Here is a 49456-nt window from a genome sequence, read left to right on the forward strand (position 1 = left end):
CCCGCCACTTCAACCAGACACATCCGGCAGTTGCCCGCCACCGACAGGCGTTCATGATAACAGAAACGCGGAATTTCCTTGCCCGCCGCCTCACACGCCTGAAGCGCGGAGGAACCGGCTGCGACCTCCACCGGAATACCGTCAACGGTTACTTTTACCACTGTTCCTACTCCGCAGCTTCAACCAGGCCCACGGGCACCTGCGCGGGTCGCGTGCCGCCATGGGCGGCCTTGTAGGCATGGATGCGTTCTTCCATGACCGGGCGGAACCGACGGATCAGCCCCTGTATCGGCCACGCCGCCGCATCGCCCAGCGCGCAGATGGTATGTCCTTCCACCTGCCGGGTGACCTGTTCCAGCATGTCGATTTCCTCGATTTCGGCGCGGCCTTCGACCATGCGTTCCATGATGCGCATCATCCAGCCCGTGCCCTCGCGGCACGGGGTGCACTGGCCACAACTTTCATGTTTGAAGAATTTCGAGAACCGGGCGATCGCGGCGATGATGTCGGTGGATTTGTCCATCACGATCATGCAGCCGGTACCAAGGCCGGAGCCCTCGGCGCGCAGGCTGTCGTAATCCATCAGCACGGTGTCGCACACGTCGCGCGGCAGCATGGGCACCGAACAGCCGCCGGGAATGACCGCCAGCAGGTTGTCCCACCCGCCGCGCACGCCGCCGCCATGCTTTTCGATCAGTTCCTTCATCGGCACGCCCAGCTCTTCTTCAAACACGCATGGCGTGTTGACGTGGCCCGATACGGCCATGAGCTTGGTGCCCGCGTTATTGGGCCGTCCCAGCCCCGAAAACCAGGCCGCGCCACGCCGCAGGATGGTGGCGGAAACGGCAATGCTTTCCACGTTGTTGACCGTGGTGGGGCAGCCATACAGGCCCATCGCCGCCGGGAATGGCGGCTTCATGCGCGGCTGGCCCTTCTTGCCCTCCAGGCTTTCCAGCAGGGCGGTTTCTTCACCGCATATGTACGCACCCGCACCCCGGTGGATGTAGAAATCGAAGTCCCAGCCCGAACCGCAGGCATTCCTGCCGATCAGGCCCGCCGCATACGCCTCGTCAATGGCGTGCTGCAGATGCATGGCCTCGTTATAGAACTCGCCACGGATGTAGATGTAGGCCGCGTGTGCCCCCATGGCGAAGGAGGCGATCAGCGCGCTTTCCACCAGCTTGTGCGGGTCATGGCGCAGGATCTCGCGGTCCTTGCAGGTGCCGGGTTCCGACTCATCGCCATTGATGACGAGGTAATGCGGCCGCCCGTCATTCTTTTTGGGCATGAACGACCATTTGACACCGGTGGGAAAACCCGCCCCACCGCGCCCACGCAGGCCGGATGCCTTCATCTCGCTGATGATGGCGTCCCGCCCGCGCGCCAGTATGTCCGCCGTGCCGTCCCAGTCGCCACGGGCGCGGGCGCCTGCCAGCGTCCAGTCATTCTGGCCATACAGGTTGGTGAAGATACGGTCCTTGTCCTGCAACATGCTCTTTACCCCTGCCCCTGCGGCTTGCGCGCCACGTCATCCACCAGCACCTTGCGTCCACCGGCGGGGGCGGAGTTCAGGCGGTCGATGGTGGGACCGGGCGCGGGACGTTCACCGCGCCTGAGTGCGGCGATCAGTTCCTCGGTACGCGGGCCGTCCAGATCTTCGTAATAATCATCATCAACCTGCAGGATCGGGGCATTGGCGCACGCGCCCAGGCATTCGACCTCGGTCAGGGTGAACAGGCCGTCGGCGCTGGTTTCACCAAACGCCCTGATGCCCGTCGCCGCCTTGCACGCCGCCGTCACGTCATCCGACCCGCGCAGCCAGCACGACGTGGTGGTGCAGACCTGCAGGTGGTACCGACCGATCGGCCTGGTGTTGAACATGAGGTAGAAGGTCGCGACCTCGTAAACCCGGATCGGGGCCATTTCCAGCCGTTCGGCCACCACATCCATGGCCACGCGGGGGATCCACGCGCTGCCGGTCTGGCGGCCCATCTGCTTCTGCACCACATACAGCAGCGGCAGCACGCCGCTTGCCTTCCGTTCGGGCGGGTATTTGGCAAGGATGACCGCGATCTGCTGCTCGCTGTCGTGGTCGAATTCAAAATGGGTGGGTTCCACGCCATCAGGCGCGTTGGACTGGACGGACATGTCGGTCACCTGTCAATCTCGCCAAATACCAGGTCGAGCGACCCGATAATGGCCACGGCATCCGCCAGCATGTGCCGGCGCGACATCTCGTCGATTGCCTGGAGATGGGAAAAACCCGTGGGCCGGATCTTGCAGCGATACGGCCGGTTGCTGCCATCGGCCACCAGATACACGCCGAATTCCCCCTTGGGCGTTTCGGTCACGGTGTAGGTGGCGCCCGGCGGCACGTGATAGCCTTCGGTAAACAGCTTGAAGTGATGGATCAGCGCTTCCATCGAACGCTTCATCTCGCGCCGCGGCGGGGGCGTGATCTTGTGGTCGCGCACCTTGATCGGGCCGGGGCGGATCTGCTCCAGGCACTGGTTGATGATGCGCACGCTTTCACGCATTTCCGCCACGCGGATCAGGTAGCGGTCATAACAGTCGCCCTGACGGCCCACGGGCACGTTGAATTCAACCTTGTCGTAATTGTCATAGGGCTGGCTGCGGCGCAGGTCCCATGGCACGCCCGATGCCCGCAGGCACGGGCCACTGAAACCCCAGGCCAGCGCCTGTTCGGTGGTGAACACACCGATGCCCACCGTGCGCTGTTTCCAGATGCGGTTACTGGTCAGCAGCGATTCAAGGTCGTCAATCCATTTGGGGAAGGTCCGCGCCCAGTCGGCAATACGTTCCTCCAGCCCGGCGGGCAGGTCACGCGCCACGCCGCCGGGGCGGACGTAATTGGCATGGAACCGTGCGCCGGATGCGGCTTCATAGAACTCGATCAGCTTTTCGCGTTCCTCATACCCCCACAGCGCGGGCGTCAGGGCGCCGCAGTCCAGCCCGAAGGATGTCAGGTTGAGGATATGGTTCAGGATGCGCGTGATCTCGGCAAACATGACCCGGATCCACTTGGCGCGTTCCGGGGCCTCGATATTCAGCAGCTTTTCCACCGCCAGCGCGAAGGCCTGCTCCTCACACATGGGCGAGACGTAATCGAGGCGGTCGAAATACGGCAGCGCCTTGGGATACGTCTTGTATTCGATCAGCTTTTCCGTGCCGCGATGCAGCAGGCCGACATGGGGAATGGCACGGGCGACGACCTCGCCCTCCATCTCCAGGATCAGCCGCAGCACACCGTGCGCGGAAGGATGCTGGGGGCCGAAGTTCAGCGCGTGGGAATCAATTTCCACCACATGCCGCTTCACCTCGCCGTCACTGTCTTCCGGCAGCATGCTGTCGGGAATATCCGTATCACTACGAAGGGTTACGTCGCTCATCTGTCGCCTATCCCTGTCGTTTCATGTCCTGGCGGTCGGCATGCGCCTTTTCATCGCCCGGTAGGGTCAGGATGCCTTCCCATGGGGATTCGAAATCGAAATTGCGGAAATCCTGCACCAGATCGACCGGGCCATAGACCACCTGCCGCCGTTCCTCGTCGTAATGCAGTTCGACATAGCCGGTCAGCGGGAAGTCCTTGCGCAGCGGATGGCCCTCAAACCCGTAATCGGTCAGGATGCGCCGCAGGTCGGGCTGATCGGTAAACAGCACGCCAAACAGATCATAGCATTCGCGTTCCCACCACGTGGCCGCGGGCCAGAGCTGGTGGACCGATGGCACGGGCGATGTTTCGTCCGTCGTCACGATCACGCGGATGCGGTGGTTATGGGTAACCGACAGCAGGTTATAGACCACGTCGAACCGCTCGGCCCGTTCAGGAAAATCCACGCCGCAGATATCCATCACCTGCTGGCAGGCGTAGCGCGGGTCATCGCGTAGCATGGTCATGAGATCGAGCAGGCGATGGCGCGTGGTGCGCACCACCAGTTCGCCCTTCTCGATCCCGGCTGAAATGATGCCCGGCACCGCGGTGGACAGGCGGAAGGCAATGGCGCCCAGCGGGCCGGACACGGCGCGCGGCACGGACACGGGGGGAATGCTTGCGGGATCAGCCACGGCGGATTGTCCCTGTCCTGCGAATTTTCTTCTGCAGTTGCAGAATGCCGTAGATCAGCGCCTCCGCCGTGGGGGGGCAGCCGGGCACGTACACATCCACCGGCACGATGCGGTCACAGCCGCGCACCACCGAATAGGAATAATGGTAATACCCGCCGCCATTGGCGCATGATCCCATGGAGATGACCCAGCGTGGCTCGGCCATCTGGTCATAGACGCGGCGCAGCGCCGGGGCCATCTTGTTGGTCAGCGTGCCCGCCACGATCATCACGTCCGACTGGCGTGGCGACCCGCGCGGGATGATGCCCATGCGGTCCAGGTCATAGCGCGGCATGTAGGCATGGATCATTTCCACCGCGCAGCATGCCAGCCCGAACGACATGGGCCACAGGCTGCCGGTCCGGCCCCAGTTCACCAGCTTGTCCAGACTTGCGACCACAAAGCCCTTTTCGGTGATTTCACCGGTTATGCCCTTGATCACCGCGTCTTGCTGTGGTCCCGGCGGCAGCATTTCCCGGTTCCATGCAATACTGTCCGCAGGCCGGTCCGGCCAGGATGTATCGTTGCCGCCCATTGGCGCGCCTCCCCTTGTCATGCTCAATCCCAGTCCAGCGCGCCCTTGCTCCATTCATAAATGAAGCCGACCACCAGAACGCCCAGGAAGCCCATCATGGACGCGAAACCGAACCACCCGATCCGTGACAGGCTGACCGCCCACGGAAACAGGAATGCGACCTCCAGATCGAAAATGATGAACAGGATCGCCACCAGATAGAACCGCACGTCAAAACGATGGCGTGCATTATCAAATGCCTCGAAACCACATTCGTATGCGGACGTTTTCTCGGCATAGGGTTTCTGGTGGCCAAACAGCAATGAACTGCCAAGCATCGCGCCTGCGATCACTACCGCAATGCACCCGAATATGAGTACGGGCAAATAATCAGCGATAACGGAATGCATCTTCCGTGTTCCCAACCTGTTAATCCGCCATCGGGTGTCTTGATCGACTTATGTATGGCTTCGGGGATGCTAGACCCAACATGCTGGTGGGAACAGTTACTTAACCGTGTTCTTTGGTGAACATTACTGTGAGGATGTATACCGGACCATTTTCGTCAATATTATGTGACCATTACTTAAATGGCACGAATTATTGTTTTCATTTTTCCGTGTGAAACCCGGGGCACAAAAAAACGCCAGTGCGGCTGCATCTGGCGTGGCGTAGAAGCATATGGATTGTGCCGTAATGGCGCGAGTGACGGGGCTCGAACCCGCGACCTCCGGCGTGACAGGCCGGCGCTCTAACCAACTGAGCTACACCCGCGTGGTGCATGTCCCTGCCTGTATGCAGGCATGGGAAATATGGTGGGCGATGACGGGATCGAACCGCCGGCCCTCTCGGTGTAAACGAGATGCTCTACCGCTAAGCTAATCGCCCGCGACCCTACTAGGCGATTGTAAAAAAAGGGGCAACCCAAAAAATGGATTGCCCCTTCTTTTTTTCCTGAAAAATCAGTCAGCCTTACTTGCTGACTGCTTCCTTCAGGTTCTTGCCCGGCTTGAAACGCACGGACGTGGAAGCTGGAATGTCCAGCGGTTCACCCGTGCGGGGGTTACGCCCTTTGGCCGCCTTGCGGGTGGCGGTCACGAACGTACCAAAACCAACCAGACGGACTTCCTGCTTGCTAGCAAGCGCCTTTTCGATCGCACCGAAAACCGCATCAACCACTTCGCCAGCCTTTGCCTTGGCCAGATCGGCTTCCTCGGCTACCGCAGCGACGAGTTCCTGCTTGTTAAGTGGCTTCTCCATTTTACGCCTTTCTTTGTACTGTGCGCCTACGCAATCATTCAAAAGTCGCGCCGCATTTCTGCACGCACTATGCCGCTGTTTTTTCTCACGTCAACCGACAGAATTCGGGGAATGACAGAGAAAATCCGTCATTCCCCTCCATCATGACAATTTTGCGACCACCCACCCCTGCTTAATGCGTCAGGGCAGGCGCTGCCGTGCCTTCCTTGGTGCCTGATGCCACCGGTTCCGTCCACTCGATCGGCTCTGGCTTGTGCACCAGCGCCTGCCCGATCACCTCATCCACATGCGAGACCGGCAGTATGGTCATGGCACTGGTCACGACTTCGGGAATATCCACCAGGTCCTTCTCGTTATCCTTGGGAATGAAGATGGTGGTCAGCCCCGCACGATGGGCCGCCAGCAGCTTTTCCTTAAGCCCGCCAATGGGCAGGACACGGCCACGCAGCGTGATTTCACCCGTCATGCCCACATCGCGGCGCACCGGGATGCCCGTCATCACGCTGACGATGGATGTCGCCATGGCGATACCGGCGGACGGACCGTCCTTCGGCGTGGCCCCTTCGGGCACATGCACGTGCAGGTCACGCTTTTCAAACAGGTCCGGGCTGATGCCAAACGTCACGGCGCGGCTGCGGACATAGGACAGGGCCGCGGCGACACTTTCCTTCATCACGTCGCCCAGCTTGCCGGTCAGCTTGATGTTGCCCTTGCCGGGCACCATCACACTTTCGATGGTCAGGATTTCCCCACCCACCTCGGTCCATGCCAGCCCGGTCACGACTCCGACCATGTCTTCCGACTCGGTCTCGCCATGACGGAAGCGCTTCACGCCTGCGTATTTTTCAAGGTTGTCGGCCGTAATCGCCACGGTCTTGGCCTTGCCTGTCACGATTTCGGTCACGGCCTTGCGCGCCAGGGTCGCGATCTCGCGCTCCAGGTTACGCACGCCCGCTTCACGCGTGTAGCTGCGGATCAGTTCGCGCAGCGCATCATCCGACACCGACCATTCGCCGGGCTTCAGGTTGTTCGCCCCGGTCTGCTTGGACAGCAGGTGGCGCTTGGCGATCTCGACCTTCTCGTCTTCCGTGTAGCCGGACAGGCGGATGATCTCCATGCGGTCCAGCAGCGGCTGGGGCATGTTCAGGCTGTTGGCCGTGGTGATGAACATCACGTCCGACAGGTCGTAGTCGACTTCCAGATAGTGATCGCCAAAGGTCGAATTCTGCTCCGGATCCAGCACCTCCAGCAGGGCGGAAGACGGGTCACCGCGCCAGTCCGCGCCCAGCTTGTCAATTTCATCCAGCAGGAACAGCGGATTCGAGGTCTTGGCCTTCTTCATCCCCTGAATGATCTTGCCCGGCATGGAACCGATATAGGTCCGGCGATGGCCACGGATCTCGGCCTCGTCGCGCATGCCACCCAGCGACATGCGGACGTACTGCCGCCCCGTCGCCTTGGCGATGGATTTGGCCAGCGAGGTCTTGCCCACGCCCGGCGGTCCCACCAGGCACAGGATCGGACCCTTCAGCTTCTGCGCGCGACTCTGTACCGCCAGATATTCGATGATGCGTTCCTTGACCTTCTCCAGGCCGTAATGGTCGGTATCCAGCACCTTCTGGGCTTCGGACAGGTCGTGGCGCACCTTGGAACGCTTCTTCCACGGAATGCCAAGGATCCAGTCGAGGTAGTTGCGCACCACCGTCGATTCGGCGGACATCGGGCTCATGGTCCGCAGCTTCTTCAGCTCGGCCACCGCCTTTTCACGCGCTTCCTTGCTCAGCTTGGTCTTGGCGATCTTTTCCTCAAGTTCGGCGGTTTCGTCCTTGCCGTCCTCGCCTTCGCCCAGTTCCTTCTGGATCGCCTTAAGCTGCTCGTTCAGATAGTACTCGCGCTGCGTCTTTTCCATCTGCCGCTTCACGCGGTTGCGGATGCGCTTTTCCACCTGCAGCACGCCGATTTCGGCTTCCATGTGCGCGAAAACCCGCTCCAGACGTGCATTCACGTCCTGGATTTCAAGGATTTCCTGCTTTTCGGGAATCTTCAGGTTCAGGTGGCTGGCAATGGTGTCCGCCAGCTTGGACAGGTCATAAATCTGGTTGAGCGAGACCAGCACCTCTGGCGCGATCTTCTTGTTCAGCTTGATGTACTGCTCGAACTGGCCAATCAGCGTGCGGCCGATGGCCTCGGCTTCCTTGCCATCGGTTTCCTGCTCGGGCACGTCCTCGATCTCGGCCTCGAAATGGCCATCGACTTCATGCAGGGCGGTGATGTGGGCACGACGGCCCCCTTCAACCAGCACCTTCACCGTGCCATCGGGCAGCTTGAGCAGCTGCAGGATGGTGGACACGGTGCCGTAGCGATAGATATCGTCGGGCGTGGGGTCATCCTGCGCCGCGTTCTTCTGTGCGACCAGCAGGATCTGCTTGTCGCTGCGCGTCACGGCTTCCAGCGCGCGCACGGATTTTTCACGACCCACGAACAGCGGCACGATCATGTGCGGGAAAACGACAATGTCCCGCAGCGGCAGCACCGCAATCGTATCATGTGCGCTGGCCGTTTCTTCCGTCTCACGCTGGGCGGGGGGCGGATTGGCTACCATATTGTTGTCCGTCGTTTCCGTCCCGTCGGGGACGGGATTCAGCCTGTCAGTTTCAGACATGTTGTTTTTTCGACCTCCTGATGGACGATCCCGGACGGGCACCCGAACATTGCGGCCTGCCCATCCGTCGCGCCGCATATGCGACAACTTCACTTCATGTTGTCACGACGCGCCACCACCACAAGTCCGGCGATGGCATTTCGGCGTAAACCGGCCCTGCCGTCAGGCAGACTGTTCGGCCGGCTGGTTCTTCCCATACACGTAGACAGGCTGCGCCTTGCCTTCGGCCACTTCCTTGTTGACCACGACTTCCTCGACATTTTTCAGGCCGGGCAGTTCAAACATGGTCGACAGCAGGATGCTTTCCAGAATGGCGCGCAGGCCACGCGCGCCGGTCCGCCGCGCAATGGCGCGCTGGGCCACCTGACGCAGCGCGTCCTCGGTAAAGGTCAGCTGCACGTCTTCCATCTGGAACAGGCGGGCATACTGCTTGACCAGCGCGTTCTTGGGCTTGGTCAGGATCTCGATCAGGGCGGCCTCATCAAGGTCCTCAAGCGTCGCGACCACGGGCAGACGACCGATGAATTCCGGTATCAGACCGAATTTCAGCAGGTCCTCGGGCTCCACGTCACGCAGCACCGCACCCATGCGCCGTTCATCAGGCGACTGCACATCCGCACCGAAGCCGATGCCCGAACCCTTGCCGCGCGCGCTGATGATCTTGTCCAGCCCCGCAAACGCACCACCGCAGATGAACAGCATGTTGGTGGTATCGACCTGCAGGAATTCCTGCTGCGGATGCTTGCGCCCGCCCTGCGGCGGCACGGAGGCGACAGTGCCTTCCATGATCTTCAGCAGCGCCTGCTGCACGCCTTCGCCACTCACGTCGCGGGTGATGGAGGGATTGTCCGACTTGCGCGATATCTTGTCGATCTCATCGATGTAGACAATGCCGCGCTGCGCCTTCTCCACGTTGTAGTCGGCGGCCTGCAACAGCTTGAGGATGATGTTCTCCACATCCTCGCCCACGTAACCGGCTTCGGTCAGGGTCGTGGCGTCGGCCATGGTGAAGGGCACGTCCAGGATGCGGGCCAGTGTCTGCGCCAGCAGCGTCTTGCCCGAGCCCGTCGGCCCGATGAGCATGATGTTGGACTTCGCGATCTCGACATCATTGTTCTTCTGGGCGTGGGCCAGGCGCTTGTAGTGGTTATGCACCGCAACTGACAGCACCTTTTTCGCATGTCCCTGCCCGATGACATAGTCATCCAGAATCTTGCAGATTTCCCGCGGCGTCGGCACGCCGTCGCGTGATTTGACCAGATGCGTCTTGTGTTCCTCACGGATGATATCCATGCACAATTCGACGCATTCATCGCAAATGAACACGGTGGGACCGGCGATCAGTTTGCGGACCTCATGCTGCGACTTGCCGCAGAACGAGCAGTAAAGCGTATTTTTGGAATCGCCGGATTTGTTATTCATAACCGCTCCTATTCCCACGCGGGGGAACTTCTCCATACCTTGCGGCCGGGCCACGGGGGCACGGCACGCCGCAGGTGATTTTCACCCACAGGGGCAGGAAGCGCACCTGCGCGTGCGCTTCCTTTTGCAGATTACTCCGCAGGTTTTGATGCAACGTTACGACGGACCACTTCATCGACAATACCGAATGCCTGCGCTTCTTCCGCCGACATGTAGCTGTCGCGTTCCAGCTTCTGCTCGATTTCCTCAAGCGTGCGGCCGGTATGCTCCTTGTAGATCTCGTTCAGGCGCTTGCGGATGGTCAGGATTTCCTGTGCCTGGATCTCGATATCGCTGGCCTGTCCCTGCGCGCCGCCCGAAGGCTGGTGCACCATGACGCGGGAATTCGGCAGGGCGAATCGCCGTCCCTTTTCCCCACCGGCCAGCAGCAGCGACCCCATGGACGCCGCCTGCCCGATGCACACCGTGCTGACGGGGCAGCGGATGTACTGCATGGTGTCGTAAATCGCCAGTCCCGCCGACACCACGCCACCAGGGCTGTTGATGTAGAACGAGATTTCCTTGCTCGGGTTCACGCTTTCCAGATAAAGCAGCTGCGCCGACACAAGGGCGGAAACCTGATCATAGACCGGTCCGGTCAGAAAGATGATCCGTTCCTGCAGAAGGCGGGAATAGATGTCGAATGCCCGTTCCCCGCGGGAGGTCTGCTCCACCACCATGGGCACCAGAGCGTTATTGAAGATCTCTACGGGATCCCGATCCCTCATAGCCATATTCCCGTCCTGAAAAGCAAGGATCCGCCCTGCGCGCGATCACCGGCAAGAGATGCGCGGACAACGCGGGCGCAGCCGGACCCTTCCCGGTTACTTATGACAAAATAGAGACAAACACGCCAGATACCACCCCACCCCTGTCATTTTGCCATGAACAGGGGTGACAAACTGTGCGCGTTCCCCTGTCCGCAAACACATACGGCGCACGGAAGTCGCCTTCCGCGCGCCGTATGCGCTACCTATGCCGCGAAAGCGGATCAGACGTCAGCTTCCGGCATTTCAGCCAGTTCTTCCGGCGTCACTTCCTTGTCCTCGACCTTCGCAAGTTCGACGATGTAGTCGATGACCTTGTTTTCGAAGATCGGGCCACGCAGGCTGTCAACGGCCTGCGGGTTCTTGGAGAAGTACTCGAACACGGCCTGTTCCTGACCGGGATAGCGTGCCGCTTCGGCGCGCACCGCATGCACGATTTCTTCCTGCGTCACGGTGATGTTGTTCACACGACCGATTTCCGCCAGCAGCAGACCCAGCTTCACGCGGCGCTCGGCAATCTTGCGATAGTCGGCGCGCAGCGTGTCCTCGTCCTTGTCCTTGTCTTCCTCATCCAGGCGACCGGCCTTGCGGTCTTCCTCGATGCGGTTCCAGATCTGGGCGAATTCGGCGTCAACCATGCCCGGAGGCGCTTCGAAATCGGTCTTTTCCGCCAGCTTGTCCAGCAGTTCGCGCTTCAGGCGCAGGCGGGACAGCTGTTCGTATTCCTGACCAACCTGCTTGGAGATCAGTTCACGCACCTGCTCCAGCCCGTCGAAGCCCAGCTTCTTGGCCAGTTCGTCATCAATCTTGGCCTCGACCGGACGGCGGAGTTCCTTGAGCTTGATGTCGAAGCTGGCTTCCTTGCCCGCCAGGTGCTCCGCGCCGTAATCGGCGGGGAAGGTCACGGTGATCACCTTTTCGTCACCGACCTTCATGCCCTCGATCTGCTCGGCGAAGCCGGGGATGAAGCCTGCGCCACCCAGCTCGACGCTCACGTCATCGGCGGAGCCGCCTTCGAACGCCGTGCCATCGATCTTGCCCACGAAGTCAACAACGGCCACGTCGCCATTGGCGGCGGGGCGGTCTTCCTCGACCTTCTCGAACTCACGCTGGCGGCTGGCGATTTCCGTCAGGGCCTTGTCCACGGTCTCGGCGTTCACTTCGGACTTGAGACGCACGAGCGACAGGTCCGACAGGTCGGGGATGGTGATCTCGGGCAGGACCTCGAACTCGACCGTGAACTTCAGGTCTTCCTTGCTGCCCGGCTCGCTGCCGGAAACCAGGTCAACCTTGGGCTGCATGGCCGGGCGCAGGCCGCGCTCATCCAGCAGGGTGCGGGTTGCGTCGCTTACAACCTGCTCCAGGACCTCGCCCTGAACAGATTCACCAAAACGCTGCTGCAGGATGCTCATCGGCACCTTTCCGGGGCGGAAGCCCGGCAGCTTCATGGACTGTCCAACTTCTTTCAGGCGCGCGGTGCGCTTGCTCTCGATTTCCGCGGCAGGCACCGTAACGGTAAACCCGCGCTTCAGGCCATCGGAAAGCGTTTCAGTAACCTGCATCTGCCAGGCCATCCTCTCGGTCAGAACGTGTCAAAGAACGCAATAGGCCGGTCAGGCCACCACGTCTGCTCGCATAACGCGACTTGCCGGGATCTTGGTACGGGCGGAGGGACTTGAACCCCCACGACTTGCGTCACCAGAACCTAAATCTGGCGTGTCTGCCAATTCCACCACGCCCGCACTGTGCCCAGGCTGTAAGCTCGGGGCTTTAGCGCACCATTGGCCACGGGGCAATATCCCACGCGGCCCGAATGGCGTTTTCAGCCGAAAACTTTTTTTACCTCTGCTTCCGCGCGCGCCCTCGCCGCCCCCAGATGGCGGTCAAAATCCTCGGCTACCGGCCACTCGCCGGCATGCAGCGCCGCATCGCCATGCATCCACACCCCTGCACAGGCCGCATCCCAGCGCGGCATGCCCGCCGCCAGCATGGCCGCGATGATTCCCGTCAGCGTATCGCCCGACCCAGCCGTGCCCAGCATGGGGGTGGCGTGGCTGTTGATCGCGACACGCCCGTCGGGGCTGGCGATGATGGTGTCCGGCCCCTTCATGACGGTCACGGCCCCCGTCCGCGCCGCCGCCTGCCGCGCGGCCGCCACGCGATCCGGCCCCGGCCTGCCGAACACGCGCGAGAACTCGCCGATATGCGGGGTGATGATGGCCGCCCCTTTCAGCCGGTCGGGCTGCCCCGCCGCCATGGTGAACGCCCCGGCATCGGCGATCACGTCCCGGCCCGCATGCACCAGCGCCGGGAAGGTCGCCGCCACCTCATCCACCGACAGGCCCGGCCCGCAGACCCAGACATGACGCCGCGTATCGTGCAGCAGGTCGTCCAGCGCGCCGGAATCCACGATCAGCCCCGGCGGCGCGGTCATGCGGTACACCTCCGCGCCGTCACCCGCCGCCAGGCGCACCAGGCCCGCGCCCGCCGCCCGCGCGCCCGCCGCCGACAGGCGCGCCGCACCAGGCATTTCACGCCCGCCACATATGCTGACGACGCCACGGCTGTATTTGTAACTGGTCGGCCCGCATGCGGGCGTGCGCCACAGGCCCGGCGCGTTATGCCATGTCCGAATCGGCACCGACGCCACCGCGTCTTCCCCGATGCCGATATCCGCCAGCACGGTCCGGCCACACAGCGTATGGCCGGGCAGCAGCAGGTGCCCGGGCTTGAGCCGGCAGAACGTGACCGTCATCTCCACCTGTGGCGCATATCCCCGGACCGCACCGGTCGCCCCGTCCACGCCCGTTGGCATGTCGATGGCGACCAGGCGGGGGGCCGCCTTCAGCACATCCGCCACGTCCGGGGCGATGTCGCGACTCAGCCCCGCGCCGAACACCGCATCGACCACCAGGTCGAAACGGGCGGCGTTTTCGGGCGTGAACGCCACGACCGGCCCCTGCCACAACGCTGCGGCCGCGGCGGCATCGCCACCGGAATGCGGTGGCGCCATTTCCGCGACCGATACCGGCCAGCCTTCCTCCGCCAGCCTGCGCGCGGTCACGTACCCGTCACCGCCGTTATTGCCGGGACCGCACAGCACCAGCACGCGGCACGAACGCATGTGCCGCCGGATGGCGCGGGCGACGGCCCGGCCCGCGTTTTCCATCAGCACGGCCACCGGCACGTGGCGGGCGGCCGCGGCGTCGATCCGCCCCATTTCATCAGGCGTGGGCAGCAGCAGGTGGCGCGCGGCCGTCCGTGCTGTTTCATCCATAGTCATGATGTCCTTCCCCCTTCTGGCAACTTTGGCTGCGTGACTGGCCTTGCACATGATACAGGAATGGGGAAACAAGCATTCCGCATCCTGCCCCATGGCAGGGACTGTTCTCTTTACCCATCCACCCCGCAGGGAGGCGTCATGTCCTATTCCATAGTCTGGAGCCTTGTGCTCGCACTCCACATAACCGGCATGGCGGCCTGGGTTGGCGGCATGATCTATGCGGCTTTCGTGCTCAAGCCCAGCCTCAGCCTGCTGGATGGAACGCAGCGCGCCTCCGTCCACCTGCAGACGCTCAACCGTTTTTTCCGTATCGTATGGCATACCATGCCGACGGTGCTGATTACGGGCTGGCTCCTGATTTATCACGATGGCGGGTTTGCAGTGGTGCCATGGCCGATCAACCTCATGCAGCTGTTCGGGCTGATCATGGCCGGCATTTTCGCCCGTATCTATTTCGGTCCCTACCAGAAGGCGCGCCGCGCGCTGCGCCCGCAGCAGGGCACGTTCGACTCGATCCGCTCGCTGGTCATGGTCAACACGGGCATCGGCGTGCTGACCATCATCTGTGGCTGCCTTGCCCATCCGTTCTGAAATTACGGGGACAATCCTCACGTCCCCTTGATTTCCGTTGCAAATATGGGTAGGCACAGGGAATGTGGCACAGCAGGGTATCTGACCCGGACATGCCGCACTCCCCTTCCCTGCATTGCTGCAGGTACATCAGGGACGGCAGCCTGATACAGCGCGACACGGTGGCAATCGGACGGGGCCATATTCATCTGCTGATACGTTCGAGAGTAATTTGAGCGCCAAAAAAACGCCCTCCGCCCCGGCCCGCTCCGCAAAGAAGGCGGCAGCCCCGGCCCCCGCCACCAGCACGGACGGGGTCGCCCCTACTGATACCCCCACACCGGAAGACGCCCCGGAACAGGAGGCACAGCCCCTGTTTTCCGAACTCGGCCTGTCCGAACCCATCCAGCAGGCGATTGATGAGATGGGATACCGTCATCCCACCCCCATCCAGGCGCAGGCCATCCCGTATGTGCTGATGGGGCGCGACGTTCTGGGTGTCGCACAGACCGGGACCGGCAAGACCGCGTCCTTCACCCTGCCCATGCTGGAAATCCTGTCCGGCTCACGGGCACGGGCGCGGATGCCGCGTTCGCTCATCCTGGAGCCCACGCGTGAACTCGCGCTGCAGGTGGCGGAAAATTTCGTCAATTACGGCAAGCATCTCAAGCTGACCCACGCGCTGCTGATCGGTGGCGAAAGCATGGCCGAGCAGAAGGAAGTGCTGAACCGTGGCGTTGACGTGCTGATCGCGACCCCGGGCCGGCTGATCGACCTGTTTGAACGCGGCGGCCTGCTGCTGACCCAGACCAAACTGCTGGTGATCGACGAAGCGGACCGCATGCTGGACATGGGCTTCATTCCCGATATCGAGAAGATCGTGGGCATGCTGTCGCCACTGCGCCAGACCATGTTCTTCTCCGCCACCATGGCGCCGGAAATCCGCAGGCTTGCGGATATGTTCCTGCGCAACCCAAAGGAAATCACGGTCAGCCGTCCCTCCTCCGTTGCGTCAACCATCGAGACGGGACTGGCCATCGTCGATGCCAGGGAAAAGCGCCGCGCGCTGCGCAAGCTTCTGAACGCGGCGGACATGCAGAACGCCATCGTATTCTGCAACCGTAAGCGTGATGTCGACGTGCTGTGCAAATCCCTGATCAAGCATGGTTTTTCCGCAGGCGCCCTGCATGGTGACCTGGCGCAGTCGCTGCGTTTCTCGACGCTTGAAGCGTTCAAGAGCGGTGAACTGAAGATCCTCGTCTGCTCCGACATTGCGGCACGCGGGATCGATATCGGCGGCCTGTCGCATGTGTTCAATTTCGACGTGCCGTTCCATGCCGAGGATTACGTCCACCGAATCGGCCGTACCGGCCGTGCGGGTCGCACCGGCCACGCCTATACCTTGGCCACGCCGGATGAAGAGGCGCTGGTCCAGGCCATCGAGAAACTGACAGGCAAGCCCATTCCCCGAATCGAAATTCCCGGCGTGGAAACGCTGGAATGGTCGGAAGAGCCCCGCACCGGCAATGGCCGTCGCAAGCCCGCCCGCAAGAGCAATGCCGCAACAGCCACGCCGGAGCCGCCTGCGGCACCCGCCACGGCTGAGGAAAAAGCCCCCGCCCCACGCAAATCGCGCAGGTCGCAGGGCAGTGCGGCTGGCGGTTCTTCCGCAGCGCCATCCACGCGTCGCGACTCCGGCCTGCTCCCGTCCGCGCCTGACCAGCCTGTCACCGGCTTTGGCAATGACGTCCCGGCCTTCATGCAACTGCCGCGCCGGGAAAAATCCGTTATTCCGGCGGACGAATAAGCAGTCTGTCCTTCTGGCGATAACAGGAAATGGAAAACGCAGTGGCGCATGCCATCCGGGTGGTGGCGCTCGGCAATGATGGGGATGGCATAGCCCAGACCCCAGAAGGCCGGATATTCGTATCCGGCACGGTTCCGGGTGATGAAATCGTGCTCGCGGCACATGACGGCACACGCGGGACGCTTGATCACGTGGTGATACCCGGGGCGGATCGCGTGCCCGCCCCCTGTCACCTGTTCGGCACCTGTGGTGGCTGCCGCATTCAGGACATGGCGCTACCTGCCCTGCTGGACTGGAAAACAGGTCGCGTTGTCGAGTCCCTGCAACATGTTGGATTCGACGCCATTCCAGCGCCACAGGCCCATCAGGTCAGCCCGCATGGCAGGCGCCGGGTGGACCTGGCCTTCCGCCGGGTCGGAAAACAGATCATGCTGGGGCTGCACCGCCGTCGTGGCGATGTGGTGGACATGCGCGAATGCACATTGCTCGATCCCACGCTTTTCGCCCTGCTGACACCCCTGCGCGCCCTGCTGCATTCACTTCCGGCCGTGCATGCGGGGGGTGATATCCAGATCAACCTGCTGGATAGCGGTCCCGACCTGCTGATTACGATGGATGGCACGCCAGATGCCAATGACCGCCGTATCCTGGCGCAGTTTGGCAAGGCGCATGGCATCCCGCGCATTTCACTGCAGGGCCGCCCGCCGGAGACCCTGGCCCTGACCGGGCCGGTTTTCCATCATTTTGATGACGTGCGTGTCGTACCGCCGCCGGGTGCCTTCCTGCAGCCCGCACGGGCGGGTGAAGCCTTTATCAAGGCTGCGGTGCTGGCGGGCCTGCCGCGCAAGGGCCTCAAGGCTGGCATTATCGAATTATATGCGGGGTGTGGGACGCTATCCTTCGCGCTGGCCGAGCATGCCAAGGTCCATGCCTATGAAGGTGATCGTGCGGCGCTTGCCTGCCTGAAACAGGCCAGTGGCGGCACGCGTGTCCTGCCCGCGCTGCGTGACCTGAACCGCCAGCCGGTCATGGCGACCGATCTGGCAAAGGCGGCAGCCATCGTGCTGGACCCGCCCCATGCCGGGGCCGGTGCGCAGATTGCCCAGATCGTGGCAGGCAAGCCACCCTGCATCATCTATGTCAGTTGCAATCCCGTAGCCCTGCAACGGGATCTGTTGCCCCTGCGCCATGCTGGCTACCAGTTGGATAGCGTGACGGTCATTGACCAGTTCCTGTGGTCAGCGGAAGTCGAGTCCGTATGCGTGCTGACCCTGCCGGAGGCAAACCGGCGTAACCGACGCTGAAGGCAAGAAAGTTTCTGGTGAAGCTTTTTTCAAAAAGGCGGCACCCATAAACTTTCATTGCTTTTTCATCAATGCGTTAGACGTGAAAGCTTTCCCCACAGCCACAGCGCCCCTTTTCATTGGGATTGCTGAAGGTGAAGCCGGATTCAAGCTGCTTGACCTCATAATCCATCACCGATCCGATTAGGAACAGCGTCGCCTTGCGGTCCACCAGCAGGGTCACCCCCTTGTCCACCACCACTTCGTCGCCCGGACCGGCCTGCTCGACAAAGCTCATGTCATAGGCATGGCCTGAACAGCCCTTGGTCGAAACGGCGATGCGCAGCAGGTGCCCGGCGTGATTGGTCTGGTACAGTTTTTCCAGCCGCTGCGCCGCCCGGTCCGTCAGGGTCATAAGCGGCGGCAATGCCCGACGCGGGGTGGCAGTAGCGGTGGCGGTCGTGGCGTTTTGTTCAGTCATGGCACGTTCCCCTTGCTGGGTTCAGAACATGTTCAGGGCAAGACGCGCATCTTCACTCATGCGCGACATGTCCCATGGCGGCTCCCACACGATTTCCACCGTGGCGGTGGTGACCGTATCGATCTTTTCCACCGCCTCCTTGACCTGCACGGGCAGTTCCTGCGCGCTGGGACAGTTGGGGGCGGTCAGCGTCATCTCGACCTTGACCGATCCATCCTCATGCAGGTCGATGGCGTAAATCAGGCCAAGTTCATAGATATTGACCGGAATTTCCGGGTCATACACCGTGGCGATCGCGGCGATGACCGTTTCCTCGTCCGGTATGCTGGTACTGGCGGGGGAATCGTTCGGTTTTTCCCCGTCCGGTGTCCACGTTGATACGGGTTCAGCCTTGGGGCTGGGCGTGTCTTCGGCCTCAAGGGAGAAATGCCCGGCTCCCTCTGCCATGCCGATGGCAGGCTCTACCTGATTTTTCTCGTCCATGAGACCTTCACCTGTCTTTATCATCATTGAGCATCCCGATCAGCGCCGACCACGGCAGCATTGCGCAGCGAATACGCGAACGATGCCGGTGCAATGGCGCAAAAACCGAAAGTTCGCCCAAGCCCTCGGGGGCTATACCTGTTTCAACGGCTGTCACAAGTTCCGCATGCATCTGGCTGATCCGCGCGCGATCCTGTCCGGCCACCCGTTCCGCCATGAGATCCGCAGACGCCGCGCAGATCGCGCAGCCCCGCGTTTCATGCCGCAATGCCGTAACCCGGCCCTGCGCATCGACACCGGCCTGCAGCTTCACCCGGTCACCACACAGGGGGTTCGATCCTTCCCCGTGCAACTGCGCACCCGCCAGCGGGCCTGCGTAACGCGGCGTTCTGGCCCGTTCCAGCACCACGGTGCGATACAGATCATCCTGCGCCATGAATATCACGCCATCAGACAAAAAAGCTGCGTATCTGTTCCAGCGTGGCGGCCAGGAAGTCAATTTCCCCGGGCGTGGTATAAATGCCGAAACTGGCCCGTGCCGTGGCCGCAACCCCCAACCTGCGCATGAGCGGTTCGGCACAGTGATGTCCCGCCCGCACCGCAATGCCGTTGCGATCCAGCAGGGTGGCGATGTCATGCGGGTGGACATCGTCCATGGTGAACGAAATCACCCCGCCACGATCCGGTGCCGTCCCGATCACCTTCAGGCCGCTGACATTGCCCAGCACCTTCAGCGCATGGGCCGTCAGGGCTTCCTCATGCGCGCCAATCGCGTCAAACCCTATGGATTCGATATAGGCAAGGGCAGCGCCCAGTCCAATGGTCTCGATGATGGCGGGGGTGCCAGCTTCGAATTTATGCGGGACACTGGCCCATGTCGACCGTTCGAACGACACGGTGGAAATCATGTCGCCGCCACCAAGAAAGGGCGGCATGGCGTCAAGGATCTCGCGCCGTGCCCACAGCACGCCAATGCCGGTCGGGCCATACAGCTTGTGCCCGGTCACCACATAGAAATCCGCATCCAGCGCACGCACATCCACACGACGGTGCACGGCAAGCTGACTGCCATCGAACAGCACCTTCGCGCCCGCCGCATGCGCCATGTCGGCAATGGCGCGGGCATCCGTGATCGTGCCCAGCACGTTGGACATGTGGGTGATCGCCACCAGCGCCACCCGCCCGTCGGACAGGTTGCGCGCCAGGGCGTCCATGTCCAGCGCCCCGTCATCGGTAATGGGGGTCACGCGCAGTTCGATACCCGTGCGGTCCCGCAGCATCTGCCACGGAACGAGGTTGGCATGGTGTTCCATTTCGGACACCAGCACCACCTGTCCCGGCTTCAGCAGGGTGCCAAAGGAATGGGCGACAAGGTTTATGGCTTCCGTGCTGTTGCGGGTGAAAACGATTTCCTCCCGCGCCTGCGCACCAAGGAAGGCCGCCACCTGATCACGCACGGCTTCATAGGCTTCCGTCGTGCGTTCGCTCATCCAGTACAGCCCACGGTGGATGTTGGCATACTGGGTGCGCATGGTGTCCGCCATGGCGTCGATGACCTGCCGTGGCTTCTGTGCGGACGCGGCGCTGTCAAGGAACACGAGATCCTTGCCATGCACCTTCTGCGACAGGATCGGGAAATCGGCCCGGATGTGGCGCAGGCTGCCCGCGATGTCCGTGGGGCTGGCGACAGTCTGGTCCATCATGCGACCTCCCGCGTCCACCATGCCTCGACGGCAAGGTTCAGGCTATCCTTCAGCCGCTGGTCATCAATCTGGTCCACGACATCATGCAGGAAGGCGCGGATCAGGATGGAGCGCGCGGCAGTATCCGGGATGCCACGGCTGCGCAGGTAGAACAGCTGGTCATCATCCAGCGCGCCAACGGTGGCGCCGTGGCTGCATTTCACATCATCGGCGTAGATTTCCAGTTCCGGCTTGGCGTCGATTTCCGCACCATCGGACAGCAGCAGCGCCTGGTTCATCTGGTAGCCATCGGTCTTCTGGGCGATACGCTCAACCAGGATCTTGCCCTGGAACACGCCACGCGCGTGGTCGGACAGGACGTTCTTGATCGTCTGGCGCGATACGCAGTCCGGGGCGGCATGCGTGATCACGCTGGTCAGGTCGCCATGCTGGTGGCCGGACAGGAGCTGCGCGCCGTTGACATGCACGCTGGCCCCCGGCTGTGTCAGTCCGGCATGGACTTCATGCCGCGACAGGCTGGCCCCAAGCGTAAGCGTAAAGCTGTCATAGACGCCACCGGCGGCAACCCGGGCATGGCTGACCGCCAGATGCACCGCCTGCCTGCCTTCTGCCTGAACGCGGGCATGGGACAGGTAGCCTTCATCCGCCACCGCAATGTCATAGAGCGGATTGTGCAGGTACTGCCCCCGCCCGGCCGATGCATCCAGCAGCGCCAGGCGCCCGCCCTTTTCCACCACGATGCGGTGGCGCGGGTGGAAGGAAACCGGCTCGGCCTCCCCCGTCTGGCCAATGCTGACCAGCAGCAGGCAGCCACCATCCACACCCGCGGGCGCGACCAGATCCAGCCCGTCGCGCGCAAGGACGGTATTCAGCGCGGTGGTGACATCCCCCACCGGGTCGATCCCGTCATCGGGCAGCGTGCCGGCGGCCAGCGTCGAAACCCTGACGCCCCTGGGCAGGCGTGAACGACCGGCATCGAAATACCCGTTCACGAACACCACACGGCTGGCCCCGGCGCCCAGGCCGGAAATGGTCTCGATTTCCGCCAGCAGGGTATCAACGGCCTTGTCATCCGTCGCGTGCGGCGCGGCGGTGAACGGCACGTCCGCCAGTGCGCGCAGGGAGGTGTATTTCCACGCCTCCACGCCCACGCGTGGCAGGCCGACATGGCGCAGGAAATCGGCAGCCTTCTGCCGTTGCGCATTGCCCGTTACGTCACCCCGGTCGAGAAAGGCTGAGGCATTGACCCCGACCGGTGCAATGGCGTTCACGCCGCCTCCGACAGGAACTGGGCATAACCCTGCGCCTCAAGCTGCTTGGCCAGTTCGGGACCACCGCTGTGGATGATGCGGCCCTTCGCCATCACATGGATGCGGTCGGGCACGATATAATCCAGCAGGCGCTGGTGATGGGTGATGACCAGCGCCGAAAAATCAGGCGAACGCAGGGAGTTCACGCCTTCAGCCACGATGCGCAGGGCGTCGATGTCCAGGCCACTATCCGTTTCGTCCAGAATGGCGAAGGACGGCTGGAGCATGCGCATCTGCAGCACCTCGTTGCGCTTTTTCTCACCACCCGAAAAGCCGACATTGACGTTGCGCTTGAGCATTTCATCCGACATGGACAGATGCCTGGTTTCCTTGCGCACGGCTTTCAGGAAGGCCACGGCGTCCAGTTCCTCCTGCCCACGTGCGCGGCGCACGGCGTTGACGGCGGTGCGCAGGAAGTTGGCGTTGTTCACGCCCGGCAGTTCAACCGGCGTCTGGAACGCCAGGAACAGGCCAAGGGCGGCGCGTTCCTCGGGTTCCAGCGCCAGCAGGTCCTGCTCCTTGAAGGTAGCCGACCCGCCGGTCACCTCGTAATCCTCGCGCCCGGCCAGCACATAGGACAGGGTGGACTTGCCCGAACCGTTCGGCCCCATGATGGCGTGGACCTCGCCCGCCGGGATTTCCAGATCGACCCCACGCAGGATTTCCTTGTGGGTCTCCCCGTCCGAGATGCGGGCGCACAGGCCATTGATGCTTACGAATTGCTTGCTCACGTCTTTGAATCCCTGTTAGCCCACGCTGCCTTCTAGGCTGATCTGCAGAAGCTTCTGCGCTTCCACCGCGAATTCCATCGGCAGTTCCTTCAGGACATCCTTGCAGAACCCGTTCACGATCAGGCCCACAGCGTCCTCTTCCGACAGGCCGCGCTGGCGGCAGTAGAACAGCTGGTCTTCCGATATCTTGGATGTCGTCGCCTCATGCTCCACGCGCGCGGACATGTTGCGGCTTTCGATATAGGGCACGGTATGCGCCCCGCAACGGTCACCGATCAGCAGGCTGTCGCACTGGGTGAAGTTACGGCTGCCCGATGCCTTGGGCATCATGCGCACCAGCCCGCGATAGGTGCTGTCGGACTGCCCCGCGCTGATGGTCTTGGCGATGATGGTCGAACGCGTATTACGCCCGATATGGATCATCTTGGTGCCGGTATCGGCCTGCTGGTGGTTGTTGGTCACCGCGACGGAATAGAATTCCCCCACCGATCCCTCACCCTGCAGGATGCATGACGGGTATTTCCACGTAATGGCCGACCCGGTTTCCACCTGCGTCCATGAAATCTTGGACCGCGCCCCGCGGCACGCGCCGCGCTTGGTCACGAAGTTGTAGATGCCGCCCTTCCCGTTCTCATCACCGGGGTACCAGTTCTGCACGGTGGAATACTTGATCGATGCATCTTCCATCGCCACCAGTTCGACCACGGCGGCATGAAGCTGGTTTTCATCGCGCATCGGCGCCGTGCAGCCTTCAAGGTAGGAAACGGACGCGCCATCTTCCACCACGATCAGGGTACGCTCGAACTGTCCGGTATTCCGCGCATTGATGCGGAAATAGGTGGACAGCTCCATCGGGCAGCGCACACCCTTGGGCACGAACACGAAGGAGCCGTCGGTAAACACGGCGGCGTTCAGCGCGGCGTAAAAATTATCGGTCACTGGCACCACGCTGCCCAGGTACCGGCGCACCAGTTCGGGATGTTCCTGCACCGCTTCGGAAATGGGGCAGAAGATCACGCCCGCTTCCTGCAGCGTCTTGCGGAAGGTGGTGGCGACGGACACGCTGTCGAACACCGCATCCACCGCGACGGGCGCGCGCGCCTCCTGGCCTTCGGGCACTTCCACGCCTGCCAGCATCGCCTGTTCATGCAGCGGGATGCCCAGCTTTTCATAGGTGCGCAGCAGTTCGGGATCGACCTCTTCCAGCGACTTGGGGCCGGGTTTCCTGCGCGGGGCGGCGTAGTAATGCACGTCCTGGTAATCGATGGGCGGGTGCCTGACCTTGGCCCATGTGGGTTCGCGCATTTCCAGCCATGAACGGTAGGCCTTCAGCCGCCATTCCAGCAGCCATTCCGGCTCCTTCTTGCGGCTGGAGATCAGGCGGATCGTGTCCTCGTTCAGGCCCTTGGGGGCGATATCCATTTCGATATCGGTCTCGAACCCCCATTTATAGGTGTTCTGACCCAGGGTTTCGACCGTCTTGCGGGTTTCGGCTACTGCCGGCATGTGTCTTTCCTCCCCCTGTTTCAGGCCGTGGCCGCGGGCCCGCCGGGCATGGACGGCGCGCGCAGGCCGCCCAGTCTGTCAGTGACTGTATGGTTCTTCATGTCCGCCAGCGTGATGGCGGACAGGGCGTTGCGGATGGCGGCGTTGACCATGTCCCACTGCCCGCCCAGGCCACAGGTGGACCGGGCGTCACAATCGCCGCCATCCACGCATGTCGTCAGCGATATGGGACCATCGATCGCCTGGATCACGGTCGCGATGGAGATTTCCTCCAGCGGGTGGGCCAGCCTGTAGCCGCCCCGCGCGCCGCGCTGTGATGTCACGATGCCCTGTGTCGCGAGAATCTTGAGCACCTTGGCCACGGTGGGTTCGGGAATGCCGGTCGAACGCGACAGGACAGGCGAGGTCGTGACCTCTTCCTTCTGTCCCAGCCGGACCAGAGCCACGACGGCATAATCGGTCAGTTTCGACAGTTTCAGCATTCCGCTCTCCCGCCTGTTCCGGCCCGCCTGCATAATTGGACCGAAACAGTACTGTTTCCTGAAGTTTCAGATGGGCTACCAGCCACGCGTCGTCAAGTCCAATCGTTGCATGCAACCCTGCCCTATCCGATACCGGTCCCGAATATCAGCTGTAATAGCACGGACAGCCCGCACCCGGCCAGAAACCCGACCAGCGTGCCATTCAGCCGGATATATTGCAGATCCTTACCTACACGCAGTTCCAGGCGGTCGCTCAGGCTTTCCGCATCCCATCCATTGACCACCGAGTAAATAAACCGCGACATGCGGTCGCGCAGGAACGGCAGGCTGCTCATGATCATGCCACGCGCGCCATCATTGATCCGTTTGCGCATGGTGGCGTCATGATACATCTGTTCCGCCAGGCGCTGCAGTGCGTCACGCACAATGGAGGACAGCCATCCGCGATCCCCCTTGTCCATGTCTTCCTCGATCAGGCGGCGCAGGCGGTGCCACACGTCACTGCTCCAGCCACGCACGCTGTCATGGGTCAGCACGCCCATCACGGCGTCCGTGATATCGCGCCGGCGCACCGGATCCTGCTCGATCCGGTCGATCTCGGCCCGGACCCATGTGGTGAAGCCTTCACGCAATTCTGAATTCTGCGGGTCGATGCGGTCCAGTTCCTGCCCCGCGGCCAGCAGCACCTTGGTCGCGATCGACCCGCCAATGGCCCAGCCCAGCACGCGGCCGCCCTGTTCGCGCACGCGTTCCTCGATCATCATGCGCAGGGCGGGTTCCTTGGCCTTGATGCCTTCCTTCAGCCGCGACAGCAGGAACGACAGCACTTCCTGGTGGCAGTCCCCTTCCACCATCGCGCGCAGGCTGCGGGTAATGACGGGGGCGATTTCCTCCCCCCCCAGCAGGGTCGGCAGCATGCGCGCGATGGCGGAACTCGCCCGCCCGTCCTCCAGCCGGTCCAGCACGTGCGGCACCGATCCCAGCACGGCGCGGTTGATCATGTCCGCCGTTTCCGGTTCCTGCAGTATGTTGCCAAGGATGGCAGGCAGGTCGATGCGGTTGAATGCGGCCTCGACCTCATGCTCCGTGAACACGTTGGTCGAGACGAAGCGCCCCAGCGCCTGCGCCAGCCGTTCCTTCTGCGCGGGCAGGATGGCGGTATGGGGAATCGGCAGCCCCATGGGCCTGCGGAACAGCGCGGTCACGGCAAACCAGTCCGCCAGCCCCCCCACGACCCCCGCCTTGGTGCCCGAGCGCAGGATTTCCAGCCACGGACGGTCCGCCAGCCAGCCCATCTGCGGCAGGGCGTAACCCGCCACCGTCAGCCCGGCCATGGCTGCCAGCAGGCCGGTCGCAGACCGTTTGTAACGCAGCAGCGTATGCCGCGCGTCCTGATCCGTTTGTGGAATACCGTTCATGAAGTCCTTGATACCATTGTCTCCCCTCCAGCCCAAGCAACACTCGGTGTAACGCGCCAAATAGGCGTGAATATGCCATGGTGGACATTGCGGGCCGCCGCCGAACATGGGATTTGGAAAAGACCATGACGATTTTTCATGACAGGACAACACGATGACCGAAGCCGCCGCGCGGACTGTTTCCGACCTGCTGCAACAGGCGGAACAACTGATTGCCAGCCATGACGAAACCGCAACCGGCAGCCCGGTCATGGCGCTGGCGCGTCAGATCGGCCGCCAGATGGCCAATGGCGCCCTGTCGATGGAAATGGTGGAGGAGATCGTGCGCCTGCTGCGCGACCGGGCCTTTGCCGGGCGGGCGCACCATATCGCCGTCTATCTGGATGGCCCCGACGATGCGGTGGTCGCGGCGCGCATGCGTGACGTCGCCCGCCGCATCGTGCAGCCGGACCCCGATGACAGCCCCGTACCCATCGCGCGCTTCCGCGCCGCCATCGAACGCAGCCGCTTCGCCGCCGTGTTCACCGCCCACCCCACATTCGCGCTGGCCAACCCGGTATACGAGGCGCTGGCGGACCTGGCCTCCACCAACCCGGCCGAGGCGCCGGCGCATGTCCCCGCCTTCCTGACGCATCGCCGCGTCGGGCCGCCCACGCTGGATGAGGAGTTCACGCTGGCGACGCAGGCCATCCTGCGCGGACGCAACGCGCTGGACCGGCTGAACATCATCCTGCTGTCCGAAGCGCGGACCCACTGGCCGCAGCTGTGGTCCACGCTGGCGCCACGCCCCATCATCATGACCAGCTGGGTTGGCTATGACACCGACGGCCGCACCGATATCGGCTGGTGGGACACGCTGCGCCTGCGGCTGCGCATGAAGCAGATGCAGCTTGCGCGCCTGCATGACCAGATCGAACCCGTGAACAGCTGCGCCAATGACCTGCTGCCGCGCGTGCAGACCGCGCTGGAAACCGTCGCGGCCCAGATCGCCGCCTGCCCCACCGGGCCGGAACCCGAAGCGGTGTCACGCTTTGCTGATGTGCTGATCACCCGCAGCGCCGACGCGCTGACCAGCACCAATGACCTGAACGCCGCCTTCAGCGAGGCAATCGACGCCGCGACCCCTGAAGACAAGATGACCCTGGCGGTGGCGCGGGCGGGCTTCATGGCGCATGGCCTGTCGGCGGCGCATACGCATACGCGCCTGAACGCGACACAGCTGCATAACATCGCCCGGCAGCGGCTGGGCATTACCGACAGCCCCGACATCCCGGCCCAGCGCCGCGCGCTGATCAGCCGCATGAACGACGCGCTGGAAACGGTCCAGCCGGTCGAGATCGATTTCGGCTCGCTACTGATGGAACAGGCCAGTGCCGGGCGGCTGATGATGACGGTGCGCCAGATCCTGCGCCATATCGACCGCACCAGTCCCATCCGCTTCCTGATTGCCGAGACCGAGACCGGCTACACCCTGCTGACCGCGCTGTGGCTGGCGCGGCTGTATGGCGTGGCGGACATGATCGAGATCTCGCCCCTGTTCGAGACACAGGAAGCACTGGAAAACGGCGAGCAGATCATTGAGGAAGCCCTGCGTTCCCCCCACTGGCGCGCCTACCTGCAGCGCACGCGCAAGCTCAGCCTGCAGTTCGGCTTTTCCGACTCCGGCCGTTACGTGGGGAAGCTGGCCGCGACCTACCTGATCGAACGGCTGCGTATCAAGGTATGCGACCTGCTGCGCAAATGGGATCTGGCCTTTGTCGAGGTCATCCTGTTCGACACGCATGGCGAAAGCATTGGCCGTGGCGCGCATCCCTACCGGCTGGCGGACCGTTTCGACTACCTGTCCCCGCCGCACGCCCGCGCCCGCTTTACCCGCGCAGGCATCCAGATGCGCGAGGAAACGGCCTTTCAGGGCGGTGACGGCTATCTTCTGTTCGGCACGCAGGCCCTGGCGGACGCCACCGTCAGCATCATTGCCGAACATGCCTTCGCCACCACCACGCTGGACCGTGACCCGGTCTATGATGAACCGGATTTCTCGGCCGATTTCTTCGCCACCATCGCCAATGGCATGACCGGGCTGGTGGAAGATCCCGGCTATGCCGCCCTGCTGGGCGCATTCGGGCCGTCACTGATCGACAAGACCGGGTCGCGCCCGTCCGCCCGGCAGAGTGACGCGGCATCGACCGTAACCCGCATCAAGCATCCCAGCCAGCTGCGCGCCATTCCCAACAACGCCATCCTGCAGCAGCTGGCATGGTGCGCGAACACGTTGCAGGGGCTGGGCACGGCGGCGGCGCGCCACCCCGAAACGTTCGAGAAATACCTGGCGGAAAGCCCACGCTTCCGCCGCGCCATGGATTTCGCGGCCCATGCCCTGGCCCATTCCGACCACGGCGTGCTGCGCGGTGTCATCCGCCTGCTGGACCCTGATATGTGGCTGGAACGCGCCACCGCGCAGAAGGACCCCGGCCGCCAGGAAGCCTGCCTGTCGCTTATGCACGGGCTGGAAAACCTGGATTTCTGGGCCAGCACGCAGGCGATGTTCCGGCGCATCCAGTCCGATCACCTCGCCCTGCGGCGCGCATGGCCCGACGCCCCGCGCATGCGCCCTGATGAACTGCTGCTGCATGCCATCCGCATCGCGATCATCGAGCAGATCTGGCTGCTGTCCACACAGGTACCCTATTTCTCGCCCCGCCATGCGTTTTCGCGTGACGTGCTGACGCTGAAGGTGCTGTGCCTGGAAATCCCGGGGGCGTTGGCGGAACTGGAAAATATCTTCCTCTACCGTTCGGATGGCAGTTTCGACCTTGATTTCCATGAACCGCACGGCCCCCGGCAGGAAGGCACCTACCACCGCGAATACACCGAGATTTTCGAACCGATGCAGCGCCTGTTCCAGATGGTACGCGAAATCAGCACCGGAGTGATGCACCATGTCGGCGCCTTTGGCTGAAGCATCACGCAACGGGTGGCGGATCAGTGAACCGCCACCGCCCTATGGCGTGGCGTTGCCCCAGACACCCACCATATGTCGGGTGGTGGCGAACAATCCCGGTCCCATGACCGGCAACGGCACCAATAGCTGGCTGGTGGACCACGGAAGGGGCTGCGTGGTCATTGATCCCGGCAGCACCGACCCCGCCCACCTTGACGCGCTGGTGGCCGCGGCCGGCGATCGGCCGATTACCCATATCATCCTGACCCACACCCATGCGGACCATCTGGCTGGCGCACGCCCGCTGGGGGCACGGCTGGGAATCCCGGTCTGCGGTTTCCATGCCAGTGCCGAGCCGGAATTCACCCCCGATATCGGCCTGCGGGATGGCGATGAAATCGCGGAACTGCGGGTGCTGTACACACCGGGGCATGCCAGCGATCATATCTGTCTTGAAACGGCGGATGGCATCATCTTCACCGGGGATCATGTCATGGGCTGGTCCACCACCATGGTGCCCCCCGCCCCGCATGGTTCGGTGCAGCAGTTTCTGGACAGCATGGACTACCTGGCGCAACGCAACAGCCACCTGCTGCTGCCAGCGCACGGTCCCGCCATACCGCATGTCAAGGCCTGCATCGAAGGGCTGGTCGCCCACCGCCGCGCACGTGAAAACAGCATTATCGCGCTGATGCCGGTCGAACCGCGTACGCTGGATGAAATCGTGGACAGCATGTACCACAACCTGCGCCCCGGCCTGCGCCGTGCGGCACGACTGAACCTGCACGCGCATCTGGAAAAGCTGGAACAGGATGGCCGGGTGCGCCATCAGGCCGGCCGGTGGATGAAAATCATTCCCTGAGAGACTGCCTGAAAAGTCAGCTCAGAAAATATCCCTTAAATCATCAGGACGTTTTTGAAAAAAACCGGCGCAGCACCGGCAGGGAGCGCGTCCGCCACGGTCACAGCCGCCACCCATTTCCTGCAGGCATCTGATCGGAAATAACGCAGGACAGGCACGCCATGCCCATGGCGCCATACCGGTCAGGCATAAAAAAAACCGGCCCCCTTGCGGAGGCCGGTTTCCTTTTGATGCTCTCTCTCGAGAAAGATCAGGCGGACTGCGCCATGATCTCTTCCGCGACATTGCGGGGCACCGGATCGTAGTGGTGGAACTGCATCGTGAAGGATGCACGGCCCTTGGTCATCGAACGCAGGTGCGAGATGTAGCCGAACATTTCCTTCAGCGGCACCATCGCACGGACCATGACGGTCGAACCTGAGGTTTCCTGGCTCTGGATCATGCCACGGCGACGGTTCAGGTCACCCACCACGTCACCGACGTGATCGTTCGGGGTGGTCACTTCCACGTCCATGATCGGCTCAAGAATGACCGGACCGGCCTTCTTCATGCCTTCACGGAAGCAGGCCTTCGCCGCGATTTCGAACGCCAGCGCCGAGGAGTCAACGTCATGGTACTTGCCGTCCAGCAGCGTGAACTTGAAGTCCACCGTGGGGAAGCCAGCCAGCACGCCGGTCGTAGCCTGCGCCTGAATGCCCTTGTCCACCGCCGGGATGTATTCCTTCGGCACGGTGCCGCCGACGACCTTGTTCTCGAAGGAGATGCCTTCGTTACGCTCGACCGGCGCGAACTCGATCTTCACTTCCGCGAACTGGCCCGAACCACCCGACTGCTTCTTGTGGGTATAGGTTTCGGTATGCGGCTTGGTGATCGTTTCACGATACGCAACCTGCGGCGCGCCGATGTTCGCGTCCACGCCATATTCACGACGCAGGCGGTCGATGATGATGTCGAGGTGCAGCTCGCCCATGCCGGACAGGATGGTCTGGCCCGTTTCCTGGTCGGTCTTCAGGCGCAGCGAGGGATCTTCGCCGGACAGCTTCTGCAGCGCCAGCGTCATCTTTTCCACGCCGTCCTTCGTCTTCGGCTCGACCGAGATGTCGATGACCGGGATCGGGAAGCTCATGCGTTCCAGCACGACCGGATCGGCCGGATCGGCCAGCGTGTCACCCGTCTGCGTGTCCTTCAGGCCAACGAACGCGGCGATATCACCGGCGTGGACTTCCTTCAGTTCATCACGCTTGTCAGCGTGCATCTGGAAGATACGGCCGATACGTTCCTTGTGGCCCTTCGTGGTGTTCAGCACGGTGTCACCGGTGCGCAGCACGCCACGATAGACACGCACGAAGGTCAGCGTGCCGTATTTGTCGTTGATGATCTTGAAGGCGAGGCCAGCGAACTTGCCATCCGGGTCAACCGGGATGATCGGCAGCTTGTTCTCGTCCACTTCCTCGTCTTCCGGCGGGGCGATGCGGATGCCTTCCACGTCGTCCGGCGCAGGCAGGAAGTCGATCACGGCGTCGAGCAGCGGCTGGACACCCTTGTTCTTGAACGCGGTGCCGCACAGCACGGGACGGAAGTCACCCTTGATGGTGCCCTTCTTGATGCAGCGCTTCAGCGTCGCAACATCCACGTCGCCCTTGTCGAAATATTCTTCCATCGCCGCGTCATCAACGGACAGCGCGGTGTCCAGAAGGTTCTGGCGGGCTTCGTCGGCCTTTTCCTTCAGGTCGGCGGGAATTTCCTCGTAATGGAACTTCGCACCCAGTTCACCACCTTCCCAGACGATGGCGCGCATCTCGATCAGGTCCACCACGCCAACGAAGTTTTCTTCGGCGCCGATGGGCAGCTGCAGCGGGATCGCGACGATGTCCAGCTTCTCCTTCAGCGTGCTGAAGGCGTAGTAGAAGTCGGCGCCGGTACGGTCCAGCTTGTTGATGAAGATGATGCGGGGCACGTTGTAGCGGTCAGCCAGACGCCAGTTGGTCTCGGACTGCGGCTGCACGCCGGCCACGCCTTCGATGATGAAGATCGCGCCATCGAGCACGCGCAGCGAGCGGTTGACCTCGATGTTGAAGTCAATGTGGCCCGGGGTGTCGATGATGTTGATGCGGCGGCCTTCCCACTCACACGTCACGGCAGCCGAGGTGATCGTGATGCCGCGCTCACGCTCCTGCGCCATGTAGTCGGTGGTGGTGTTGCCTTCGTGCACCTCACCGATCTTATGGGACACACCGGTGTAGTACAGGATACGCTCGGTGGTGGTGGTCTTGCCGGCATCGATATGCGCGGTAATACCGATATTGCGAATCAGGGACAGATCAGACTTGGCGGACACGGGGGAACCTCCACAAGACAACACGGGCGCGAAGGGGAACCTTTCCCTTTCGCGCCTGCCGGAACCGTAAGCTGCTTCCGCCATCAGTCTTTTTCAACATGGACGACGCAGACCGGCACAGCGGAACAATGCACCAGACTTCAGTCAGGCTTCATCTACGACGGACGGGCCGCCGCCACCCCGGCATTGCGGGGTGGTGGCCGGCCCTGTCGCGTATCAGGCTACAGCGGCCTTCTTTTCCTGAACGCGCAGGATACGGCGCTTCACCGTCATGGCTTCCGGCGTCAGCTTGCGGTTCGGGGTGGACAGCAAGAACGCGTCCAGGCCGCCATTGTGTTCGACCGTGCGGATGCCATTGGTGGTCATGCGCATGGGAACCGCCGTACCGAGGATATCGGACAGCAGCGAGGTTTCCTGCAGGTTGGGCAGGAAGCGACGGCGGGACTTGTTGTTGGCGTGGCTGACGTTGTTGCCCGTCAGCACGCCCTTGCCTGTGATCTGGCAGCGGCGAGACATTTTATCATCCTCGGATATAACTGTGGCCGAGGCATAAATGCCCGGCAAGGATCGTCTAGATTAGGCGCGGCTTATCGCCAAACCACCGCCAACAGTCAAGATGCATAAGCATGATTCGGCGTTTTTTGTCCGGCATGGGGGGCAAAGCGTGGCATTTCATCCCCACTTCACCCCTGCGGGATCAGCCAGCCTTCTGGTCGTGGTCGGGGTGCAGTTCGCCCGCCTGCACGCTGTGCAGCGCGTTTTCCAGCATGGCCTGCATGGTCTCGCGCCCCATGGTGCGCGAAAGAAGCCCCAGTGACCCGCCCAGCAGGGCGGAGGCAATGGCCACCGGCGGCAGGTTTTCACCCAGCATGTATTCGATGGCCTTGTCCACCACCGCGCCGCAATGGCTCAGTTCGGGGGGGATGGCGTCCCCTTCGGGGGGCGGGTTGTTCGTATCCGTCATGTCGTGGCTCCTTCTAGCGTTCTTCCTGATATGTACTTCCCTGCCGCCGCTGACCAGTGCGGGGCGGTCATGCGCGCGCAACCGCCGTGCCGGCGCGGGTCAGGTCCCGGCGGCTTCCTCCTCCGCCTGGATCGCCCACATTTCGGCATACAGGCCGCCATGTTCCAGCAGGGCGCGGTGGGTGCCGCGCTCCAGTATCCGCCCCTGCCCCATCACAAGGATTTCATCCACATCGACAATGGTGGACAGCCGGTGGGCGATGATGATGGTCGTGCGGTTGGCGGCCACCGTGTGCAGGGCGGTCTGGATTTCCTGCTCGGTGCGGGTATCCAGCGCGCTCGTCGCCTCGTCCAGCAGCAGGATACGCGGATTCTTCAGGATAGTGCGAGCGATCGCCACGCGCTGCTTTTCACCCCCCGACAGCTTCAGCCCGCGTTCGCCCACCAGCGTGGCGTACCCTTCGGGCAGGGTCATGATGAAATCATGGATGCAGGCCAGCTTCGCCGCCTGCTCCACCTCCGCCTGCGTGGCGCCAAGGCGGCCATAGGCGATGTTGTAGCCGATCGTGTCGTTGAACAGGATGGTATCCTGCGGCACGACCCCCACCGCGCCGCGCAGGGCCGCCTGCGAATAGTCGCGGATGTCGTGCCCGTCGATCAGGATACGGCCCGATGTCACGTCATAGAACCGGAACAGCAGGCGGCTGATCGTGGACTTGCCCGCCCCCGTCGGGCCGACAATGGCCACCCGGTGGCCCGCGGGGACATGGAAGCTGACCCCGCGCAGGATCTCCCGGTCGGGGCGATAGCTGAAATGCACGTCCTCGAAGCGGATGTCGGCGGCAGGTGCCTCGTCCAGCCGCGCGGGCAGGCCGAGCGCATGCGCGGAATCGGTAATGTCGGCCTGTTCGTCCATCAGGGCGAACATGTGTTCAAGGTCCACCAGCGAATTGCGCAGCGAGGAATACACGCTGCCCAGAAAGTTCAGCGGCAGGTAAAGCTGCATGAGGTAGGTATTGACCAGCACGAAATGCCCCACCGTCATGTGGCCTGCCTCCACATCGCGCCCGGCCATCAGCATGACGGCGATCAGGGCGACCGCGATGATTGCCGCCTGCCCGAAATTCAGGCCGTTGAGGGAGATCTGGGTGCGGATGGCGGCGGCTTCGTACCGCCGCTGCGCATCTTCGTAGCGTCTGCGTTCGTGTTCCTCGTTGCCGAAATACTTGACCGTCTCGTAGTTCAGCAGGCTGTCCAGCGCCTTCCAGCTGGCTTCGCTGTTGATGTCGTTCATCTGGCGCCGCAGCCCGATCCGCCACGAAGTGAACTTGATGGTGAACAGCACATACGCCGCCACCGCCACCAGCATCACCACCGCGTAGCGCCAGTCGAACAGGCGCCAGATCACGACAATGACCATCAGCGCCTCGATCAGGGTCGGCACCACGTTGAACACGCCCACGCGCAGCAGGGTCTCGATCGCTTCCGTCCCGCGCGCGATCGCCCGCGTCACCCCGCCCGACTGGCGGTTGAGGTGAAAGCGCAATGACAGCTGGTGCATGTGCGTGAAGCTGCGCATGGCCGCGATCCGGCTTATGCGGTAGCGCAGCGGGGCGAACAGCGCGTCGCGCAATTCCCCCAGGCCCGCCGCCGCCATGCGCAGCAGGCCATATCCCACGATCAGGACCAGCGGCATCATCGCCGCGTGTCCCGCCACGGGCTGCAGGGCGTCAATCACCCGGCTGTAGGCATAGGGCACGCCAATGGTGGCGACCTTGGCCGCGATCAGCAGGATGCACACCCCTACCACGCGCAGGCGGGTACGCATGTCATTGCGGGGCCACAGATAGGGCAGAAGGCCGCGCAGGGTGGCGGCGGCGGAACGTTCCGGCAGGTCCTGCCGGGTCTTGTCGGAAACAGCCATATGCACGGCATGTGGCATAGGTCGGGCGTTTTGCAACCCATATCTCCCTGTCATTCCGGCGCACCCGAAGGATTGTCAGCCCCAGGGGCAGCCGGTATGCCAGCCATGGCCCGAAGGACAGGGATGGATCATGTCACGTAACCTCGATGGTTTTTTTCGTCATATCGCCGCCTGCAACACGGCGGTCCTGCCCGGTGGGCGGCTGGAATTCCGGCTGGGCGCGCAGCCCGCGGGGTGGGTGCAGCCCGACCTGCTGCCGGTCCTGCTGCGCCACGGCATGACGCATGCGGGGGACAGCGTTACCCTGGATGACCCCGCAAGGCTGGAACAGATCGGGGAAGCCATGGCGCGGGAGGGGGTGTACCGCTCCCACCACGAACTGTTTGACGTCTGGACCGACATGGACCAGCCGCCGGTGGCCCGCATTGACAGGGGGGCGCTGCCGCTGTTTGGCCTCATGGCGGCGGGGGTGCACCTCAATGGCCTCGTGCGCCGGCCTGACGGGCTGTATCTGTGGATCGCCCGGCGGTCCATGACCAAGCGGCTGGACCCCGGCAAGCTGGACCATCTGGTGGCCGGCGGCATCCCGGCGGGACACACGGCGGCACAGGCACTGATCAAGGAAGCGGGTGAAGAAGCCAGCCTGCCGCCCGAACTGGTGGCGCGCGCCCGCCCCACGGCGGACATCCGCTACGCGCTGGACCGGCCCGAGGGGCTGCGCCGCGACGTGCTGCACTGTTTCGAACTGGAACTGCCGCCCGATTTCGTCCCCACGCCCGCCGATGGGGAAGTGGAGGAATTCCGCCTGATCCCACTGCAGGAAGCCTATGTGCTGGTGCGCGATACCGATGAGTTCAAGTTCAACGTGAACCTTGTGCTGATCGACCTGTTCCTGCGCACGGGCATGATTGACCCCGCCACCCCCGAAGGCCAGCGCCTGCGCCGCGGCCTGACCGGCTGGCACGCCCCGAAAACCGACTGATCCACCGCCCGCGCGCAAGGACCATGCGATGACCCTCCCCCCCGTTCCCCGCAAGATACCCCGCACCATCACGCAGCTTGGCCGCACGCGGCAGGATGAATATGCGTGGATGAAGGACGACAACTGGCAGAACGTGCTGCGTGACCCGTCCCTGCTGCGCCCTGACATTGCCGGACACCTGCGGGCGGAAAACGCCTATACGCAGTCCATCCTGGCGGGAACGGAAGCGCTGCAGGAACAGCTGGTGGCGGAAATGAAAGGGCGGATACAGCCCGACGATACCTATCCCGCCATTCCCCACGGGCCATTTTCCTACCAGACCGGCTATGCGGCGGGCGCGCAGTATCCCGTCTACAGGCGCTATCCCACCGGCCAGCCGCAGGCGGAGGAGGTGCTGCTGGATGTCAACGCGGCGGCCAGCGGCCACGACTATTACGCCATCGCCACCGCCAGCCATAGTCCCGACCACACCCTGTTCGCCTATGCCGAGGACACGCAGGGGTCCGAAATCTACCGCATCCATATCCGCGGACTGGCCGGGACGGGCGGGACCGCCCTGCCGCCTGTTGACAACTGCAGCTGGGCGTTCGTCTTCTCACCCGACAGCCGGTTCCTGTTCTGGGTCTGGCGGGATGAACATGGCCGCCCGGCCCGCGTTTATCGCCGCCGCATCGGGGAAGATACGGATACGCTGGTCTATGAGGAACCCGATCCCGGCTTTTTCGTGGGCGTGGACGCAACGCGTTCGGGCGGGTGGATCATCATTTCCTCCGGCAACCACGATACGTCCGAATCCTGGCTGATCCCCGGCCATGACCCGCAGGCCGCACCCGCATGCGCCGCCGCGCGCCAGACGGGGCTGATGTACGGGCTGTATCATCAGGGCCAGCACTTCATCATCCTGACCAATGCTGATGGCGCGTATGATTTCAAGATCATGACCACGCCGGACAGCGCGCCGGGGCGTGAAAACTGGCGCGACCTGGTCGGGCATGAACCCGGCCGCTACATTACCGACTGCATGGTCTGGTCGGGCCATGTCGCATGGCGTGAACGCCGGGATGCGAATACACGCATCGTCATCCGAGACCTGCAGGGCAATGCCCATGCGCTGGAACCCGATGAAGCCGCCTATGACCTGACATTCGCCGGCGGCTACGAATACGACACGACCGAACTGCGTTACGTCTACCAGTCCCCCACCACGCCCCGGCAGTGGCATGCGCAGGACATGACGACGCGGGCGGACCGGCTGCTCAAGCAGCAGTCCGTGCCGTCCGGCCATGACCCGGCGCAGTACCGCTGCTGGCGGCTTACGGCGCAGGCCCCGGATGGGGAACTGGTGCCCATAACCGTGCTGGGGCGCCACGACACGCCCATGGACGGGTCCGCCCCGCTGTTGCTGTATGGCTACGGGTCGTATGGCCATGCCATCGACCCGGTGTTTTCCACCCGCACGCTCAGTCTTGTGGACCGTGGATGGTTTCATGCCATTGCCCATGTCCGTGGTGGTTCGGAAAAGGGCTGGAACTGGTTCCTGGGCGGACGCGGACGTAACAAGCCCAATACCTTCACCGATTTCATCGCCTGCGCCACCACCCTGACCGATGCGGGCTTTGGCACGCCGGGACGGATCGTGGCCGATGGCCGTTCGGCGGGCGGCATGGTGATGGGGGCGGTCGCCAACATGCGCCCCGACCTGTTTGCGGGGATTGTGGCGGTGGTGCCGTTCGTGGATGAACTGAACACCATGTCCGATGACACCCTGCCCCTGACCCCGCCGGAATGGCCGGAATGGGGCAACCCGCTGAACGACCCGGACGCCTATGACCTGATCGCAAGCTATGCCGCGTATGAACAGGTGGCCCCGCGGGCCTATCCCGCCATCCTGGCCATGGGTGGGCTGACCGATCCGCGTGTCACCTACTGGGAACCGGCGAAATGGGTTGCGCGCCTGCGTGACCACAACCGGTCGGACCGGCCCATCATGCTGCGCACGAACATGGAAGCAGGCCACAGGGGGGCGACGGGACGGTTCGATTCCCTTAAGGAAGCCGCCCTGATTCATGCTTTTGCCCTATGGGCCGTTGAAACGACGCCCCCGACATAGGATTAATGTCATTGCTGGAACGATCCCGTTAACACCAGCACCCATATCGACCGAGCCCGTTTTCCAGAGGAATGACCATGACGGATCCCTACAACGCGGATCAGGATCAGGCAGGCGCCCCCATGCCGGGCCGCCGCATGGATCCTGCATCCACGATGCGAACCTTCCGGTCATTCAGCGAAACCCAGCGCACGCAGCGCATGGCGCGCGCGGGCCTGGCGCTGTTCTTTGTCCTGCTGGCGCTGTACACCGTGCGCGGCTTCCTGCCATCGCTGATCTGGGGCTGCATATTCGCCATCGCATCGTGGCCGCTTTACGTGCGGGCGCGCAGGCGATGGCATTCACGCGCGCACCGGACATTGCTGCCGGTCCTGTTCACGCTGGTCGTCGCGCTGATCTTCCTCGGGCCACTGGCGCTGTTCGGGCTTGAAGCGGGGCGTGAGGCGGAAGGTGTGCTAAGGCTGCTGAACGATGCGCGCCATTCCGGCATTCCCGTCCCGCCATGGGTCGGCCGCCTGCCCTATGGGCAACAGACGATCGAAACATGGTGGAACCAGCACCTGACAAATCCCGCCGATGTCTCGGCCCTTCTCGGGTCCATGAATATCGGTCAGGGCGTGAAGGTGACACAGCAGCTTGGATCACAGGTGCTGCACCGTGTGCTACTGTTCGCCTTCGCCATCCTGACGCTGTTTTTCCTGCTCAAGGACGGGGATTCGGTTATCCGCCAGTCCCTTAATGTCTCCCGCCGCGCCTTTGGCAAACGGGGGGAACGGATCGCGCTGCAGATCATCGCCTCCGTCCACGGATCGGTATCGGGGCTGGTGCTGGTCGGTATTGGCGAGGGCATGCTGATGGGCCTTGCCTATCTGGTCGCCGGCGCGCCCCACCCGTTCCTGTTCGGCGTGATAACGGCCATTGCCGCCATGATCCCCTTCTGCGCCCTGATCGCCATCAGCGCCGTGGCCATATTGCTGGTGATCAATACCGGGGCGGTACTGACCGCCATCGCCATCATCCTGTTTGGCATTGCCGTGATCCTGCTGGCGGACCATCTGGTGCGCCCTGCCCTGATCGGCGGCTCGACCCAGTTGCCCTTCCTGTGGGTGCTGACGGGCATTCTGGGCGGGGCTGAAAGCTGGAGCCTGCTTGGGCTGTTTGTCGGGCCGGCCATCATGGCGGTGCTGCACATGCTGTGGCTGAACTGGAGCCGCGCGCGTTACTAGCGCGCCGGCGGCGGATACAAAAAAAGCACCCTGTTACAGGTGCTTTCATCGGGGCGTTTGCCCAAAATCTTTAATCGCAGACAGGGATATCGGGCAGGCGGGATTCGAACCCACGACCCCCAGTCCCCCAGACTGATGCGCTACCAGGCTGCGCTACTGCCCGCCTGTCTGCGATGCGCAGGGTGTAGCAGGCCATCAGGGGGACGGCAAGTCACGATCTGCGCAAAACTGAAAAAAACCGGATAAATCAGACCGGCACCATTTCCCGCAGGGCCTGCAGTTCCACCAGCACGCCACGCAGGCTGTCGCGCAGCACGGTATTTTCCGCCTGCAGGCGCTCAAGTTCGATCATGACGATCTGCTCCAGCGGCATTTCCGCTTCATCCGCCGTTTCGCCTTCCGGCGGTGTCGTGGCCTCGGACACCGCTGCCGCAGTGGCCGGGGCTTCTTCCGCCACGGGTTTTACCGACGGGGATGCCTGAGGTTCGGCGGGNNNGTATCGGCTACCTGTATGGTGGCTTCCTCGACAATCGTAACCTGTTCGATAACCGTGGCGGCTTCGACCGGGGGCGCGTGTTCCGGTGCGGGCGTGGGGGCAGGCGCTTCGGCCGCGGCCCGCACTTCCGCCACCGGCGGGACCGATTCCACAATTGCGTCAGGGATCACCGTATGGACAGCGGGGATTTCCAGCGTGGCTGGCGTGGCCATGCTCGCAGGCGCCGGATCCGCGGCAAGGGCCGCCTGCCCCAGTTCGGCCTGCGCCTGTGCAATCGACAGCTTGCGGACATACAGCAGGTCGGCGATCTGGCGCAGCACCGCAATATCCTGCGGGCGATAGTAGCGCCGCCCCACCTGCCCACGCAGCGGCTGCAGCTGTGGAAAGCGGGATTCCCACATGCGCATGACATGCTGGGCCAGGCCGAGTTCACGCGCGACCTCGTAAATGGGCAGGCTGTCCGTGCCCGGCTGCGTCACATCATGCGTGGGCGCGGTCCGGGCCGGGTCATGCTGCGTGCTCATTCCTCGTCTCCTTCCGGCGGGTTTTCACCACTGGACTGTCCATTGACATGGGCACGAAGCAGCTGGCTGGGGCGAAATACCAGAACAGAGCGCGGAAGAATCGGGACTTCCACGCCCGTTTTCGGATTACGGCCCGTACGCTGTCCCTTCTGCCGGACAGAAAAGGTGCCAAACCCGCTTATTTTCAGGGTATCGCCGGTTTCAAGTGTCCGTGCCATCCGTTCCAGAATATCTTCCAGAATATCGGCGGATTCATGGCGGGACAGCCCGACCTGATCATATATCTGTTCTGCCAGAGTGGCGCGCGTCACGGTGCTCATGCGTAAACGTTATGCATGCGCGCCACCATAGTCAATTGAATGTATTCAATGAACGGGCGGTTTATTGCGCGCCCATTTCAATGTGGTACCGAAACGACATTACAGCCGCGCCAGCGCCGACCCCCATGTCAGGCCACCACCCAGCGCTTCCATCAGCACAAGGTCGCCCTTGCGTATGCGCCCGTCGCGCACCGCTTCGTTCAGCGCCAGCGGGATGGAAGCGGCCGATGTATTGGCATGCCGGTCCACCGTCACTACCACCCGCTCCGCCGGCAGGGCGAGCTTGCGCGCCACGCCGTCGATAATGCGCAGGTTGGCCTGGTGCGGCACCAGCCAGTTCACGTCCGCATGGGTCAGGTTATTGGCGGCCAGCGCCTCGTCAACCGAAGAAGACAGCTTGCCCACCGCATGGCGGAACACCTCGCGCCCGTTCATGCGCAGGTGGGCAGGTCTGTCATGCTGCCCGGTGGCGCCGTCCACATACAGCAGGTCGCCGTACTGGCCATCGGAATGCAGGTGGGTGGACAGGATTCCGGCATCACTGTCCTGTGGTCCGGCGGAAGTCAGGAACACCGCTCCCGCCCCGTCGCCAAACAGCACGCATGTCCCCCGGTCCGACCAGTCGAGGATACGCGAATAGACTTCGCTGCCGATGACCAGCGCGGAGCGGGCCTGCCCGCTGCGAATCAGCGAATCGGCCATGGACAGGGCATAGATGAACCCCGAACACGCCGCCGCAAGGTCAAAGCCGAATCCGGATGACATGCCCAGTCCGGCCTGCACGCGCACGGCGGTGGAAGGAAAGGCCTGGTCCGGCGTGCTGGTGGCAACGATTACGGCATCGACATCCGCCGGTGTCGCGCCCGCGTATTCAAGCGCGCGGCGCGCGGCCTCTGTCGCCATGGATACGGCGGTATCGTTTTCACCGGCGATATGGCGCTGGCCAATGCCGGTGCGGCCGCGAATCCATTCGTCGGATGTATCGAGCCGGGATGCCAGTTCATCATTGGTAACGATCCGCTCAGGCAGATAACCGCCGAACCCGGACAGAAGCGAGCGTTTCGCCGTCATGCCTGTTTTTTCCACCAATCTCATCTTACATGCACGGGTGGAGACAGCCATGACAGCCTGCCCGCCACACCGGATGCTACAGGGTCAGGATGCAGGAACCGCCTGCTGGTCCGGCGTCACCTTGACGGATGTCAGCTTTTCCATATGCGCAAGACGGTCACGTATGCTGTCGGTAAAGCGGTGGGTGACCATGTCCATCGCCACATCGACCGCGGCGGCGAAGCCTTCGGCATCCGTGCCACCATGTGACTTGACCACGACACCGTTCAGGCCGACGAACACCGCGCCATTATAGCGCCGCGGGTCCAGCCATTCCTTCATCCGTTCCAGTCCCGGACGCACCAGCAGGTAGCCGATCCGCCCCAGCAGGCTGGAGGTAAAGACCTGCCGCAGGAGGGTGAACGCCATTTTCAGCGCCCCTTCCCCGGTTTTCAGGGCCACGTTTCCGGTAAAACCATCCGTCACCACCACGTCGGTCGTGCCCGCCGTGATGTCGTGCCCTTCGACAAAGCCATGGAACTGTCTGGCCAGCGCGCTGCCTCGCAGCACCTCGGCCGCCTGGCGCAGGCGTTCGTCGCCCTTCAGTTCCTCCGACCCGACATTCAGCAGGCCGATCGTGGGCGCGGGCAGCCCCAGCACCGCCTTGGCGAAGGCTTCGCCCATGATCGCGAATTCCACCAGGTTGCGCCAGTCGCACGACACGTTCGCGCCGAGGTCGAGCATGACCACGTCGCCGCGTGTCGTGGGGCTGAGCGCCGCCATTGCCGGACGGCTTATGCCGGGGAGTGTCTTGACCACGATCTTGGCCAGCGCCAGCATCGCCCCGCTGTTGCCAGCGGACACGACGCCCTGGGCCGCGCCCTTGGCCACCGCGTCCATGGCCAGCCGCATGGAGGAATCGCGCACGCGCAACGCCGCCGTGGGCTTCATGTCCATCGGGATGGCCGAACCGGCCGGAAGGATTGTGCAGATGGCGGCCGCGCGTGGATGGCGGCTCAGAAGGCCGGACAACTTTGCCTCATCCCCCACCAGAAGGATTCTGGCCGAAGGATGTCGGTCTGCCGCAATTGCCAGTCCAGCCACTACAACTTCCGGACCACCATCCCCACCCATGCCATCTATGGCCAGGGTATAGGACCCAGTCTCGGAAAAGGAGGAACCTGTCTCGCTCATGCTCGTCTTGTGCCGGGTAAGAAAGGAACGCGCAAGATCGGGGAGTACAACTTTGACACACCCCTGTCCCGCGCGACCCGGACGGGACGGCCACAGGCACGCCCACGCGGACCGCGCCCCTGACCGGGTAATGACGCCAGTCGCGTCCTGTTATCAGGCGCGGACCGCCGTCTTCAGCGCCTTGCCGGCGGAAGCGACTTCGCGACCGTCATAATGCCCGCAATGGCTGCAGACGTGATGCGGGCGCTTGAGTTCACCGCAGTTGGAGCATTCCGCATGTGCGGGCACGCTCAGCGCAGCGTGGCTGCGACGCATGCCACGACGGGACGGCGAGGTTTTTCTCTTGGGTACAGCCATGGGCCTGGGCCCCTCCGATCTGGATCACAACCGGCAGGCACACCATCGTGGCGATACACCGGTCAGTTATCAATAATTGAGGGGGGCGCTCTAACAGATCATTTGCACTTGCGCAAGAGATGATGCGCAAGGCGCGCAATCCGCGCCCCCCGTTACCTGCCCCTTCCTTTGCGTCAGTTCTGCTTTTTTTTCAACTCGGCCAGGGCGGAAAAAGGCTGCCTGCGCACGGTTTCTTCGGGTTCGGCTTCTTCATTGCCCGCGAATTCGGCCGGAATCGCGCATCCGGGCTTGTGCGGATACGGGTCCAGCGCCAGCGAAAGTTCCTCCGCCGCCAGTTCACCAAGATCGATGCTGTCGCGGTCATAGGGAATTTCATCAATGGAAAAGGGATCGATCTCGTCATCCTCGCGGAAACGTTCCGCCGGGATGCAGCGCACGGTGAACGATTCCGCCAGCACGTCCTCGAATGGTTCAAGGCTTACGACACATTCCTGTGTCACATGCGCGGTCAGCCAGCCTTCGGCCAGCACTTCCCCATCCTGTCCCGGCGCCAGCCGGTAGCGGCAGGACAGGTCACGCAGGCCGGGAATCCCGAACCGGCGGGCCAGCCTGCGGCATTCCTCATCCGATGCCTCGACCACCGTTTCCATGCCACGGGCCGGGATGCGGCCCACGGCAAGCGGGCGGGAAAATTCTGCATCCATGTCGTACTACTCCTGCGCGTGTGTTCACGGGGCCTGCGCCTTCATGCCCGCATGGTGGAAATATGGCCCTGGCCGTCGTGTTTTTCCACCGTCGGGGCGATCTGTGATTGACTTCATTTTCCCAATCAGGCACCGGAAAGACGAACCGCATTTTCGCGCCATGCCTTATTTCAGGATATTTTCCGGACCATGAGGTCACCACAGGACACCCTGCCCCGTTCGCGTTCATTACGCCTGTTTTCGTGCGCTGTCATCGGGGCGGGTATCGCGCTGTCGGGCTGTTCGGTGTTCAAGCCCAACACCATCCAGCGCGGCTCCCTGGTGGAAGCGGACGACTACAAGAAACTGAAGATTGGCGAGACCACGCGTTCGGACGTGATGGATGCGCTGGGTTCCCCCACGGGGCGCGCCACGTTCGATGACAATACGTGGCTGTATATGTCCATGAAGCAGGTGATGGTTCCCATCAGCTTCCCGCGCGTGCGCAAGCAGGACATGGTGGTGCTGACGTTTGACCAGGACGGCATCCTGCGCAACCTGCGCACCCTGCACAAGGATGATGCGCGCTACGTCTCCATGGCGCCCGGAAAGACACCCACGCCAGGCACCAAGATCAACATCATGCAGCAGATCCTGGGCAATGTGGGCCGCTACAACCCGCTCAGCCAGATGAGCAGTACGTATGGCGGCAGCACCGGCCCGATGAACAGCATGAACGGCGGCCCCGGCCACGGCGGGGCGGGCAACTCCCTGCCCTGATCTTCCTGCCTGCCGGGCCTGTCAGTTCGGCAGCACGATCCTGACCCGCGCCCCACCCAGTGGACCGGCCTCCAGCGCGATATGGCCGCCGTGGGCGTGAATGATGTCACGCGCGATCGCAAGGCCCAGCCCGGTTCCGCCCTCCTTGCCGCTTTCAAACGGGCGAAACACGCTTTCACGCCGTGTTTCCTCCACGCCGCACCCGTTGTCATCCACATACAGGAAGACTTCCCTGCGCCCGCGTTCGGCTGACAGTTCGATGCGCGTGGCATGGCGGCGGGCGTTTTCCACCACGTTGTTCAGGACGCGGCGCAGGGCATTGCCGCGCCCGGTCACGCTCAACCCCATCGGCGTGATGGAACCGATGCTGGCCTGCGCCCCCATGCGGCGCTGGGCCGCCACGATTTCATCAAACAGGTCCTCCACGCGGATGACAACGGGCTTTTCCGCCCCCTCGCCCCGTGCAAAGGACAGGTAGCCTTCGATCATATGCTCCATTTCCACGATATCACCGATCATGTCGGCAATATCGGGCTGCAGTCCGGCAGCATCGACCATGCCCGTGCGCGGCAGCATGGCCAGTGACAGGCGCAGCCGGGTCAACGGCGTGCGCAGGTCATGCGACACACCGGCCAGGACGGTCGTGCGCTGCTCCACAAAACGGTTGATACGGTCACGCATGCGGTTGAAGGCGACTGCTGCCTTGCGGATTTCCTGCGCGCCCTCGGGCACGATGGGCACGGTGTCGCGCCCCAGACCGAACAGTTGCGCCGCCCGCGCCAGCCTGCGTATGGCGCGGACCTGATTGCGCATGAACAGCGCCGCGATCAGGAACAGCACCAGCGCGCTGCCCGATGCCCACGCCACGAACAGCCATACCGGCGCCACGTCCAGCCGCTTGCGCAGGGCGACCACCTGCAGCACCCCGATGGGCGTCTGCACGCGGATCACCACGCGATGGCGCGCCTGTTTCCAGTCCACGAAGCTGGGCAGGCGCACATTCGCCCGCAGGTCGCGCACCAGATCATCATCAATGGGGCCAAGCACATGGTTGGAACCGCGCCGATCCAGCCTTTCCCCTTCATGCAATGTCATGGTCAGGCCCGCGCGGCGTCCGGCATCGTCCAGGATCCACTGCCGATCGACGGGCGATGGATAGCGTTCCAGCAGGTCGATCGTCATGGCGATGGTGGTGGCCATGTCGCCCGACAGTCGACGGGAGACGATCTGCAGGTAATTCCCGTAAAACAGTTCCAGCGAGATGGCCTGCGTGGCCAGCAGCGGAATGAAGCCGATCAGCAGCATGCGCCCCAGCAGGGAACGGGGCAGGATGCGCCGGACCAGCCGTTCACGCATCCTGCGCCACCCCTGCACGGGGGGTGGCGTCGGTTCGGTGCCGGAATGCGACTCCATATCCATGGCTTTACCTTGACTGCGGACACAAAAAAACCGGCTCCCTGCTGGGGCCGGCTTTTTTGTGGGTCAGACCCATATTCCGATAACGGTCGGCTTAGAAGCCTTCACGCTCCAGACGCTTGCGCTCCATCTTGCGGGCGCGGCGCACGGCTTCGGCAGCCTCGCGCGCCTTGCGCTCGGACGGTTTTTCATAATGACGACGCAGCTTCATTTCACGGAAGATGCCTTCGCGCTGCATTTTCTTCTTGAGGGCCTTGAGGGCCTGATCAACATTGTTGTCACGAACGAGAACCTGCACTGGGTCGTCAACTCCTGATCTGCCATCCGGTATGGATGATCCATGAAACTGAAACTTGGGGAACGTCCGCCCGAGGCCATTCCCTTCGTGCGATTCCCAAACGGGCCGCACCTATATCACACTCACGCACGGCAACACAAATCATTCCCGCATCCGGGGACAAATGATTTTCGTGCTCCGCATTGCGCGCCAACGCTGTCATATACATGTTCCCCGAAACAGGAAGGGTGTTTGTGTCCATGACGCTGCTCAAGATCGCCCGCATGGGCCATCCGGTGCTGCTGCAGCCCGCATTGCCGGTGGCCGACCCGCAGGCCCCGGCAGTCCGCACGCTGGTGGCCGACATGATCGAAACCATGCTGGATGCAGGCGGGGTGGGACTGGCCGCGCCCCAGGTGCACCAGGGCCTGCGGCTGTTCGTATACCGCGTGCCCGACACCCGCAGCACGGGCGACGATGATCCCCCGCGCCTGCCCGCCGCCCTGATAAACCCCGTGCTGGAACCGGTTGATGATGACATGGTGGACCGGATGGAGGGCTGCCTGTCCATTCCCGGCCTGCGGGGCTGGGGGCTGGGTGCCGCGTTACCGTCGCATCGCCTGGCGCGGCATGAATGCGCAAGGCCAGGAAACCCACGGCATTGCAACAGGCTTTTTGGCCAATGTATTCCAGCATGAATACGATCACCTGAACGGAATCCTCTATCCCATGCGCATGACCGATCTTGGCCGGATGGGATTTGATACCGAAATGGCACGTTACGGAGAGCGCCCATGAATCCTTCCGCCCTGGTTGCCGCCGCGACATCCGCGCTGGAACCGCCCGCGCTCCAGAATTCACCGCAGGGTGACGCGCTGCTGCGCCGTTTCCTGGCCGACCCGCGCGCGGGCAGCCAGCCATGGACGACCGCCCTGCTGCGGCAATGCGCGGGCGCGGACGCGGACCTGCTGTTCCCCGATGGCATGGCGCAGGTGGCCGAATCGTGTTTCGACCTCATGGACCGTGACATGCTGGCCGACACCAACAGCTTCCGCAGCCGCAAGATCAGCCGCCGCGTCCGCGCGGCCGTGCTGTTCCGCCTGCACCATGCCGCCCCGCACCGCGCCGCCATACGGCAGGCGCTGGCGGTGCTGCTGGTGCCGACCCATGCCCGCGCCCTGGCCCGCACGCTGGGGCGTAGCGTGAACGCGATATGGCAGGCGGCGGGGGATACGTCCGCCGGTTTCACCTATGTGACCAAGCGCATCACCCTGAGCGGTGTGTATGTCTCCACCCTGCTGTTCTGGCTGACGCGGGGCGGCAACCCGGCCTCGGTGGAGGAATTCCTCGACCGCCGCCTGTCTGAAGTCGGGCGCATCACCCGCCTGCGCAACCGCCTGACCGGCCGTATCGCCTGAACGGTTCCGCGGACGTGACAGCCCCTGCCCGACCGCCATCGACCCGTCATGCGCCCGCTGGCGCGGGGGTGGAACTGCTTTTCCTGCGTGATGAGGACATGCGGCAGGCGCAGGACCTCCTGATGCTGGCCTGCCGGTCCTTTACGGCCATCATAGATGACGCCCTGCACGCGCACGGGCTGGGCCATGCGCATTACCGCATCATGCAGGCCGTGGCCCTGCAGCCCGGCATGGCCGTGGGCGCCCTGCTGAATACGCTGGGCATTACCAAGCAGAGCATGAGCCGTGCGCTGGGGGAACTGCTGTCCATGGACCTGGTGCGGCAGGAAACGGCGCAACAGGACAGACGGCGGCGGGAACTGTACCTGACCGCGCGTGGAAGCGAGATTGAAAACCATCTGTTTTCCCTGCAACGTGAGGTCCTGCTCCGTGTGTACCGCAACGCGGGCGGCAAGGCCGTCGAGGGTTTTCGCCGCGTCATGCACGGGCTGATAGACGAATCGGATGCCCCCGGCGTATCCACCGGTGCCCATCACCTTCCCGACCGGAGTTCCCCATGATCCAGACGGCCTGCGACTCCTCCCTGCCCCGCGACAGCATGATCGTGGACGCACACGTGGTGGTCGTGGATGATGATCCCCGCCTGCGTCGCCTGCTGCAACGTTACCTGAGCGAACAGGGCTTTCGCGTCAGCGCGGCGTCGTCCGCGCAGGAAGCGCGTCAGGTGCTGGGTTTCATGCAGCCGGACGCGCTGGTGCTGGATATTACCATGCCGGGGGAAAACGGGCTGGAACTGACGCGCGAGCTGCGGCGGGAAAAGCTGGATTTTCCCATCCTGCTGCTGACCGCGCGGGGCGAGCCGGAAGACCGGATCATCGGGCTGGAAGCCGGGGCCGATGATTATCTGGCCAAGCCGTTCGAACCGCGCGAACTGCTGCTGCGGCTCAAGGCGCACCTGCGTCGCTTTGTCCCACCCGCGCCAAGCAGCAACCTGCGGATCGTGCGGCTGGGGGAACTGGAATTCGACCCCGTGCGTGGCCTGCTGTCCAACGCGCAGGGAATCGTGCACCTGACGGGGGGCGAGTCGGCCCTGCTGTCGGTGCTTGCCCGCCACCCCAACGAAATCCTGTCGCGCACCGACATCGCGAGCACGCTGGACATGGAAGAAATCGGGGAACGCGCGGTGGATGTGCAGGTCACGCGCCTGCGCCGCCGGATCGAGCCCGACCCGCGTGAGCCACGCTTCCTGCAGACGGTGCGGGGCAAGGGCTACGTGCTGAAGCCAGGCCTGTAAAACGACTGATAAACAATAGAAGTTTTTGGGCGCCGCCTTTTTTCAAACAGGCAGCGTCTTCTGAGGCTTTTTGAAAAAAGCCTTACCAGGGCCTGTTGGGAATTAACGCGAATTGATGATTGCGGCGGTAAGATAAATCATCGCTGCGAATGATCTGTCGGTCTTGTCGCTTCGCATGGCGATGCGCTTGAACTCCTTGAGCTTGCAGAAGAAGTTCTCGATGAGATGGCGTGCCTTGAACAGGGCTCCATCGAAGGGTCGCCTGTCGAGGCGGTTCCGACGCTGGGGAATGACCACGCGGGCCCCTTGCGCGCGTATGGTGTCCACGATCCAGTGGACATCGAACGCCTTGTCAGCAAGAAGTCCCTCAAAATCAGCCGGTTCAAGGAGAGGCGCCACCCCGACCGTATCGTAATGCTGGCCGGGGATAAGCGTAAAGCGGACCAGATTGCCCA

General features: G+C 63.1%; 47 protein-coding genes, 4 tRNA genes and 2 pseudogenes (1 of these 53 running past the window's edge). 13 read left to right on the top strand and 40 right to left on the bottom strand.

Features of this window, described 5'->3' with window-relative positions; all coding sequences use genetic code 11:
* From nuoG to GEU01_RS07490, 16 genes and pseudogenes are all read right to left on the bottom strand, one after another.
* Positions 1-161: pseudogene (gene nuoG, locus GEU01_RS07415) on the bottom strand (NADH-quinone oxidoreductase subunit NuoG); it reaches 1904 nt to the left of the window's first position.
* 5 nt (positions 162-166) lie between these two features.
* The gene (gene nuoF / locus GEU01_RS07420; protein ID WP_019085575.1) at positions 167-1492 is read right to left on the bottom strand and encodes an NADH-quinone oxidoreductase subunit NuoF; all 1326 of its coding nucleotides are present in this window, start codon (positions 1490-1492) and stop codon (positions 167-169) included.
* Positions 1493-1497: 5 nt separating this feature from the next.
* On the bottom strand, positions 1498-2148 hold the full coding sequence (locus GEU01_RS07425; RefSeq protein ID WP_019085576.1) for a complex I 24 kDa subunit family protein: 651 nt from the start codon (positions 2146-2148) through the stop codon (positions 1498-1500).
* Between the two features lie 5 nt (positions 2149-2153).
* A complete protein-coding gene (locus tag GEU01_RS07430; protein WP_019085577.1) occupies positions 2154-3410 on the bottom strand; it encodes an NADH-quinone oxidoreductase subunit D in 1257 nt (418 codons plus the stop codon).
* A 7-nt stretch (positions 3411-3417) separates the two neighbouring features.
* Positions 3418-4086, bottom strand: coding sequence for an NADH-quinone oxidoreductase subunit C (locus GEU01_RS07435; protein ID WP_010506369.1), 669 nt, complete (start codon positions 4084-4086; stop codon positions 3418-3420).
* A complete protein-coding gene (locus GEU01_RS07440; protein WP_019085578.1) occupies positions 4079-4660 on the bottom strand; it encodes a NuoB/complex I 20 kDa subunit family protein in 582 nt (193 codons plus the stop codon). The genes GEU01_RS07435 and GEU01_RS07440 overlap by 8 nt, the downstream gene beginning before the upstream one ends.
* Before the next feature lie 23 nt (positions 4661-4683).
* Complete coding sequence (locus tag GEU01_RS07445; RefSeq protein WP_010506373.1) at positions 4684-5049, bottom strand: NADH-quinone oxidoreductase subunit A; 366 nt, start codon at positions 5047-5049, stop codon at positions 4684-4686.
* A gap of 287 nt (positions 5050-5336) precedes the next feature.
* Positions 5337-5413 (bottom strand) — tRNA-Asp (locus GEU01_RS07450).
* A 39-nt stretch (positions 5414-5452) separates the two neighbouring features.
* A tRNA-Val gene (locus GEU01_RS07455) sits at positions 5453-5527 on the bottom strand.
* Between the two features lie 84 nt (positions 5528-5611).
* Entirely contained in the window at positions 5612-5899 is a 288-nt protein-coding gene (locus GEU01_RS07460) for an HU family DNA-binding protein (RefSeq protein ID WP_007399823.1), read from the bottom strand.
* Positions 5900-6071: 172 nt separating this feature from the next.
* Positions 6072-8501 (bottom strand): endopeptidase La, encoded by a 2430-nt coding sequence (gene lon / locus GEU01_RS07465; RefSeq protein ID WP_373321392.1) that lies wholly within the window; start codon positions 8499-8501, stop codon positions 6072-6074.
* 222 nt (positions 8502-8723) lie between these two features.
* Entirely contained in the window at positions 8724-9983 is a 1260-nt protein-coding gene (clpX, locus tag GEU01_RS07470; protein WP_010506375.1) for an ATP-dependent Clp protease ATP-binding subunit ClpX, read from the bottom strand.
* 131 nt (positions 9984-10114) lie between these two features.
* Entirely contained in the window at positions 10115-10750 is a 636-nt protein-coding gene (locus tag GEU01_RS07475; protein ID WP_010506376.1) for an ATP-dependent Clp protease proteolytic subunit, read from the bottom strand.
* Between the two features lie 263 nt (positions 10751-11013).
* Positions 11014-12351, bottom strand: a complete 1338-nt coding sequence (gene tig / locus GEU01_RS07480) for a trigger factor (protein WP_010506378.1) — start codon at positions 12349-12351, stop codon at positions 11014-11016.
* 95 nt (positions 12352-12446) lie between these two features.
* A tRNA-Leu gene (locus GEU01_RS07485) sits at positions 12447-12531 on the bottom strand.
* Between the two features lie 80 nt (positions 12532-12611).
* Positions 12612-14072: an NAD(P)H-hydrate dehydratase gene (locus tag GEU01_RS07490; RefSeq protein WP_081499945.1), complete on the bottom strand. Its 1461-nt coding sequence runs from the start codon at positions 14070-14072 to the stop codon at positions 12612-12614.
* 138 nt (positions 14073-14210) lie between these two features.
* Between GEU01_RS07490 and GEU01_RS07495 the strand changes: the two genes are divergently transcribed.
* From GEU01_RS07495 to GEU01_RS07505, 3 genes are all read left to right on the top strand, one after another.
* Entirely contained in the window at positions 14211-14663 is a 453-nt protein-coding gene (locus GEU01_RS07495) for a CopD family protein (protein ID WP_010506382.1), read from the top strand.
* Between the two features lie 211 nt (positions 14664-14874).
* A complete protein-coding gene (locus GEU01_RS07500; RefSeq protein ID WP_019085583.1) occupies positions 14875-16449 on the top strand; it encodes a DEAD/DEAH box helicase in 1575 nt (524 codons plus the stop codon).
* A gap of 29 nt (positions 16450-16478) precedes the next feature.
* On the top strand, positions 16479-17753 hold the full coding sequence (locus tag GEU01_RS07505) for a class I SAM-dependent RNA methyltransferase (protein WP_019085584.1): 1275 nt from the start codon (positions 16479-16481) through the stop codon (positions 17751-17753).
* 76 nt (positions 17754-17829) lie between these two features.
* On the opposite strand, the gene GEU01_RS07510 is transcribed toward GEU01_RS07505, so the two are convergent.
* From GEU01_RS07510 to GEU01_RS07550, 9 genes are all read right to left on the bottom strand, one after another.
* Positions 17830-18213 (bottom strand): HesB/IscA family protein, encoded by a 384-nt coding sequence (locus GEU01_RS07510; protein WP_026018577.1) that lies wholly within the window; start codon positions 18211-18213, stop codon positions 17830-17832.
* Between the two features lie 21 nt (positions 18214-18234).
* Entirely contained in the window at positions 18235-18696 is a 462-nt protein-coding gene (locus GEU01_RS07515) for an SUF system Fe-S cluster assembly protein (protein ID WP_019085586.1), read from the bottom strand.
* Between the two features lie 7 nt (positions 18697-18703).
* Positions 18704-19132 carry a Fe-S cluster assembly sulfur transfer protein SufU gene (sufU, locus tag GEU01_RS07520; RefSeq protein WP_026018578.1) on the bottom strand — a complete coding sequence of 143 codons (429 nt, stop codon included), beginning with the start codon at positions 19130-19132 and terminating at the stop codon, positions 18704-18706.
* A gap of 13 nt (positions 19133-19145) precedes the next feature.
* A complete protein-coding gene (locus GEU01_RS07525; protein ID WP_026018579.1) occupies positions 19146-20396 on the bottom strand; it encodes an aminotransferase class V-fold PLP-dependent enzyme in 1251 nt (416 codons plus the stop codon).
* Positions 20396-21670, bottom strand: a complete 1275-nt coding sequence (gene sufD / locus GEU01_RS07530) for a Fe-S cluster assembly protein SufD (protein WP_019085589.1) — start codon at positions 21668-21670, stop codon at positions 20396-20398. Before sufD ends, GEU01_RS07525 begins: the two co-directional genes overlap by 1 nt.
* Positions 21667-22440, bottom strand: a complete 774-nt coding sequence (gene sufC / locus GEU01_RS07535; protein ID WP_019085590.1) for a Fe-S cluster assembly ATPase SufC — start codon at positions 22438-22440, stop codon at positions 21667-21669. The genes sufD and sufC overlap by 4 nt, the downstream gene beginning before the upstream one ends.
* 15 nt (positions 22441-22455) lie before the next feature.
* Positions 22456-23946, bottom strand: coding sequence for a Fe-S cluster assembly protein SufB (gene sufB / locus GEU01_RS07540; protein ID WP_010506401.1), 1491 nt, complete (start codon positions 23944-23946; stop codon positions 22456-22458).
* Between the two features lie 20 nt (positions 23947-23966).
* Positions 23967-24428 (bottom strand): SUF system Fe-S cluster assembly regulator, encoded by a 462-nt coding sequence (locus GEU01_RS07545; RefSeq protein WP_010506403.1) that lies wholly within the window; start codon positions 24426-24428, stop codon positions 23967-23969.
* 122 nt (positions 24429-24550) lie between these two features.
* Complete coding sequence (locus GEU01_RS07550; RefSeq protein WP_019085591.1) at positions 24551-25846, bottom strand: DUF445 domain-containing protein; 1296 nt, start codon at positions 25844-25846, stop codon at positions 24551-24553.
* A 154-nt stretch (positions 25847-26000) separates the two neighbouring features.
* Between GEU01_RS07550 and GEU01_RS07555 the strand changes: the two genes are divergently transcribed.
* Positions 26001-28805 (top strand): phosphoenolpyruvate carboxylase, encoded by a 2805-nt coding sequence (locus tag GEU01_RS07555; RefSeq protein WP_019085592.1) that lies wholly within the window; start codon positions 26001-26003, stop codon positions 28803-28805.
* A complete protein-coding gene (locus tag GEU01_RS07560; protein ID WP_019085593.1) occupies positions 28786-29649 on the top strand; it encodes an MBL fold metallo-hydrolase in 864 nt (287 codons plus the stop codon). Before GEU01_RS07555 ends, GEU01_RS07560 begins: the two co-directional genes overlap by 20 nt.
* 250 nt (positions 29650-29899) lie before the next feature.
* Here the strand turns inward: GEU01_RS07560 and fusA are convergent, their stop codons facing one another.
* The 4 genes from fusA to GEU01_RS07585 form a co-directional block, all read right to left on the bottom strand.
* Positions 29900-31987: an elongation factor G gene (gene fusA, locus GEU01_RS07570; RefSeq protein WP_019085595.1), complete on the bottom strand. Its 2088-nt coding sequence runs from the start codon at positions 31985-31987 to the stop codon at positions 29900-29902.
* A gap of 216 nt (positions 31988-32203) precedes the next feature.
* On the bottom strand, positions 32204-32503 hold the full coding sequence (gene rpmB / locus GEU01_RS07575; protein ID WP_010506414.1) for a 50S ribosomal protein L28: 300 nt from the start codon (positions 32501-32503) through the stop codon (positions 32204-32206).
* Positions 32504-32684: 181 nt separating this feature from the next.
* Entirely contained in the window at positions 32685-32951 is a 267-nt protein-coding gene (locus GEU01_RS07580; protein WP_010506416.1) for a hypothetical protein, read from the bottom strand.
* Positions 32952-33050: 99 nt separating this feature from the next.
* Positions 33051-34892, bottom strand: a complete 1842-nt coding sequence (locus tag GEU01_RS07585; RefSeq protein ID WP_019085596.1) for an ABCB family ABC transporter ATP-binding protein/permease — start codon at positions 34890-34892, stop codon at positions 33051-33053.
* Between the two features lie 112 nt (positions 34893-35004).
* Here GEU01_RS07585 and GEU01_RS07590 point away from each other — a divergent pair, with 112 nt between their 5' ends.
* The 3 genes from GEU01_RS07590 to GEU01_RS07600 all read left to right on the top strand — a co-directional run bounded on the left by GEU01_RS07590 (position 35005) and on the right by GEU01_RS07600 (position 39192).
* Positions 35005-35856 carry an NUDIX hydrolase gene (locus GEU01_RS07590; protein ID WP_019085597.1) on the top strand — a complete coding sequence of 284 codons (852 nt, stop codon included), beginning with the start codon at positions 35005-35007 and terminating at the stop codon, positions 35854-35856.
* A 28-nt stretch (positions 35857-35884) separates the two neighbouring features.
* The gene (locus tag GEU01_RS07595; protein WP_019085598.1) at positions 35885-37966 is read left to right on the top strand and encodes a S9 family peptidase; all 2082 of its coding nucleotides are present in this window, start codon (positions 35885-35887) and stop codon (positions 37964-37966) included.
* 71 nt (positions 37967-38037) lie between these two features.
* Complete coding sequence (locus GEU01_RS07600) at positions 38038-39192, top strand: AI-2E family transporter (protein WP_019085599.1); 1155 nt, start codon at positions 38038-38040, stop codon at positions 39190-39192.
* Positions 39193-39281: 89 nt separating this feature from the next.
* On the opposite strand, the gene GEU01_RS07605 is transcribed toward GEU01_RS07600, so the two are convergent.
* The 8 genes from GEU01_RS07605 to GEU01_RS07635 form a co-directional block, all read right to left on the bottom strand.
* Positions 39282-39355, bottom strand: a tRNA-Pro gene (locus GEU01_RS07605).
* Positions 39356-39439: 84 nt separating this feature from the next.
* The gene (locus tag GEU01_RS26730; RefSeq protein WP_042710805.1) at positions 39440-39649 is read right to left on the bottom strand and encodes a hypothetical protein; all 210 of its coding nucleotides are present in this window, start codon (positions 39647-39649) and stop codon (positions 39440-39442) included.
* Between the two features lie 5 nt (positions 39650-39654).
* Entirely contained in the window at positions 39655-40212 is a 558-nt protein-coding gene (locus GEU01_RS23960) for a MerR family transcriptional regulator (RefSeq protein ID WP_232272448.1), read from the bottom strand.
* Positions 40209-40532, bottom strand: coding sequence for an integration host factor subunit alpha (locus GEU01_RS07615; protein WP_010506428.1), 324 nt, complete (start codon positions 40530-40532; stop codon positions 40209-40211). The genes GEU01_RS23960 and GEU01_RS07615 overlap by 4 nt, the downstream gene beginning before the upstream one ends.
* Positions 40533-40631: 99 nt before the next feature.
* Entirely contained in the window at positions 40632-41603 is a 972-nt protein-coding gene (locus GEU01_RS07620; protein WP_010506430.1) for a beta-ketoacyl-ACP synthase III, read from the bottom strand.
* An 84-nt stretch (positions 41604-41687) separates the two neighbouring features.
* A complete protein-coding gene (plsX, locus tag GEU01_RS07625) occupies positions 41688-42776 on the bottom strand; it encodes a phosphate acyltransferase PlsX (protein WP_010506432.1) in 1089 nt (362 codons plus the stop codon).
* 153 nt (positions 42777-42929) lie between these two features.
* Positions 42930-43133, bottom strand: coding sequence for a 50S ribosomal protein L32 (gene rpmF, locus GEU01_RS07630; protein WP_010506434.1), 204 nt, complete (start codon positions 43131-43133; stop codon positions 42930-42932).
* Positions 43134-43306: 173 nt separating this feature from the next.
* Complete coding sequence (locus tag GEU01_RS07635; RefSeq protein ID WP_010506436.1) at positions 43307-43837, bottom strand: YceD family protein; 531 nt, start codon at positions 43835-43837, stop codon at positions 43307-43309.
* A gap of 189 nt (positions 43838-44026) precedes the next feature.
* Here GEU01_RS07635 and GEU01_RS07640 point away from each other — a divergent pair, with 189 nt between their 5' ends.
* A complete protein-coding gene (locus tag GEU01_RS07640; RefSeq protein ID WP_019085601.1) occupies positions 44027-44596 on the top strand; it encodes an outer membrane protein assembly factor BamE in 570 nt (189 codons plus the stop codon).
* A gap of 21 nt (positions 44597-44617) precedes the next feature.
* Here GEU01_RS07640 and GEU01_RS07645 read toward each other — a convergent pair whose 3' ends face one another.
* Both GEU01_RS07645 and rpsU read right to left on the bottom strand, forming a co-directional pair.
* Positions 44618-46015, bottom strand: a complete 1398-nt coding sequence (locus GEU01_RS07645) for a sensor histidine kinase (protein ID WP_019085602.1) — start codon at positions 46013-46015, stop codon at positions 44618-44620.
* A gap of 91 nt (positions 46016-46106) precedes the next feature.
* Positions 46107-46310, bottom strand: a complete 204-nt coding sequence (gene rpsU / locus GEU01_RS07650) for a 30S ribosomal protein S21 (RefSeq protein ID WP_010506446.1) — start codon at positions 46308-46310, stop codon at positions 46107-46109.
* A 239-nt stretch (positions 46311-46549) separates the two neighbouring features.
* Here rpsU and def point away from each other — a divergent pair.
* The 4 genes and pseudogenes from def to GEU01_RS07670 all read left to right on the top strand — a co-directional run bounded on the left by def (position 46550) and on the right by GEU01_RS07670 (position 49001).
* A pseudogene (def, locus tag GEU01_RS22465) lies at positions 46550-47087 on the top strand (peptide deformylase).
* Positions 47084-47707 (top strand): COQ9 family protein, encoded by a 624-nt coding sequence (locus GEU01_RS07660; RefSeq protein WP_010506448.1) that lies wholly within the window; start codon positions 47084-47086, stop codon positions 47705-47707. Before def ends, GEU01_RS07660 begins: the two are co-directional and overlap by 4 nt.
* A 14-nt stretch (positions 47708-47721) precedes the next feature.
* Positions 47722-48267 carry a MarR family winged helix-turn-helix transcriptional regulator gene (locus GEU01_RS07665; RefSeq protein ID WP_231289787.1) on the top strand — a complete coding sequence of 182 codons (546 nt, stop codon included), beginning with the start codon at positions 47722-47724 and terminating at the stop codon, positions 48265-48267.
* On the top strand, positions 48264-49001 hold the full coding sequence (locus tag GEU01_RS07670) for a response regulator (protein WP_019085603.1): 738 nt from the start codon (positions 48264-48266) through the stop codon (positions 48999-49001). Before GEU01_RS07665 ends, GEU01_RS07670 begins: the two co-directional genes overlap by 4 nt.
* 102 nt (positions 49002-49103) lie before the next feature.
* Here GEU01_RS07670 and GEU01_RS07675 read toward each other — a convergent pair.
* The coding region (locus GEU01_RS07675; protein ID WP_019085232.1) for an IS5/IS1182 family transposase at positions 49104-49456 on the bottom strand (353 nt) is incomplete at its 5' end.

Origin of the sequence: Komagataeibacter europaeus LMG 18890 (assembly GCF_000285295.1) — a bacterium.
GTDB classification, from domain to species: domain Bacteria; phylum Pseudomonadota; class Alphaproteobacteria; order Acetobacterales; family Acetobacteraceae; genus Komagataeibacter; species Komagataeibacter europaeus.

Coding starts and splice junctions, on each gene's coding strand:
- nuoF (WP_019085575.1), bottom strand. CDS start 1,492: ATGTTGCAGGACAAGGACCGTATCTTCACCAACCTGTATGGCCAGAAT.
- GEU01_RS07425 (WP_019085576.1), bottom strand. CDS start 2,148: ATGTCCGTCCAGTCCAACGCGCCTGATGGCGTGGAACCCACCCATTTT.
- GEU01_RS07430 (WP_019085577.1), bottom strand. CDS start 3,410: ATGAGCGACGTAACCCTTCGTAGTGATACGGATATTCCCGACAGCATG.
- GEU01_RS07440 (WP_019085578.1), bottom strand. CDS start 4,660: ATGGGCGGCAACGATACATCCTGGCCGGACCGGCCTGCGGACAGTATT.
- GEU01_RS07445 (WP_010506373.1), bottom strand. CDS start 5,049: ATGCATTCCGTTATCGCTGATTATTTGCCCGTACTCATATTCGGGTGC.
- GEU01_RS07460 (WP_007399823.1), bottom strand. CDS start 5,899: ATGGAGAAGCCACTTAACAAGCAGGAACTCGTCGCTGCGGTAGCCGAG.
- lon (WP_373321392.1), bottom strand. CDS start 8,501: ATGGTAGCCAATCCGCCCCCCGCCCAGCGTGAGACGGAAGAAACGGCC.
- clpX (WP_010506375.1), bottom strand. CDS start 9,983: ATGAATAACAAATCCGGCGATTCCAAAAATACGCTTTACTGCTCGTTC.
- GEU01_RS07475 (WP_010506376.1), bottom strand. CDS start 10,750: ATGAGGGATCGGGATCCCGTAGAGATCTTCAATAACGCTCTGGTGCCC.
- tig (WP_010506378.1), bottom strand. CDS start 12,351: ATGCAGGTTACTGAAACGCTTTCCGATGGCCTGAAGCGCGGGTTTACC.
- GEU01_RS07490 (WP_081499945.1), bottom strand. CDS start 14,072: ATGACTATGGATGAAACAGCACGGACGGCCGCGCGCCACCTGCTGCTG.
- GEU01_RS07495 (WP_010506382.1), top strand. CDS start 14,211: ATGTCCTATTCCATAGTCTGGAGCCTTGTGCTCGCACTCCACATAACC.
- GEU01_RS07505 (WP_019085584.1), top strand. CDS start 16,479: ATGGAAAACGCAGTGGCGCATGCCATCCGGGTGGTGGCGCTCGGCAAT.
- GEU01_RS07510 (WP_026018577.1), bottom strand. CDS start 18,213: ATGACTGAACAAAACGCCACGACCGCCACCGCTACTGCCACCCCGCGT.
- GEU01_RS07515 (WP_019085586.1), bottom strand. CDS start 18,696: ATGGACGAGAAAAATCAGGTAGAGCCTGCCATCGGCATGGCAGAGGGA.
- sufU (WP_026018578.1), bottom strand. CDS start 19,132: ATGGCGCAGGATGATCTGTATCGCACCGTGGTGCTGGAACGGGCCAGA.
- GEU01_RS07525 (WP_026018579.1), bottom strand. CDS start 20,396: ATGGACCAGACTGTCGCCAGCCCCACGGACATCGCGGGCAGCCTGCGC.
- sufB (WP_010506401.1), bottom strand. CDS start 23,946: ATGCCGGCAGTAGCCGAAACCCGCAAGACGGTCGAAACCCTGGGTCAG.
- GEU01_RS07545 (WP_010506403.1), bottom strand. CDS start 24,428: ATGCTGAAACTGTCGAAACTGACCGATTATGCCGTCGTGGCTCTGGTC.
- GEU01_RS07550 (WP_019085591.1), bottom strand. CDS start 25,846: ATGAACGGTATTCCACAAACGGATCAGGACGCGCGGCATACGCTGCTG.
- GEU01_RS07555 (WP_019085592.1), top strand. CDS start 26,001: ATGACCGAAGCCGCCGCGCGGACTGTTTCCGACCTGCTGCAACAGGCG.
- GEU01_RS07560 (WP_019085593.1), top strand. CDS start 28,786: ATGTCGGCGCCTTTGGCTGAAGCATCACGCAACGGGTGGCGGATCAGT.
- rpmB (WP_010506414.1), bottom strand. CDS start 32,503: ATGTCTCGCCGCTGCCAGATCACAGGCAAGGGCGTGCTGACGGGCAAC.
- GEU01_RS07580 (WP_010506416.1), bottom strand. CDS start 32,951: ATGACGGATACGAACAACCCGCCCCCCGAAGGGGACGCCATCCCCCCC.
- GEU01_RS07585 (WP_019085596.1), bottom strand. CDS start 34,892: ATGCCACATGCCGTGCATATGGCTGTTTCCGACAAGACCCGGCAGGAC.
- GEU01_RS07590 (WP_019085597.1), top strand. CDS start 35,005: ATGTCACGTAACCTCGATGGTTTTTTTCGTCATATCGCCGCCTGCAAC.
- GEU01_RS07595 (WP_019085598.1), top strand. CDS start 35,885: ATGACCCTCCCCCCCGTTCCCCGCAAGATACCCCGCACCATCACGCAG.
- GEU01_RS07600 (WP_019085599.1), top strand. CDS start 38,038: ATGACCATGACGGATCCCTACAACGCGGATCAGGATCAGGCAGGCGCC.
- GEU01_RS07615 (WP_010506428.1), bottom strand. CDS start 40,532: ATGAGCACCGTGACGCGCGCCACTCTGGCAGAACAGATATATGATCAG.
- GEU01_RS07620 (WP_010506430.1), bottom strand. CDS start 41,603: ATGACGGCGAAACGCTCGCTTCTGTCCGGGTTCGGCGGTTATCTGCCT.
- plsX (WP_010506432.1), bottom strand. CDS start 42,776: ATGAGCGAGACAGGTTCCTCCTTTTCCGAGACTGGGTCCTATACCCTG.
- rpmF (WP_010506434.1), bottom strand. CDS start 43,133: ATGGCTGTACCCAAGAGAAAAACCTCGCCGTCCCGTCGTGGCATGCGT.
- GEU01_RS07635 (WP_010506436.1), bottom strand. CDS start 43,837: ATGGATGCAGAATTTTCCCGCCCGCTTGCCGTGGGCCGCATCCCGGCC.
- GEU01_RS07640 (WP_019085601.1), top strand. CDS start 44,027: ATGAGGTCACCACAGGACACCCTGCCCCGTTCGCGTTCATTACGCCTG.
- GEU01_RS07645 (WP_019085602.1), bottom strand. CDS start 46,015: ATGGATATGGAGTCGCATTCCGGCACCGAACCGACGCCACCCCCCGTG.
- GEU01_RS07660 (WP_010506448.1), top strand. CDS start 47,084: ATGAATCCTTCCGCCCTGGTTGCCGCCGCGACATCCGCGCTGGAACCG.
- GEU01_RS07670 (WP_019085603.1), top strand. CDS start 48,264: ATGATCCAGACGGCCTGCGACTCCTCCCTGCCCCGCGACAGCATGATC.